Origin of the sequence: Laedolimicola intestinihominis (assembly GCF_040096155.1) — a bacterium.
Classification (GTDB): Bacteria; Bacillota; Clostridia; order Lachnospirales; family Lachnospiraceae; genus Laedolimicola; species Laedolimicola intestinihominis.
Genome location: NZ_JBBMFE010000009.1, coordinates 57672 through 115342, shown reverse-complemented (window position 1 = coordinate 115342; position 57671 = coordinate 57672). Strand labels below are relative to the sequence as shown.

Sequence of the window (57671 nt, the reverse complement as noted above, 5' to 3'; positions counted from 1 at the left end):
CATGGACTACCGAACTTGCTGATGAGCAGACAGAAGAAGCGGAGGAATATCATATTGATGTCCGCTATAACATGGATACAGACGAGCTTATTGATGTAAAGGAAAGAATGGAACAACCCATTGATACCAATTTATCTGTCATGGGGCAGGCAGAACAACTTATCAATCAGTTGGAAGCAGAAAAAAATATTTTCACGTCTGAGGAGCGAAATCTGATTGTAAATTATGCCTATAAACTTGATGATATGAATAAAACAAGGGAACTTGCAGAGAAACTGGCATATAGGGAGCAGTATGCCCAACAGGATGTGGCATTGACCATAATTGATGCAAAGGCGGAGATTGATGCCCTGCCTGATCCGATGATTGGTTTGTCGGAAATGAGGGAATATGGCTATCAATGGGATGAAATGCTGCCATTAACACAAGAGAAAGCATTGGGATTATTTGAACATGATTTGCCTGTATATTTGCTTCATACTGACGGTGCGGAATCATTGGCAGAAAGCAGGGAGCGTATAGAAGAGCATGAAGGTATCTTTGGGGTTGAAAAGGAAACATGGAATAAAGCATTGAAACAGCAGACTAAGATTACACTTATCTTAATGGACGAACAGGAGCGAGAATATACATACCCGTATCCAGTTGTGGCTGTCGATATAGAAGAAATGGGTGGGGATAGAACTGCGGTATTCAAGACCTCAGAGCCTATTTCAGATACTGATGTGGCAGAAATTCATAATGCTTTTTATGGAACTGATTTGGAATTTGAAATAGAAAAAGAATTAGGTATCACATGGGTGGAATCTATTAACTATGAGGACGGATCTGTTATTACACCTGAAATGGCAAGAAAAGAGCAGCTCCTATATGCTAGTACCGATAAATATGGAATTTATCAATTAAAGCCTAATCCGGAATTAGATTCCTTACGTTTTGAGGGGACGGAATCCTTAAAGCGTATGGGCATTACAAAAGATAATTTTGATGCAATTAAACCAGAGAATTATACACTTTTATATGTGGGCGAATTATCTGAACTGCAAAAAGAGACGCAGGGGGCAACTTTAGAGGCAATCTTTGAAAAATTCAACCTTGACCACCCAGAAGATTTCAGAGGACATTCGCTATCTGTCAGCGATATAGTGGTGCTTCATCAGAACGGACAGAATACGGCTCATTTTGTGGATTCTTTTGGATATACGGAAATACCGGATTTTTTACGGGAGCAGACACCGGAAAAGGAAGAAATGCAGGACACTTCTGGACACAATGTCCAAAAGACAGAACCGGAAATAGATGGAGATGAAATCATTGATCTTGGCGATGAAACAGAACAGGTGCTTGCGGAAATGAAAAAAACTTTGGAAAGTGAACAGGAAACAGAACTGGCATTTTCTATTGCAGACCGTTTTATCAGCATTCAGGAAGTGGATGGCGGTTATGATTATTCCATTATGGGAGCTGATTATAAGGAGATTGACGGAGGAATTTATGATAATCCTGATGTGACGATAAGGGAAGCCTTGCATGATATTTTAGAGGATTTGAAGTCACAGCCGGATTACAATGGTGCAAAAGGAAATATCCAAAGAGAAGATGAACTGATACCGATGGATTATGATGGACTGATGGAAAAAGCAGAGGAAGCAAATCGTATTATTCCGGAGAGTACACCAAGCAGTGTGGTGGCAGATTTTAAGGCAAAGACCGGGGAATTATTCCACGATATTAGTGAAATGAATCCGGAAGAAATCGAGGAAACTGTGAAATGCCATGTGCAGGCGAAGATTGAAGAGTATGATATTAATGCAACAATCGTGGATGTTGCTGTAACAGGAAGCAGATGCAGGGGATTAGAGCATGAAGGTTCTGACCTTGATGTGGTGGTGGAACTTTCCACAGCGGAACGGGAGGACGATTTATTTAATGCCTTTAATGAGGATGGACTTCATATCGGAGAAGTAAAAGTTGACATCAATCCAATTACAGCCCAACGCACAGGTACGCTGGAATCCTATCTGCCACAGGTGGAAGAATATTTGGAGGGCGTCAGACAGGTAAGAGAGCAGGAAAAGGAGAGCGCAGAAGTAACTTTAACTGTTTCGGAATGTGGAGAATTTCATAATCTTGGTGAGTGTTATGAGAATATTCCTACGGTGGATGAAGCTATAGCAATCTGGAAGCAGATACCTTCAGAGCGGATGAATGGTATTCCGGCAATCGGAATCAATATCCTAGGGAGAGGGGCGGAACCCTACGAGGATTACGAGATTGATGTTTTATCTGGAAAGAGGATTGACCTTGGGGTTTTGGACTATGTTCCTGATATTAAAAACAATCCGCAGGCAATGGAAGTCATTACGGAACTGGTGGCTAAATTGCCCGATATGGAGATAGATGGCGTGATGAGTGAAGAAATGGAAGCAAGAGTGTGGGAACTGCGTATGCCGGACTTGCCACAGGAGGAACAGCTTGCAGTAGAACTTGACCGACTTTCCTACGATTATGATACTGTACTGTATCACGATAGTACAAGAAATATGACCGAGAATGTATCAGAGCTTGCAGAATCCATAAAACAGGGCGATACCGGACATTTAACAACGTGGCTTGCAGACATTATTTCGGAGGGAGCTGTACCAGAGGAAATAAAACGAGCAACGGAGCTTCTGGAAAAACTGACAGAGTATAAGCCGCTTGCCAAGATTGAGGAGGCAGAAGAACAGAATTATAATATGATTGATAATGTGCTGAATAATGGTGTTGGGGAGAAAGCCCAAAGGGAAAAAAATAAGAGAATGGAGGAGAAGCCTCCAGCAAGGGTTTCCTTAAAAGTTCGTCTTGCAGAGAAAAAGGCACAGGTAGAAGGGAAATCGAAAGAACATGATGTTCAGGAAAATGAAAAGAAAAGTCATAGGGAGATGTAAGTGATGAATAAGAGATTTACCGTAGAAGAAAGTAATTTAATCAGTATTTTTATGGAAGAAGGTATAGATTCAGATGTGGGCGGCAGAAAAAAGGTCATAAATGGTATTGATAAAGCACTGAAATATCTGGAGGATGATGAGATGGTTGAATTGTCATTATGTGTCCTTGTAAAATTAAAGGAATTGACGGATCATGAATTTATGAAGATGGAGTTTGTAGCGGCAGAGTAACATCAAACGTAAGGCAGAGCATGGCTTTTGGAGGCTGTGTTCTGTCTTTTTGAATAAGAACTTGACTGATAAATATTACGGGTGTAATATTTATAACGAAAGGAATTAAATTTTTTTACCCTAAAATCTTACACTTGTAATATATAAGCGTAGTACATTGATACGAATAAGAAATGGAGGTAACGATGAAGGAAAAACATAGAACCAAAAGAATACAAAGATATAGAAAAATGTTGGGCATTATAGTGTTGATATTAACAATTACTTTGATTGGAGTAGTTGTGAGTGCAACAGTATTATATAAAAGAAAAAATTCGTGTAAAACACCAGATACTATCTTAGTAGAGTATATGATGCATATTCCAAAACAAGAATACGAAGAAATGTATGCAATGATTGATTTGGAGTCATCTGGATATATCAGTAAGGAAGATTTTCTGAAGAGAAATTCCACTATTTATGAGGGAATTGAAATGCAAAACATGTCGATAAAAAATGTCGAGTATGTGGAGGAAGATAAAAAAGTAACATATTTGACTTCGTTTGATACAGTGGCAGGAACTATCAGCTTTGAGAATGAGGCATTTTTTATAAATGGAGAAGAAGGATATAAATTGGTTTGGGATGATTCCATGATTTTTCCTAATCTGACTTCTGCAGATAAAGTAAGAGTTTCCACTACACAGGCAGAGCGAGGAGAAATTCTGGATAGGAACGGACGTGTCCTTGCAGGAAAAGGTACAGCATCTTCAGTTGGAATTGTTCCGGGCAAGTTGGAAAACAGAGAGGAAGCAATCGCACAGATTGCAGGACTATTGGAAATCACAACGGAAGTGATAGAAAAGAACCTGTCTGCAAAGTGGGTAAAGGATGATTCTTTTGTACCTATTAAAACGATTCCAAGAGTGGAAGAAATTGAGTTAATGTCTATCAGTCCAGAGGAAGAAGTTTTAAAGGAGAAAGAAAGGCATGATAAGTTGCTGGAGATTCCCGGAGTGATGATATCTGATGTTGAAGTGCGTGAATACCCATTAGGGGAAGCCGCTGCGCATTTGGTCGGGTATGTTCAAAGCGTTACTGCGGAAGATTTAGAGGAACATGCAGGAGAAGGTTATACAGCCAATAGTGTAATCGGCAGAAGCGGAATGGAGGGCTTGTTCGAGAAAGAACTGAAAGGCCAGAACGGTTGCAGGATTTACATTGTAAATTCGGAAGATAAAGAGAAGGAGGAACTGGCTTGTATCCTGGTACAGCATGGGCAGGACATCCGGCTTACGATAGATACTGATTTGCAGGTTTCCTTGTACGAACAGTTTAAGGAAGATAAAAGCTGCTCAGTAGCCATGAATCCTTATACCGGAGAAGTATTGGCTTTGGTCAGCACACCGGCCTATGACAATAACGATTTTATTATGGGATTATCGAGTGAGCAGTGGACTGTACTTAACGAGGATGAGAATAAGCCAATGTATAATCGGTTCCGGCAAGTGTGGTGTCCGGGATCTACCTTCAAACCAATTATAGCTGCGATTGGTTTACAATCAGGAGCAATCGATCCAATGGAAGATTACGGGAACGTAGGATTAAGTTGGCAAAAAGATGCATCGTGGGGTTCATATCATGTAACAACGCTTCATGCGTATGAACCAGTCATTTTAGAGAATGCCTTGATTTATTCTGATAATATTTATTTCGCAAAAGCAGCATTAAAGATTGGATCGGATGAGTTGGAGAATTCTTTGATACGGCTTGGTTTCAATGAGGAACTACCATTTGAGATTAAGATGGCAGAATCTCAGTATTCCAATACAGAAGGCATTGAAACTGAAATACAGTTAGCTGACAGCGGTTACGGACAAGGACAGATTTTAGTGAACCCGTTGCATATGGCATGTATTTATTCTGCTTTCTGTAATGAGGGAAATGTAATAAAGCCTTATTTGGTATATCAGAATGAAGCGGAAGCTGAGTATTGGATTCCGGGTGCCTTTTCTAACGAGACAGCAAGTCGTGTATTGGAAGGAACAAAGAAGGTTGTGAATGATTCTAATGGAACTGGATATGCAGCCCATCGAGATGACATTCTTTTAGCAGGAAAAACAGGTACGGCAGAAATAAAGGCATCGAAGGATGATACTTCGGGTACAGAATTAGGATGGTTTGCAATTTTTACAGCAGAAGATACGGAATGTCCTATATTGATTATCAGTATGGTAGAAGATGTGAAAGGAAGAGGAGGAAGCGGATATGTTGTTAAGAAAGACAGTCTGGTTCTGGAAGAGTGGTTTAGCAGTCATTAGTTTTGTACTGATGTTTAGTATTTCGGGGTGTAGCGATACACCATCGGAAGAAGATACAGTTTCGGAAACAGTAATTGATGTTCAGGACGTTTCAGAAGAAGAACAGGAGAATGAAGAAGAAATTATAAACATCTGCATAGATCTTTATGACAAGGCAGCAGAGGAAAATAAGTTAGATGATTCGGAAATAATTCGGAGTATTGTAAATCGTCTTGGAGAAAACGAGTATCCTGCTGTTGACAGCAGAAATCAAGTGAATATGACGGAAGCGGAGCAGGTACTGGAATTTTGTGAAAAGGTGGATGCACAGGAAGAAGCAGATATAACGATTCTTGAAGTCGGCTATTTGGGCGGATTTGTAAAATACGATTTGCACACAAAAGACGGAAATGTAGATGTGGTCAGAAGCTATTATGGATACGAAAATGGAGAAATACAGAAAGAAGTTACTGGGAGGTATCAAGCAGAGTATTGGAATTATACAGAAGAAGGTTACCTGATGTTTTCTGGTGTCTGGTTTTCAGAAGAATTATACGTTCTTACATTGAGTGGAGCAGAGGAGCATACCGCATTACGAGTACAGCCATTGGATGAAACATATAGGGAACTGAGTCGGAAATATCTTCTTCCAATCAGCTTTGAACAGAATAATATGTTTATTGTGGATTGGAGTGAAGAAGATTTTGGGGATTTGAATTTCTATGATATGTATGACATTCTTTATCCAAAAGTGAATGGTCAGTATGTTCCTTATGTTGCAGATGACAATTTGTCAGTCAGTGCAGTTTATCGGATTCCAAAAGAGGAATTTGAAAGCGTTATTATGAAATATTTCAATATTGATAGTGAAACGCTGCAATCCAAAACTGTCTATGATTCGGAGGATTCGACCTATGAATACAAACCGAGAGGCTTCGAAGAAGTAGAGTATCCGGAATACCCATATTCAGAAGTAATCGGGTATACGGAGAACAGTGATGGAACAATTACACTTACTGCTAATGTGGTATTTCCATATTCGGGAAATTCCAAAGTATATGCCCACGAGGTTGTGGTTCGTCCTTTGGAGGATGGCGGGGTACAATATGTATCCAATCGAATTATACCCTCCGAGGATAATTCTGAGGAAACATGGCATACGCCACGGTTGACGTTAGAAGAATGGGAAGAATTATACGGAGGCGAATAATGGAAGATGTGAAATGGCTGCTTAGAAGATGTGGTCTTCCGATTTTGCTGCTGTTGATTTTCGTAATAGCCGGAGTGGTCTGTTGGGGAGAACTGCATACAGAAAAGCAAAAGGTGGCAGAAGAAGTATGGGAGCCACCTGTAGAAATCGAAAATAGCGAAGCAGAAACAGAAGAAGCCGAGAATGCGGAAACTTCCACAGAGTCAGCATATTGGTTTATTCCGCAAGCCAGTGATGATCTCCTTACAGAAGAGGAGAAGGAGCAACTGCAGAGTACGGTTTTGTCAGCAGCAGAATCGGTCAGAGAAATCTATAAGGATATTGTAATTGCAGATGCACTAAGCTACTCTTCCGGTATTAGCGAATTTACCAAAGAGCAGAGGAAAGCTGTGGTGGAGCAATTGGGCAGAAACGGTCTGGTAAGTGTTGAAGAAGATACTGCTATGCAAAATCATGAAGCAATCGAAGCATTTTATGCAGATTACCTGGATGGACAAGACTCGATGGTTACGGTATTTGAAGTACAGAGAGATGGGCTGATTGGAGCAGTTACCTTTATCTATCGGAAAGGTGAGTTGCAGACCTATTACATAGGAATTCGGTGGAGAGAAGGTGGTATGCCAGAAATACAGGGAACTTCGGTAAGTAATGTGGCTGAGATTAAACTGACCGAAAAAGGATATTTTATCTACGCATATGAATATGTGATTGCACATGCAAGTTTGAGACAGTATTGGAGAATAGAACCGCTACCAGAAGACTGCCAGGAATTAACGGAGAAATACATATCAGGACTAAGTTATGTGAATTACAATCTGCTCGTTACAGATTGGGATAGCAGCAATGTGGAGGACATTCTGATGCCTTGTATGTATGAAGATGTTTATAGGATTTCTACGGGGGAAAATCTGAAAACTGAGGGTTGGAAGATTCCGGCAGAGGAATATGAAAGGATAATGACTACTTATTTTCCGGTATCGGTAGAACAGTTGAGAGAGCATTGTGGATATGATGAGGGCAGCAATAGCTATGAATATGAGATGATTTATGCCAGTCCATACCCACCTTTCGGAGAAGTAGTTGACTATACAAAAAATGCGGATGGAACGATTACACTTATCGTGGATGGAGTATGGCCGGATTATAATTCTGATCTCGCTTTTCGGAATACGGTTGTGGTCCAGCCATTTGAAGACGGAACTTTCAGGTATCTTTCCAATTCTATAGAACAAATAGAGTTGGAACTGCCGCCAATAGCAAAAGCACATTAAATTTGCTTTGAAAGAAAGGATGATATTATGGCATTAAAGAAAAAAAGCATTTTGCTGATTATGGCATTTCTGATTGGATGCTTCGTATGTGCCTGTGGAAAAGAAGATAGTATTGTGGATGAATTTCTTGTGGAAGATACGGAAGATGTATCTTCCACGGAGGAGATAAAAAGTGCCGAGGAAGAGGCTGCAGAACAATGGGAAAAGGGCTACGACCTTCCAGTAGATGAACAGGAAAGGGAAGAAGCTGAGACTGACTGTAAAAAGCAGATGGAACTTTATCTTGACATTTATGAAACTGCAGATAAAGGGATAGCATCTAATGTTGCTTTGGATGATCAAACGGTTTTGGAAATGCAGAGGAAGCTAAAGGATGCAGGATGTCCGGTTACAACAATGGTAACATATTCTAACATGGAGAATTATGAAAGTGTTGACAGTTTTCTGAAAGAATGTATGGAAGGGAAAAGTGGTTCTGCAGTAATTTATGAAGTTCACAACGATGGTGGATTGGGCAGAATGAAATTCATTTTTGATGGAACAGATATGTATGTTGTAAGTGCAAAAGGAATCTGGAATGCTGATAATAAGCCGGGGATTTCATACATTTCCTATACAAGACTAAAAGAGTGGAAATATACAGATAAGGGATGGTTCTGCTACGAGTTGTGTGTACCGGAGCCACCAGAGGTCAGTGAGATTATGGATGGAAGTTGTCTAATAAGGATAAAGCCAATGACAGAGGAACAGCGTGAAATGTCTGAAAAATGCGTGCGTGGTTTGGGATATCAGGGAAATAACCTCTTATGTTCCAATTGGGATACAGAGCATATGGAAGAACTGGATTATAATGGGATGTATGAATATCTGTATGCAATGAAATACCAGGAAAAGTTTAATTCTGAGAATTACCCAAATGGAATACCAAAAGAGGAATTTGAAAATTTAATTATGGAGTATCTTCCGGTGACGGCAGAGCAGATACGGGAATATGCGGTGTTTGATGAGAAAAACCAAACGTATTATTGGGCGCGACTTGGATGCTTTAATTATGCACCGACTTTCTTTGGAACTTCTCTGCCGGAGGTTATCGACATCAAAGAAAATGAGGATGGGACAATCACATTAACAGTTGAGGCGGTTTGCGACATGGTCATTTGTGATGATGCAGTCATAACCCATGAACTTACGGTAAGGTTTGCAGAGGATGGCAGTTTTCAGTATTTGGGGAATGAAATCCTAAATGACGGAATTATGCACATACCAGACTACCAATATCGAATTAAAGAATGATTTGATAATAGTTGTGTTTTGTGGTAATCTTACATGCGTAAGAAAAGAAAGGAGGACACATGAAAAAATTAAAAGTAGTTGGAATATTGGCAGCAGTTGTATTAATAGGAGGAGTTGTTTCAATTCCGCTTATAAATAACCATACAGCCTATAAGGTGGAAAAGACATTATGTGAAATTCCGCTGCCAGAGGAAACGGAATTGATAGAGTCACTGTCACAAGCAGGGAAGCTGACAGGAAACGGAAATGGAATGCAGTATTTCGGAGCAATTCTAATTCGAAGTGACTTGTCTTTGGAAGAATTGGATGCTTACTATTCAAGGTACAGAAGTAATGAGTGGGAATGTTTGGTGAAAATTCAGGAAGGGCAGTCCATTGAGGGGATTGATCACGGGACACTACAATTTGCGGAAGAAATAAAGGACAGGGGTTATTACATTGTATATTCTTGGGGAAGTGGAAATTCTCTATTGGATGAATTGGATATACGTGGACACTAAAAAGGAGCAAGATGAATTATGAAATATATTTCCAAAATCAGTAAAATCAGTAGCTTCATATTTTACATATTTCTATTGTGCCAATTATGGCATTTATGCCAATATGGAATCATTAGAAGTCATTTTTTCGGAGTAGTTATTTGTACAGTAGGTTTTACAGCGGCAGTTATTGTTTGGTTGGTTTCAAGAAGGAAGAAGTTAGAAGAGGATACGGAGAGGATAATTAACGATTGGGGGATTCCTTTTTGAATAGGAATCTCTTAACGCATTTAAGGGAAGGATGGAGTAAAAATGATTATAAAGTCTATTATGACCGATGAAGATAGAAAAGCATTAGAGTATATGCTTTCGTTAGAATATGCTATGCCATATCAATTACTTAAGACAAAAAATAATAGAAGGAAAATTATTTATATAATGACACCAGTATTATTTTTGTTATCAATCGGTTGCTATTTTGTAAAGAGTTATCCGATGTTTTATGTGGGAATGGGGATTTCTATTATTGCATTGATTTGGATTATTTGGTTTCAATCTAAGGGAAAAAAATTTGAAAATAATGTCCATGAATTTGTATGGAATAAATCAAGATATAACAAAGTGGAAATTGATGTTCAGGGAATAAAATTAGAAGATAAAAAGATCTGCGAACTTAAAGAAATAGATAGAGTCTTTTTGTACAAAGGTTTTTTCTTTCTCATAACGAATGAAAAGAAGTTACTTGTACTAAAAACAGTAGGTGTAGAGACAGAAGAACTTATTAAGATTATTAAAGAAGCTGATATCTTATTTGAAAAAAGAGAAGAACCATTTAATATTTATGAATATTGCAAAAAGTAGTAATTAAAAAAAGAAAAAACATTTAATATTTATAAGCCTCGAAAAAACGAGTAAAAGTTAATTCTACAGTTAACCTTTACTCGTTTTTGTTATTTCTGTGATACCCAGATATTCATGTCTGATAAGATAGACATGGTTATTTCAGTTGCGTTGCCGCCAGTAGCATCGCTGTCTGCACTAATGTTGGTGGCAAAAAAGTATGTATTATCTGCAGTTTCGATATAACCGATGAACCATCCATTAATATCCTGACCATTTACACGTCCGGTTCCGGTCTTTCCGTAGAATGTTCCGGCATCGGAAGCTGAAAGGCAGATGGCATCTTTTACTGCATTGATATTTTCAGGGGCGAAGCCGAAACTGTTATTCTGCAGCTTGGTTAAAAGTTCGACCTGTTCTATTGGAGAGATTTCCAAGGAGGATTCCATCCAATAAGAGGAGAAATCGCCACTCATGTTTTCGTTACCATATCCGATTTCTTGAACATAGCTGTAAACGTCAGAGGCTCCAAGCTGTTCATCTACTGCTTGAAAATACCAATTCACAGAGGAGTTCATTGCAGACTGTAAGGTCTGATCTGCGTTCCATGCTTCAAATGGATAGGTTTCTCCATTCCATGCAATGAACGAATTTTCCGGTGTAATGACGCCTTCTTCCAATCCGAACAAAGCATCGTATATCTTGTAGGTGGAGTTTGGAGCAACCCGTAAGGTGGCATGCTCCATGTCATGTATACTCCATGCATCGTTTTCCAAATCGTATAAAACAAAGCTGCCTTCGTATTCTCCGAAGTATGTGGAGAGGTCTACATAGGAAATATTCTCAGAAGAGGAATCCCATTGGTAGTGGCTTCCATCTGCTGCGTATGTAGAAATAAAAGGTGCGAATCCAAGGAGAAGGACAGCAGTCAACATGAATGCAGTCATACCTTTTACTCTTTTTATAAATGTCGGCTTCTCATAAGATACAATGTTGATAATTCTCCGTTTCATCTGCTTCATGTTTCCACCAAGACCGGCGGCAAACGGAAATGGAGTAAGTGAAATCTTTTCCGCAAAATTGATCAGTGTATTACCATAATCTGCATAATCATCCTCCTCAAGCATCTTTAAAACAGAGGTGTCACAGGCAACCTCTCTGTCATTGCGCATTTCTTTTAGAGCATACCAGACAAGAGGATTGAACCAATATATTACTCCGGCAAAGTTCATTAGATAGTTGGCAATAGCATCTTTGTGCTTATAGTGCTGTAGCTCGTGTAACAGCATGTATCGCATGTCCGATTCGTTATAATCTGAGATGAGATGAATCGGCAGATAAATACAAGGTTTCAAAAGCCCCACAATAATCGGAGATTTCAAAAATGCAGTACTGTAAACATGGATATTTCTGTTAATTCCCATTTCTTTCATACATCGATGATATAGTTTTCGGACTTCCGGGTTCTGAAGGGGAAGTGCAGATTTTTTCAAGTTCTGTAAGCGGATAGAGGATTTGATTATCAATATAATCATTGCAAGGATGCCTACAAGCCATATTCCAAATAGTATGTATCCGATGCTAGATGGAGTCTCACTATTTACCGAAAGGGCAAAGTCATTCATCCAGTCTGCATTTCCGGCTGGATTGATCCCAACAGCTTCTCCTATGGCGGTTCTGGTGCCAGAAGTAGGAGAACTTTTCAGGCTACTGAGCCACGAGAGGATTTGCGGAAACCCAATTAAACGGAACGGTATAAAAGGAACTACCAACAATCCAAGTAGCAGGAACCACAGATTATACTGCATCCGGCTGGATAGGTTGCCTTTGAATATCCGCTTGGCTATCAAAAGAATTCCGATGATACCGCTGATAAATACATTGCATATTAAAAAGCGTATCATAAAATCAGCCATGTTAATTACCTCCTTTTTTTGACCTCTTGGAAAGAAGAGAGCGGAGAGTGTCTATTTCCGTTTCGGACAGTCTGTCATTTTCTATATATGCAGACAGCATGGCAGTGATGTCCCCATCGTAGTATCGTTCTAGAAAAGAGTTACTTTCCTGACCGATGTATTCACTTTCTTTCACAACTGGAGTGTAAACAAACACCCGACTTTGTTTTTCATAAGTCAGAACGCCCTTGTTCACTAGACGTTTAATTAGAGTTTGTATTGTTTTTGGACTCCAGCTCGTAGTCTGTAATAATTTATCAGTTATTTCATTGGTGCTGATCGGCGCATGTTTCCATACGATTTTCATAACTTCAAATTCAGCTTCAGAAATCTGTGGTAAATCGCTCATTTCAAATCCCTCCTTAAATCTTACGGCTGTAATAAAAATATTATAGATGTTATTTGTGTAGTTGTCAATTTAAGAGAAAATAGATTGACTTGAAATCTTACTTATGTAATAATTAAAATATTACATAAGTAAGAATTAAAAAAGGAGTGGAATCAGGATGATTGAAATTGTAAATAAAGTGCTTTGAAAATAAGAAAACCAATAGATTCACAAGGAGTCTATTGGTTTTCTTACAGAGTTGGATGGTCTTGCTTACGCAGCAAATCAAGCAGGTAACGAACCATAGGTAATAAATCAGCAGCTTCCTGTTCCGTGCAGTCATTCAGTAGGGTTAGGAGCTTCTGGAGATTTGGTTGTTGGTTTGTGCTGGCTGGATAGAAAATCTTATTGGCTGGTATCTTCAAATATGTAATTAAAGGATGCAACTTTTCAAATTTTGGATTACCACGTCCGGCTTCAATATTAAGTATAGTGCGTGTATCCAGATTGAGAGTTTCAGCCAATTTTTCCTGTGAAAGTCCGAGTTCTGTGCGGGCTTCACGCACTGCGATGGCAAGAGCCTGTTTCATATTATCCTGCATTATAATTCACCTCGATAGTAGTTTACATTACATATTATCCTGCGTGAATTACAACAAAATACACTATAAATATGGAGCACAATACATGAATGGGAAATGTAGAAAAATACACAAGAAAAGAATATTGAGTAGAATTGTGGCAGAGGCTTACTACACATATCAAGGTGTATCGCAAAGAAGTAAAAAACTTCAATGCGGTACACCTTTTTTAATGGGGAAATCAGAGCATGGTGGAGTCCTTTTCCAGCTTGCGGTTTAAGGTCTGTTCCTGTCCCGGAGTCCGGTCAAGATACTGGTTCAGATTATCCAGTTTTCGGTTGAGAGCCTGTATGTCTTTTTCAGCAGATTTATAGGTTTTCTGCAAGGCTTCTTTCTTGGCATACAGAGCATTGTAATCATTACGAAACTTATCAATATCAAAATGTTTTAAGCTGATTCCAAAGCGTTTCAGCATATTTTCTGCACCGTCATGGAGCAGGAGTTCTGTTTCATGGTGGCGGAGATAAGCGTCAGGGTCTTTCGATTTCTGGTAACGGATGTGATAGATATGATTGCTCTGATATTGTTCAGCGTATTTCAATATCTGTCCTAAATCCTTTAGCTGACGTTCTGTTTCCACAAGACTGTTCCGTGCGGTTTTTGCAAGAACAGACTTACTTTCAATCTGTTTTTCAAGCTCGATGATAGAACCTGCTTTACTGTAACTGCTGGCAGCGATTTTGAGATTTTCAATCGCTGCCCAATGCTGCAGACCGGGGCTTTGCGTGAACTTTTCTTCCGAGGTGTCAATGAGCGTTCGGGAAGAATAATCCTTGATAAGAGGTTTCTTTCGGGCAGGGAATGGGACACGTTTTTGTGTCTGTGCTAAAGCCTTTGTTTCTACCCGTTCCTTAATCCGTTCTTTGGTGTATTCTGCCCCCAAAGACTTTAAGCTGCCACGGACAAAATGCTCCCGGTCAAGGGGGCGGAAGGAAATGTACTTTAAGGCGTTTTCTCCAATGGTTTCGCCTTTGATTTCATAACCTTTTGCCCGTATCAGCTCCATGCACTGTTCATATGTATCAGCGTTTTGAATTGCTTCATCAATGTCTAGCTTGAGCTTGATTTTCCACGAGGTGCCATTTCTGCCGGATGTCCATTCTTTATAACTTTTACCACGCTGGTTTGTGGGAGAAATGACGGATAACTGATGCTTGGAACACAGCTCATCATTCAGGCGGCGAATGTGGTAGTAGGTCTGTTTACAGTCATGATATTTTTCGTGATTCACATTATCTGCGGCACAGAAAATGATGTGGTTGTGAACGTGACCTTTATCAATATGAGTGGAAACGATATAAGAAAATTTCCCCTCTAACAGCTTGTCGGCAAGCTCCACACCGATCTGATGTGCTTCCTTATAAGATACCTCTCCCGGAGCGAAAGCCTGTATCAGATGAAAGGCTTTGTTGGGGTCTGCCTGATTTGTTTTTGACAGAGCAAATTTGAAGTCAAAGGCAGCGGTTTCAGGACTGCATCCGAAGGAAGAAATGAGAATACTTTCATCTGTTTTTTGGGAATTACAGATATAGTTTACTGCCTTATGGACGGTTGCCTGGATAGCATGGATTTTTGTGATTGCCATACCTGTTTCATCAGCTCCTTTACTTCGTTTACATCGGCTTTATAGACATTGCCAGTAGCATTCATCCGCTTGGCAATCTGGTTCAGATTATTGCCGATACGGGCGAGCGTGGTGTTGTATTCCCGCAGGTGTTCGTAGTTTACATCGTAGACATAGCCATACAAAATCAGATGCCGAATAAATGCGGATTTGCTCTTCATGCCGGAGGCTTTCCATTTCTGATCTAAGATGTATTGCTCGTCATCGCTGAGATAGATTTTAAGTTCATTTTGTCTTTCTCGGTTTGCCATTGCAGTATCAGTCCTTTCCTTATTTATATAAAAGATTTTCAAATATGCCGTAGCCGGCGGTTGTTTTTTGCTTTTAGGGGGACAGGGGGATATGCCCCATGCAAGCCAATTTCTGCAAGTTTTCGCTTGGTAGAAACTTGCGGAAATGGTGCCTGTGAGGGAACACAGGCAGTGCTTGCTATTCTTCTGCAAATTACCCGTAGGGAATTTGCGTGTTGCGTGAGTATAGGCGAGCGGTTTGCAACACAGTAGGGTGTTACCGCCCTTGTTATGGATAGCGTTGATAATTCGACTTTGCAGTTGGGCAGAAGCAATAAAAAAACTGCCACGGTTCATAAGGGCATTGATTGCCCGTAAAAACTCCATAGCAGTTTGTGTGACTTTTTATGATTTTTGATTCTATCCATAATGATTTTATCAATGGGAAAAGGGAAAGTCAATGGCTGGAGAGAGATAAAAGATTTACAGAGAAATTTAGGGGAATAAGCAAAGATACTGCATATTCTGCATTTAAAATTAGAATTGGAAAACCAGAAGAGAGGGGGTGAAGCATGAATACCGTACATCGTAGAACGGAAATAATCAATATTCTTATTATCAGACGACATACAACAGCGAATGAATTGGCACAGGAATTTGGCGTTTCCATTCGCACGATACAGTATGATATTCAGGTTTTAACTCCGGTTTATCCGATTTATACAAAACAGGGAGAGAACGGAGGAATTTTTATAAGAGAGGATTACAAGCCTTATGCCAATTCGCTGACACCTATGGAAGTAGTTGCCTTGCATGAATTATATGATTGGACGGAGGGCATACATAAAAAAGTTTTATTTCAAGTCCTAAGAAAATATGGACCGGATAAATTACAACTTTGATCTTGTCATTCTGATAAAGCACATAATTTTTACAGAACCGTTCATAGCAGACGGAAGTGTGCTTATGTGCTTTTTAGGCTGACAATTTCAGCTTTGATTTTATCCAAAATGCAGACGATGTCTGCGATTGTACCTTGACAATTTCATAAACCAATGCGTACAGGACGTGTGGAATATGTGGAGCCGCTTTGAGGATACGCCATAAGACACCTGCTTTTGCCTTTGGCAGAGGTGGATACGAAGGAATATTGAAAGCAGATATTGAAGTTAAGGTGTGGAGCGAGAAATATCCGGCATAAATGTGTAGCAGTTACACGGAGGCGTTGATACATATTTTTGATAATGATACTTCCGGCTTAGTCCGGTCAGATAAGATGACGGTGCGATACCGATGTGGGTAGTGTAATGAGCTGCCACCTGTACGGATTTTTTAATATCTTCCAATAAAAGCATATTTGTTTGTTAAGTATGTTTTTATTGGCAGATATGCCATAACCATAGCAAGAGAAAAAGAACACACTTTGAAAAGGTAGGTGGAAGAATGCAGGCAAAAGTGAACACAAAAAATTTTATAAGGTATGACGAGGGTGCGGAGAGGTATTCTATGAGTAAACACAGCTTTATGAAATTGGCACAGGATGCTCGTGCTGTTTATAAAATTAACCGTATCACATTGGTAAACGTGAAGATTTTTGAGGAGTATTTGGAATCTTTTCGGGCGTAGACATGATAAGAAAGAGGAAAACGAATTATTGTATATCAAAAAGTATTTGACTTTTTGATATACAAGTAGTAAAATGAAGTCAGGTTATGAAAGGCAGGTGTTGACGGATGGCAAGAATGGGTAGACCTAAGTTAGAAAATCCGAGAAGTGAAGGTGTATTCATCCGTCTTACAAAAGATGAGCATACAGATATAACAGAGTATGCCAGCTCTCATGATCTGACCATAACACAGACGCTTGTTCAAGGATTTAGAAAGCTGCAAGAGCAGGATAATACCGAGAATGAGTAATGGCATTTGTGACCTCTTTCTTATATTGAGAGGAAGGTGGTACATAATGTCAATGTCGAGAAAAGATTCAAAAGGCAGAGTATTAAGGAAAGGCGAAAGTCAGAGGAAAAACGACGGAAGGTATATCTACCAGTACACCGATTCGACAGGTAAAAGGCGGGTCGTTTATTCAAATGACCTGTTGGAGTTAAGGGAAAAGGAAAAAGAACTTGTTCGCAATCAGTTGGACGGTCTTGAAAGCTATTGCAGTGGAAAGACAACTTTGAACTATGCATTTGACAGGTATATTTCAACGAAGTATGATTTGAAAGAACACACACGGGTAAATTATAAGTATATGTATAACCGTTTTGTCAGAGATACTTTTGGAAAAAGAATCATCAATGATATAAAGTATTCTGATGTGAAATTCTTTTATTGTTCGTTGATGAACATATTGGGGTTACAGGCGAATACATTGGATAATATTCATACGATTCTGCACCCAACCTTTCAGATGGCAGTTAGGGACAATGTGATACGCAATAATCCGGCAAGCGGTGTAATGGCAGAAATCAAAAAGGCGAATGGAAAGAATAAGGGCATAAGACACGCACTTACATTGGAACAGCAGAGAGCATTTTTGAATTATGTATCGAACAGTCCTGTGTATTGCCATTGGTTGCCACTGTTTACAGCACTTTTTGGAACGGGATGTCGCATAGGAGAAATGATAGGGCTGCGTTGGGAAGATTTGGATTATGAGAATAAAACCATTAGTATAAACCATGCGGCTATCTATCGAGTAATGGAGAATGGAAAGAGTGAATTTCATATTTCTTCGCCAAAGACAGAAGCCGGGATTCGTACTATTCCGATGATGCAGGCTGTAGAACAGGCATTTAAGGATGAATACGAAGCACAGAAAGAAACCGGTTTTAATGTGCAAGTGGTTGATGGTATGAGTGGGTTTATCTTTTGCAATAAAGACGGAATTATCCATAAACCCAGCGTAATCAACAGTGCAATCAAAAGAATTTACGAAGCCTACAATGCCGAAGAAATTATTAAGGCAAAACGGGAGAGCAGACGCCCGGTATTGATTCCTCATTTTTCGTGTCATCATATCCGACACACATTTTGCACCAGATTTTGTGAAAATGAAAGAAATCTGAAAGTGATTCAAAGTATTATGGGTCATGCAAATATTGAAACAACGATGGATATTTATGCGGAAGCAACAGATGTGAAGAAAAAGGAAGCAATTAAAGCTCTGGAAAATAATAGTGATATATTTTAGGAAGAAGTCCTTGCAAGGGGACGATTTCCAAGACAAACCTGACATCAAAAAAGTCAGAATACATCAAAATGACATTAGTTTGTTGGATTTTGGTGGACAAATATGGACTGGCGATATATAATGAAAATCGTGTAAAAAAGCGTTTATCAACTTATTTGGACTGTGGTGGATTAGCTTCGGTTATATTCCCGACAATGAAGTCACTGGACGCTGACAAGAAATCTGCGAAGTCAGAAAACAGCACTTCCACAGCAACACCGGAGAAAGAAGAAGTTATCGACTTCTCCAAGGTAAAGGTAGAGCCTTTATTTGAGGAATTTGTTGATTTTGATACTTTCAGCAAGTCCGATTTCCGAGCTGTAAAGGTTAAAGCATGTGAAGCTGTTAAGAAATCCAAGAAGCTGTTACAGTTCACGCTGGATGACGGAACAGGCACAGATCGTACGATTTTAAGCGGTATTCACGCTTATTACGAGCCGGAAGAGCTGGTTGGAAAGACCTTAATTGCGATCACTAATCTGCCACCGAGAGCCATGATGGGAATTGAATCCTGTGGAATGCTCCTCAGTGCAATCCATGAGGAAGAGGGAGAAGAAAAGCTCCATCTTCTGATGGTTGATAACCACATCCCGGCTGGTGCAAAGCTCTATTAGGATGTAAATATATGAAAGTCAGTTACTCCGTGCCTATGGCACTCCCGTAACTGCCAACTGCATTCGTAATCCGGGCGATTGCCCTGCTTACTCATACAGTTTAGCCTGCCCGATATCCATGAATTCGTTCATGCAAGCATGACTCATTCATGGCTGCCGTTCAGGACTTTCATAGTAAATAGACGGGACGTACTTCATTTGATAAAAAACTGAAAAAACAGCGATTTACATCAAACTTACATCATTTGATGCAGAAATCGGTGCAAGCAAGAAAAAATCGCATAATTAGTGCAATGAGTGGGCAATTCCAATCGGAGTTGCCCATTTTCTAAAATGAGTGGAAATACTAATCGGGATTTATTGTATTAGGGTTATTAGAAAAAGGAGAAGATTATGGGGACATATGTATGTTTTGACAGACATATTCATATAGGGTACGAAACCAGAACAAATGGCATTTTAAGTCAGCTTGGTTATGTAGATATTAATGAGCTGTCATTAAGAAGAATAAAAAATACAACACGAAATGATGCGTCAAGGTAATGCCAGAATTATCGTGATACATCCTTTTGTATTTGGAATGATTATTTTTCTTTCCCTACTTGTCGAAAGTAATGGATGGAATGTATAATATTGTTAATGATCCAGAGATATTTATTTTGGAAACAGCTTAATCAATTTGGAGGTATAAAATGAAAGCACATAAATATTGGTCAATCGGAGCAATAGTTACAATGGTTGGAACTTTTTATACAGGATATAAAGGGTTAAAAGCAGCACACAAATACTTTGCGTTTGGCTCTCTGATATGCATGATTATGGCAGTCTATTCTGGTCATAAAATGATTTCAGGTAATAAAAGAACAAGAAAACAGGTGGAAAATACAAAAGCGGAGGAATAGTAAATGTTAGAGTTAGGAATAAAAGCACCGGACTTTGAATTGCCGGATCAGAATGGAGAAATGCATAAATTAAGCGATTATGCAGGAAAAAAAGTAATCTTATATTTTTATCCAAAGGATAATACACCAGGATGTACGAAGCAGGCATGTGGCTTTTCTGAGCGTTATCCACAGTTTACTGAGAAGGGAGCTGTTATTCTCGGAGTAAGCAAGGACTCTGTAGCGTCTCACAAGAGATTTGAAGAAAAATACGGACTGGCATTTACGCTATTATCAGATCCGGAGCGTAAAGTTATTGAAGCATATGATGTCTGGAAAGAAAAGAAAAATTATGGAAAAGTATCTATGGGTGTAGTAAGAACTACATATCTTATTGATGAGCAGGGAATCATTATAAAGGCAAATGATAAAGTCAAGGCGGCAGATGATCCTGAAAATATGCTTAAGGAATTGGCATAATGAAGATTATTTTATCACCTGCAAAAAAGATGATTGTAGATACCGATAACTTAGCACCGGTTGAACTGCCTGTCTATATTGATAAGACAGTAGAAGTATTAAACTGGATGAAAAGCAAATCAAAAGAAGAACTGAAAGCTATCTGGAAATGTAATGACAAGATTGCAGAGCAGAACTTTAACAGATTGGAAAATATGGATCTTTATAACAGGCTTACTCCGGCTGTTTTAGCATATGATGGGATTGCATTTCAATATATGGCACCATCTGTGTTTGAAATCCAGCAGTTTGAGTATTTGCAAAATCATTTAAGAATCTTGTCTGCGTTTTATGGCATTTTAAAACCAATGGATGGTGTGACTCCTTATCGTCTTGAAATGCAGGCAAAGGTTGAAATTGGAGATGCAAAAAGTCTGTATGAGTACTGGGGAGAATTGTTATACCGCTCAGTAATCGATGACAGTAGGATTATCATTAATCTTGCATCAAAAGAATACTCAAAATGTATAGAAAAGTATCTGACATCACAGGACAGATATATTACGATTGTATTTTGTGAGTTATCCGGAGATAAATTGGTAACAAAAGGTACCTATGCCAAGATGGCTCGTGGTGAAATGGTCAGATTCATAGCGGAAAATAATATTGAAAATCCGGTGGAGATTCAGAAATTTGACAGAATCGGATATTCGTTTAGGTCTGATTTATCTTCAGATTCAGAATATGTATTTGAACGCAAAATAAAATAGTTATTCAGGTAAAATATGCTCAGTTTGGCAGTTTTTATAATAATGAGAATTATTACTATTTTTATTGACAACAGGATAGTGGTGGTATATAATCCTTATTAAGAACTAATCCTAATAAGGAGGACGAATGACAAGTAGGAGAAATACCATTCAAAAAGATCTCGTAAAAAATACCGTATACGAAATGAGAAGACACGTTACGGCAAATGAAGTGTATGAATTTATAAAAGAAGCATATCCATCAATTGGAAAAGGAACTGTATATAGAAATCTTGATATATTGGTCGAGGAAGGTGCATTAAGAAAGGTTGAAGTTCCGAATGGACCGAACCGATTTGATTTTACATTGAAAAATCATTACCATGTAAGATGTATAAAGTGCGGTGAAATTTTTGATGTGGATATGGATCAAATACCGGATTTGCTGGAAAGAATTCATAACACTCATGGAATTGAATTTGTGGATTACGATATTTCATTTAAAGGCATTTGCCCGAAATGCAGGGAGAAGGTAAAGTAGGAATTACCGGATGACTTTATATGTCCTTTGTGCAAGCACCCGGCATCAGATTTTGAAAAAGTAGTAAAGAAAACGGAGGTAAAAGAGATGGCAGAAAACAAATATGCAGGAACACAGACAGAGAAGAATTTACAGGACGCATTTGCAGGGGAATCACAGGCAAGAAATAAGTATACCTATTTTGCTTCTGTAGCGAAAAAGGAAGGCTACGAGCAGATGTCAGCATTGTTTTTAAAGACTGCAGATAATGAGAAAGAACATGCAAAGATGTGGTTCAAGGAATTAGCAGGAATTGGTGATACAAAGGAAAACCTGGCGGCAGCGGCAGAAGGCGAAAATTATGAGTGGACAGATATGTATGATGGCTTTGCTAAAACAGCTGAGGAAGAAGGATTCCCTGAGCTTGCAGCAAAATTCAGGGCAGTAGGTGAGATTGAGAAGCACCATGAGGAAAGATATCGTGCACTTCTTAAGAATATTGAAACTGCACAGGTATTTGAAAAGAGCGAAGTTAAGGTATGGGAATGCCGTAACTGCGGACATATTGTGGTAGGAACTAAGGCGCCTGAAGTATGTCCGGTATGTAATCATCCACAGAGCTATTTTGAAGTACATGAAGAGAATTATTAAGGAGATGAGATTATTACGAAGAAGAAAGTGATTAATTCAAAAAAGCAGTAATGATAGGCTGTGGCTTTGTTGGTTCTGCATCGGTATTTGCTCTGATGCAGAGTGGCTTGTTTACAGAGATTGTCCTTATCGATGCAGATAAGAACAAGGCAGAAGGAGAAGCAATGGATATCAGTCATGGTATTCCATTTGCGAGTCCGATGAAAATATATGCCGGAGATTATGATGATGTGGCTGATGCTGCAATTGTTGTCATATCTGCCGGAGCGGGACAGAAACCGGGAGAGACAAGGCTTGATCTCGTAAATAAAAATGTAGCAATATTTAAGTCAATCATTCCTGAAATAGCAAAGAGAAATTTTGCAGGTATCATGCTTGTAGTTGCGAATCCGGTAGATATCCTAACTCAGGTAGCCATAAAGTTATCAGGACTTTACAGAAAACAGTTAAATCTAGGGCAGGAGCCTGTTCTTATGCTTTGGACTGTATAGAAGCAGAGTTGGTAAATATCAAAAACAAACATGGAAAAAGAGTGGCTTATATAAGTATACGCATGGCTGAATATTGGAAAATTCAAGGTGATGAATTACAAGATCTAGCCATGTGTGCTTTACTGCATGATAATGCTTTGAAACAATATATTTCGGAAGAACTGAAAAAGGATTCCGTCATTAATTGTAACACTTGACAATATGCATATGTAGAGGAAACGCATCAAGTGCTTGCTAAGCGAAACTTTGTGCTGGCAGTAAGAGGAGGTATCTTTGGTGATAAACCAACTGCTTACCGTAAGCTCAACCGTCAGAGAAGCGTATTCCCAAGTGATACAGCGCTCCTGAAAGCCCTGTATCTGGCAACTTTCGAAGCCATGAAAAAATGGACTATGAGCATTCGGAACTGGAGACAGGTCTACGGCGAACTCAGCATTATGTATGAGGGACGACTCCCAGAATAACAGAATCTCGTATTAAATAAGCAGATTGTGAACGCATGTGTTCACAATCTGCTTATTTCTACTTCTCCACCAGCTCCAAGCAAATTATTAATAATATCCTTCATTGCAAAACCAAACTTTGCGCGACTCTTTACTTGATCACCCTCACGATATGCCATGCAGAACAAGAGGATGGCAGGATTTTAAGAAGTCTCAAGTTCCGTTTTCCTGTATTTATCAATGAACAGGAATTATATGAACTTGATTGGGACAATGAAAGTACCGTTGAATCTGTGCTCCTTATGAGACGGGCAAAGCGGTAATTGAACAGAGTTTGAAGAGAAAAAACGTATGAATCAAATTGTTTCGTTGTTTATGTTTAGTTGTGGTGATTATGAGAAAGTAAAACAGGATGTATGGGGAAAAAACTGGTTGTATACAGCTTTTTTGCCGCGCTGCTGCTGTTCGGCATTATTACGGGAACGCTGATTGCACCGGAGGAGCTCACTGTCAACTACATTGTGTTCATACTGGCAGCGCCGCTGCTGTTTACCGCCAGAACGGCGGTCATGAACGGGCTGATTCTGAGCAGTATGCTGCTCTATATCGGACTTGCTTTCTTTGCGCAGCACACCCCAATTCTATCCAAAAACCTAGTGAATGTTATTCTGTACGGGGTGCTGAGTATGCTTCTGACTGCCATGATGATGCGAAGCAAGCTTCAGAGAATCCTGTACCATAAGGAAAAGGAAATGTTGGAAGTCAGCAAGCGCGAATCGCAGGAACGAATCCTGAATTACGAGAGATTCCTCACGGACATGGTTCGGTATGCCGCTTCAGAAGAAAATCCGGACAAAGTACTGAATCAACTGGTGGAGTATATCGGACAGCGTATGACCGCCGATCGAGCGTACATCTTTGAACAGAATGACCGCGGAACGTTTGACAACACCTACGAGTGGTGCAAAGCGGGCGTATCCAAAGAAAAAGATAACTTGCAGGATGTGCCGTATGAAGGCATCATTGAAGCATGGTTTGCACAATATCAAGAATCCAACAATGTCATCATCCATGACATTGAAGAATGCAAAAAAACAAGCGAAGCCATCTATGAACGGCTGAAACCTCAGGGTGTCAATACCCTTGTGACAGGGCCAATCAAAATCAACGGCAAGATGGTCGGATTCTACGGTGTGGACAATTCTCCCGAAGAGAAATTGCATGAGATCTCGAATCTGATAGATATGATCGAGTTTATGATCTCTTTTATGATAAGACTGCGCGATAATGCAGATGCACTGGAGCACAGTGCATTATATGACCAGCTCACAGATTGTAAAAACAGAAAAGCACTGGATTGGGCGTACACAGAAAAGCTGGAGAAGTATTTTCCCCTGGCGATTGTCATGTGCGACATAAATGGCCTAAAGGAAATAAATGACCAAAAGGGACATGACGCCGGTGATAAATTCATTGTGCAGACCGCACAGACGCTGAAATCTGTGTTCGGAAAGCGTCATGTGTATCGGTTTGGCGGAGATGAGTTCATTGCGGTTCTGCCAAACATCACACATCCGGCGTTTCAGAAACTACTGGAAACGGCAAAAAGCCAACTGGGTGCTACCGCGTCCCTCGGTACGACGATAAGCGGTACAAAGGACACGGATTTTGAGTCGCTTCTGAAAGCCGCAGATGTGGAAATGTATGAAAACAAGAAGCAATACTACATCGTGACAGGAAAAGATCGGAGAAAGCAGACATCACATGCTTGATAAAGGAAAGAAGTCTGCCCGTCCTCGCATGCATATCTTATTTCCAGTACAGGAGTATGCAGACGCAGATATGTATGTTGCGGTGAAGAAAGCCATCCAGCAGAAATATCCATTCTTCGATGCTTCCTTTTACGACTTACTATTTAAATGAAAACTGTGTAGTAAGCCGGGGATATTTATATATTGTACAGTACAATGGGGAATGTATTTATAAGATCAACCTTTCCAATACGGTGGATATCTTAAGTATGGTGAAATTCATCGCAACACGTTGACAATCGTGAATGAGTTGATAAGATAGTAGGAAGCCTATTGTTGTCTGTGGAGAAATCTGCGGATAAAATAACATCTTTGTGTGAAAAGCGTGATATCAGTAAATATAGATTATCACAGTTTTTTCAAGAAGATAATTCAGAGAATCTGACAGAAAAACAGAAAGAAGTTCTAGGGATATGGAACGATCTGAGTACAAATGAGCAGGAAACAGTAATGTCAATGCTGCGTGGACTTCGGAAGTAGGAGAACAGTTCGAGTATATGTATCGGCTGTTCTTTTTTTGTTTTTGAACGTTAAAACGGTAATTTTTTTCTTGTGCATAGTAGAACGTTAAAGTATAATAAAATTAGTTTTTTTGCATAAGTTTAAAAGCTATATCTATAATAAGGAAATCGGCAAACCAGATGAAAGTCTGGGACGCAAAGCTACAGGGCCTGTAAAATGGCAGCCAGTTGCATAAAATGAGGTGCACTGTCTGTCTGACGGTGCTTTTTTACGGTGTTATTTCGTAGGCGTAACAATAATGATTTTATCAGGAAAGAATGAGGAAAATAAAAGTATGAAAAAGGCAAAACGTTGTCTGATTGCAGTGGTGGCAGGTGTACTTGTAGCATCTGCTGTCTTGTCTGGATGTGGACAGTCAAAGAAAGAAGTATCTAAAAATGATGATCATCTTACCGTTTATCTGTGGGAAAATCGTTTGATGAAAAATATTGCACCCTATATCCATGAACAGTTTCCTGATCAGGATATTGAATTTATTATTGGTAACAATGATACCGATTTATACAGTTATTTTAAAGAACATGATGAATTACCGGATATCATAACAGTACGTCGATTCTCTGGAACAGATGCACAGGACTTACAGCCTTATCTTATGGATTTTGCTTCTTATGATGTTGTTTCCAAGTATTATTCTTATGCGGTGCAATATTATAAGAATGAGGAGGATGAAATCCAGTGGCTGCCAATCTGTGGTATTCCGCAGACGATCATTGCCAACAAAACACTGTTTGATCAGTATGGCGTAAAGATTCCAGAAAATTATGAGGAATATGTACAGGCCTGTCAGCAGTTTTATGATAATGGCATAAAACCGTATTCCATGGATCTTGGTGAAGACTGGTCTAATAATGAAATCATCCAGGCAGCGGCAATCGGTGAGTTTACAAGCCTGGATGGTATTGAATGGCGAAACGGTGCAGAAACTGCAGTGGATGAAGTAAAGTTTGATGATGCATTATGGAAACGTATTTTTTCAGAAACCAGCCAGTTTCTGAAAGACTCGCACTTTGGTAAAGAAGATATCAATATTGACGTCGATACAGGAACCCAGATGTTTGTCGAGGGAAAATCAGCAATGTTTCATGGACATCCGACGATTATGCAGCAGCTGCAGAAACAGATGGATGCGGAGCTGATCCGTATCCCTTACTTTTCACAGACATCGGATGAATCCTATGTGTACATGACTCCGTCCTTAAACATTGCATTTAACAAAAACCTGGAAAAAGACCGGGAGAAACTGGATACTGCACTGGATGTGCTGGACTGTATGATTTCAGAAGAGGGGCAAAAGCTGATTGCGGGTGGAAGTGGTGTTATTTCATTGAATACAGATGTTCCAACCATGATGCAGGATGTGCCTGGACTGGAAGATGAAATTAATAATAATGCTGTTTATATCCGATATTCCGCCCAAAAATCATTTCATGCAGGTCTTGAGGCTGTTCACGGATTACTGTCAGGGGAAATGGATGAAACACAGGCTTTTGATACTTTGCGCAGTGTAATGAACCGTAAAGATTCAGAAGAAAAAGCAACGGTGAATTTTGAAAATGAATATTCCATTTCACTGAACGATAGAAGTGGCCGTGATGCAGCATCTTCCATTTTAACTACGATCAGAGAAGAAAATGATGCACAGCTGGCTCTGACACCATATTATTATTTCACTTCTTCTATGTACAAAGGAGAATGCACCAATAGCCGGGTTGGCATGATGACAGCGAAGAGTTCAGATACAGCATTATATTTTGCAAAAATGAATGGTAAACAGGTTTGTGAACTCGTGGAAAATTATCTCGCCGATGCGGATGAGAATTTTTATGTAACCAATAAATACGAATTACCAATTGCATCCGGTATGAAAATGATCGTCAATCAAGAGGAAAGTGGATTTTCGTTAAAGGACTTAACAGTTAATGATAAGAAAATAGACAAAGAAAAGGAATACTCGATTCTTCTTACAGACACCACAATGTCTGTTTTGAAAAAAATAAATCCGAAATGTGAGATTGAGCAGCTTAAAGAGACAACATTATCAAGTGCATGGATCGAAGCAATGTCAAAAGGACAGCAGCCGTCAGCACCGGAAGACTATATAGAGGTTGAACAGTAAAAGTGGAGATAGAACAAACGGTAAATAAAAGAAAAAAAATAACAAGGCTGTTGCTTATACTACTTATTATTCTTTTAAGCTTAGGTTGTATCAAGTATCTGATAAGTAAGTCTAAGAAGTATATCAGCGAAAACGGAAAAAGCAGTATGGGAGCTGTTGTTGAACAGATACAGCAGACCTATGATCTTCAGGTGAGTGGATACTACAGCCAGCTGCAGTTGGTTGAGGAATTTTTACTTCATGAGAGGGAGCTGTCTCTTGAAACGGATGTGAACAAAAGTTTCTTTGAGGCATGGGAAAAAGAATCGGAAAGTACACTTATATTCCTTCAGGAGAATGGTCAGGCAATATCAGCAGGTGGAACAAAAATGCGGATTGATATGCCAAGTAAACTTCTGCTGGACTTAAAGAATGGATACAATATTGGAAAACTGGTGCGTCTTGATTATGATCAGAAGAAAAAAGACGGTTATCTGGTTGCAATCCCATGTCAGGAATATACGATCAATGGGGAAACTTATACGGCAATTGGAACTGTGTATGATCATTCGAAACTGGATTCCATGTTAAAACTGAAAGGTTATGATGGGAATGCATATTTGTTCATGTTGGATCATGACGGAAATATTACGTATACGAACCAGAGTGGTGATAAATACCTGCGTAATTATTCTTTGTTAAAACATTTAAAAGGGGAACAGGCTGTTACAGAAGAGGAAGCTGATTTGTTCAAAAAGAAGTTTGATAACAGGGAATCCGGAGTTGCACTTTTGGGAAAACAGAACCCCTATTATCTGGGGTATTGCCCGATAGAAAGCAACAACACCATTTTGGTATGCATTGTGGCAAATGGAGTTGTTGACAATGTGCTGATGGATTACCAGAAAATGGTGCTGTTTACAACAATACTCATGGCAGGTTCTATACTTTTACTTTTTGCCGGATTATTCTACAGTATTTCCAGACTTAGTCTTGCAGATCAAAAAGCAGAATATGAAAAAAGAAATAATGAACTTCATTTACAAACAATGAAGGAAATGGAAGTAGTCAATCAAAAACTGAAAAAGGCAAAGAACGTTGCAACAGAGGCTTTACAGACAGCTGAAAATGCAAATAAGGCGAAAACGGATTTCCTGTCTAATATGTCACATGATATTCGCACACCTATGAATGCAATCATTGGTATCACATCTTTGATCAGACATGATGCAGGTAATAAAGCAAAAGTTATAGAGTATGCAGATAAAATAGATATTTCATCACAGCATCTGTTAGGAATTATCAATGATGTTTTGGATATGAGCAAGATTGAGGCAGGAAAAACGGTTTTTAAGTACTCTGATTTTTCAATTTTGGAATTTATGCAGGAACTTGACACTATATTTCATTCTCAAATATATGAAAAGCAGCAGACTTTTACAGTCATAAAAGAAAATATTCACCATGAGTGGGTGAATGGTGATCAGGTTCATTTGATGCAGATTTTCAGTAATCTGCTGTCTAATGCCATAAAATATACGCAGGAGGGTGGAAAAATTCAGCTTCTGGTAGAAGAATGTGAGACAAAGTCATCTGTCTATGCAAAGTACCGCTTTTTAGTCTGTGACAATGGTATGGGAATGTCGGCAGATTTCAAGGATACAATTTTTGATGCGTTTACCCGTGCGGAAAGTTCCCTTACAAACAAAATACAGGGAACCGGACTTGGAATGGCGATTACTAAGAACCTGGTTGAGGCAATGGGAGGTACCATTGATGTGGAAAGTGAACTGGGACAGGGAAGCTGTTTTGAGGTTCTCTTGGATCTGAAAATTGCAGAGGATAGAACGGCCGCTCTGGCAGCACAAGAAGAAACAGATGAGCAGGATGGTAATATCCTGCAGGGAATGAGATTCCTGTGTGCAGAGGATAATGAGCTGAACGCAGAAATCCTGACGGAGCTGTTAAAGATTGAAGGTGCGGAATGTACCATCTGTGAAAATGGCGAAAAGATTTTGAAAACATTTGAGCAGTCTGCTCCAGGTGATTATGACGTGATCCTGATGGATGTGCAGATGCCTGTTATGAATGGTTATGAGGCAACGAAGGCAATCCGCAGAAGCTCCCATGAACTGGCAAAGACGATTCCGATCATTGCCATGACTGCCAATGCATTCTCAGAGGACATTCAGCATTCTCTGGCAGCCGGTATGAATGCACATATTTCAAAACCGGTTGAGATGAAGGTGCTGGAAAAAACAATCAGAAGTATAAAATCTGGTGGGGGGGGTACAGAAATGCAGGCTACTGAACAGTGACAAATGGATTTGATACGGCAGTGCAATTTTATTAAACCAGGAGGTTGACAAGGAGATGTATGGAGAAATATATTTGACAGACAGACAGACAGACAGACAGACAGACAGACAGACAGACAGACAGACAGACAGGAGATTTAATATGATTTCGAGAGCAAAGAAATATGTGGCAGTATTATTGGCTTTTGTATGCATGTGTATGATATTTTCTCCCCTGACTGCATATGCAGCCGAGGACAGTTCGCAGCATGAAACTGTCAAAGTCGGTTTCTTTGCCATGGATGGATACCATATGATAGATGAAGAGGGGAACCGTAGCGGTTATGGCTATGATTTCCTTCGGTTGATGGCCCGTTATTGGGATGTAGATTACGAATATGTCGGATATGATAAGAGCTGGGATGATATGCAGCAGATGCTTGAAGATGGCGAGATTGACATGGTAACATCTGCCCGCAAAACACCGGAAAGAGAAGAAAAGTTTGATTTTTCACGTCCAATCGGAACCAATTATGGGATGCTGACCGTCCGCAGTGACAACAGCACGATTGTGGACGGCAATTACAGCACTTACAACGGTATGCGTGTGGCGCTTTTGAACGGAAACACCCGGAATGAAGAGTTTGCGGATTTTGCAGACAACAAAGGATTTACATATGTTCCATCTTATTTTGATACGACCACAGAAATGGATGAAGCCCTTCAGAGCGAAAAAGTTGATGCGATTGTTACCAGTTCTCTGAGAAAAACAAACAATGAGCGAATCGTGGAGAAATTTGGCAGCAGCGATTTCTATGTCATTGTTAAAAAGGGCAATACAGAATTGCTGAATGAGATCAATTATGCGATCGATCAGATGAATGCGGTTGAGGGTGACTGGAAAACGACACTTTATAATAAAAATTATGAAAGCATCGAAACTAAGAATCTGGAATATACGGAGAAAGAAAAAAGTATTATTTCACAGTATTCCAAGGACAACCCGCTTCATGTTCTGTGTGATCCGACCCGTTATCCATATTCTTATAATGAAAATGGTGAGATGAAGGGTATTATCCCGGATTACTTCCGGAAAATTGCAGACTATGCCGGGATTTCCTATGAGTTTCTTACACCTGCCACCAGAGATGAGTATATTGCTTATCAGAAAAATAAGGAAACAACAGATATGAGCATCGATGCACGCCTGGAAACAGATAACTATGCTGAGACGAATAAATGGGGGATTACGGCACCTTTCATTACGATGCAGCTGGCAAAGGTGACACGGCGTGACTTTGATGGAAAAATTAATGTTGTTGCTACTGTTGACCAGACAGCAGCAAATTCAATTGCAGATGCAATGGCACCCGGTGCAGAAAAACTGATGTGCAGTACCCGACAGGAAATGATGGAAGCTGTCCGTGAGGGTAAAGCAGATGCTGCCTTCGTCTACTATTACATGGCACAGGCGTTTGTGAACAGTGACACTACGGGCACCATGACATATACTATGCTGGAACAGCCTACATTCACCTACCGTATGGTAATTTCATCAACTGAGAACCATGCGCTGGCTGGTATTCTGACGAAAGCAATGTATGCCATGCCCCAAAATCTTGTTGAAGATCTTGCAGCACAGTATACCACATACAAAGCAACAGAGCTGACATTTGTTGACTGGATCCGTCTGCATCCTGTTGTTACTGTTTGGGTTCTTCTTATTTTTGGATGGCTGCTGACTACTATGGCTGTGATCATGGGGCGTCTCAGTGCAAGAAAAAAAGCTCAGAAGGTGGCCCAGGAGAAAGCTGAGAAAATGACGGAACTGGCAGAGTATGCACAGGCTGCAGACAAGGCAAAAACAACATTTCTGTCACATATGTCCCATGATATGAGGACACCGATGAATGCAATCATAGGATTTACCGGTATTGCAATGAAAAACAATCCGTCAGACGAAGTGAAAAATTGTCTGGAAAAGATAGACGAAAGCTCAGAGCATTTACTGTCGCTGATCAATGATGTCTTAGATCTGACCCGTATCGAAAGTGGAAAAGTGAAATACAATCCGGTACCGGCGGATGTGAAAAACATTACAGATTCTGCATTGAATATTACAAAAGGCTTTCTTACGAACAGGGATATCAGCTTTAAGATCCAACGTGAAGAAGTAAAGATCCCAAATGTACTTGTGGATCCTGTACGTCTGCGAGATGTGCTGGTTAATATTCTGAGCAATGCCGTGAAATTCACTCCGGATGGGGGGACGATTACCTTTGAAGCCCGGTGTCAGGAAAAGGGCGGGGATGGATATATAAATATGCGTTACCGCATTTCGGATACTGGTATTGGCATGAGTGAGGAATTTACAAAAGAAGTTTTTGAGGAATTTGCACAGGAAGATTCCGGTGTGAGAACGCAGTACCATGGAGTTGGACTGGGGATGGCTATCGTAAAGAAGTATGTAGATATGATGGGTGGAACCATTTCCGTGCAGAGTAAAAAGCATGAGGGAACCACATTTACTGTGGATATTCCTTTGGAAATTACAGATAAGGAATGTAATAAGTCAGAAACAGGTATTTCTGAAAAGTTAAATCTTACAGGTGTGAATGTCCTTCTTGCAGAGGATAATGAGCTGAATGCAGAAATTGCGACCGTGCAGCTGGAAGAGTTTGGAATGAATGTAGAAAGAGCTGTAGATGGAAAGAATGCTGTTGAGATTTTCAGAAATCATCCGGAAGGCACATTTGATGTAATCCTGATGGATATCATGATGCCTGAAATGAAGGGTTATGAAGCGGCAAAAGCAATCAGGGCGATGAATGACAGACCGGATGGAAAAAACATTCCTATTATAGCAATGACAGCCAATTCATTTGCTGAAGATGTTCAGGCATCACTGGATGCAGGAATGAATGCACATTTATCAAAGCCGATTGTGATTGAGGAAGTTATAAAAACGATTTTAAGGTATGTTCATTAAAACTACATCGATGGAGGTATAAGAGGAAGGGATCATAATGGATAAAAGACAAAAACAGATAAAATTGGATTATATAATAAAGAGTAAAAGTACAGCAGAAGCTGTCGCAAAGATATTTATAAAAATGTTGTGTGGGTATTGAACATTAATGAATGTAAAATTAAAATCTGGAAGCAAGCAAGCAAGCAAGCAAGCAAGCAAGCAAGCAAGCAAGCAAGCAAGCAAGCAACTGTAGCTTAGAGGAGGGGAGAAAGATGAAGAAGTGCAAATTAGTACAGAATATAATGAATTTCAAATTTTGTTATATTATATTTTGCACAATGATATGTTTTATTGTTTTATCCGTTCCTACATTTGCCAAAGAAAACTCTGACAATGTTATCCGGGTAGGATCTTTTGAAGAAACTTATAATACCGTCAATGAAAAGGGGGAAAGAAGAGGATATGGTTATGAGTATCTTCAGGATATAGCAGGTTATGCAGGATGGACATATAAATACATAACAAGTGATTGGAAAAACTGCTTTACACAGTTGGAAAATGGAGAGATTGATATTCTTGGTGGCGTTTCCTATACAGACGAACGTGCTGAAAATATGCTTTTTTCCGATATGCCTATGGGGGAAGAGAAATATTACATCTATACGGATGCATCCAATATGGATCTTACAGCAGGAAATTTGGATTCTTTTGAGGGAAAAAATATTGGTGTATTTAAAGGTCTTATATTGGAGGATATGCTTAATGAATGGGAATCAAAATATGGTCTGCATACGAAGCATATCAATGTTTCTACAACCACAGAAATTATGGACAAACTGTCGAAACATGAAATTGACTGCTTCGTTTCGGTAGAAGAATCCCGTTGGGAAGAATCTGATATTTCGCCTGTTGCAAGTATTGGAGAGACAGAAATCTATTTCGCTATAAATCCAGAACGTCCGGATATCAAAGAAGCACTGGATAGTGCTATGCGCAGAATCAAGGATGACAACCCATTTTACACAGATGATCTCTACAGGCGTTATCTTTTTGCACAGAGCAGCTCGTTTCTTTCAAAAGAAGAAAGTGAGTGGATCAGGCAGCATGGTGCAATCCGGATAGGGTATCTGAATCAGGATGGAGGTATCAGCAGTGTAGATCCATCAACAGGTAAACTGACAGGTGTTATTACAGATTATGTGGATCTTGCAGAAAATTGTCTGCAAGGTCAGATTCTGGAATTTGAATTAAATGGATATGAGACAAGAAGTGAACTGCTTCAGGCATTGCAGGATGGAAAAATAGACCTGATTTTTCATGCAAACCAGAATCCATACTTTGCAGAAACAAATGGATTTGCTTTGTCGGATACGCTATTGACTCTCAATATGGCAGCAATTACGGCAAAGGATTCTTTTGATGAAAATAAAGAGAATACAGTTGCCGTTGAAAAAGATAATTTTGCATTGAAAGCATATCTTTCATACAATTATCCGCAATGGGAGGTCGTGGAATATGAGACATCAGATGCAGCAGTAAAAGCAATGCAGAAAGGGGAGACGGATTGTATTGTAAGCAATTCAGATACTGTTTCAGACTATTTGAAAAATAATAAGCTTCATAGTGTTTTCCTGACAAAAGAAGCTGATGTTCCATTTGCTATTCAGCAGGGAGAACCGGTTCTTTTGTCCATTCTGAATAAAACACTGACATCTATGCCTACAACTCAATTTTCAGGTGCAGTAGTTTCGTATAATGCTTCTTCACGAAAAGTTACATTGAAGGATTTTATTCAGGACAATTTACTGATAGTTTCACTTGTCGCTGGAATTTCTTTTTTCGTTGTTCTGTGTATAATTCTTGATTCTTTGAAAAAATCAAAACGTGCGGAAGAAAAATTCAAGAAGTCTGCCGAGCAGGCATTGAAGCTGAATCAGGAGCTTGAAGAAAAACAGCAGGAATTACAAAATGCACTTGTAGAAGCACAGAGTGCCAATAAGGCTAAGACTTCCTTTTTAAATAACATGTCTCATGATATCAGAACACCGATCAATGGTATTATTGGCATGCTTACGATTCTTGAGAAAAGCGGAAATGATGCTGAGCGGGCAAAGGATTGCATGAATAAAATACATGAGTCATCGAAACTGCTACTATCATTGATAAATGATGTTTTAGATATGGCAAAGTTAGAATCAGATACAGTGGTTTTTGGTGATGAATCCATCAATCTGGCTCAGGTATGTCAGGAAATCACGGAGTCACTATCTTTTCAGGCAGAAGAAAAAGGACTTCATGTTATAGGAGAACATGATGATTACAGTGGTATATATGTTTGGAGCAATGCAGTTCATCTGAAAAAAGTATTGATGAATCTGTTTACAAACAGTATGAAGTACAATAAGGTGAATGGTTCTATTTACATGAGTATGAGAACGATTGAAAGATCAGAAGATCACATGACATGTGAATTTAAAATAAGAGATAATGGAATTGGAATGTCAGAAGAATTTATAAAAAATGAATTGTTTACTCCATTTGTACAGGCAGATAATTCTCCACGTTCTGATTATAATGGGACAGGTCTGGGAATGCCTATTGTGAAACAACTTGTAGAAAAGATGGGCGGAACCATAACAGTTGAAAGCAAGCTTGGTGAAGGAAGCTGTTTTACTGTAATACTTCCATTTAAAATTGATACGAATGCACGGCCAGAAGAAAAAGAAGATTTTGATGCAGATATATCAGGTGTCCGGGTATTGCTGGTTGAAGATAATGAGCTGAATGTGGAAATAGCAGAATTTATGCTGACGGAAAATGGAGCTAAAGTAGAAACAGTGAACAATGGGTTAGAAGCTGTTCAGCATTTTGAAGCTTCCGAACCGGGAACATACGATGTTATTTTAATGGATGTTATGATGCCGGTGATGGATGGTCTTACTGCTGCAAGAACAATAAGAGACCTGGAACGGCAAGATGCAAAAACAATCCCTATCATTGCTATGACTGCAAATGCATTCAGGGAAGATGCCGAAAGGTGTATGGAAGCAGGAATGAACGCACATCTTGCAAAGCCGTTGGATGATGAAAAAATTAAGCAGACCATAAGCGAAGAGTTGAGAAAGCAAAATGCCTGTCATAAATGATTATGAGGCAACCGCAGCAATCAGGAGCCTTCCAGATGCATGGGAAAAGCAGACAGGAAACATAGAGAGAGGATTTTGTTATGACAGAAATGAAATATATATTTCCGAAGCAACTGCAGTCTGTGGCTGCTTTAGCTTTTATAGCCGTGCTACTCGTTCTGCTTCTTATCCTGACTGTAATGGTACATATGAGGAACAGAAAACTGAAAAGTACGTTGGAAGAACAGATGGCGGAAAGACGGCTTTTGGATAAGATATGTGCAGATTTTACGGCTGTCTATTATGTTGAATTAAATACCGGTTCCTTTGAAATTCTCCATATAAACGATGGAACCAACGTAAAAAAAATGAATCTGAAACAGGGTGATAATTTCAATTCTTCTGCTGACCAATATGCGGTTCAATATCTGTATGATAAAGAAAGACAGGAATTTAAGGACTGGATTTCGACAGGGCATCTAAAGGAACAGCTTTCCCGGAAGAAGCGCATTACATACCATTATAGAAGTAAACCGAATCCGAACCAGCATGAATTTTTTGAGGCACAGGCAGTCAAAATATACGAGGATGAGAAACATTTTTTCGCACTGGTGGGTTTTCGGCATATTGATGATATCGTACTCTGATATATTGCGGATAATAGTGTATAATATGCGAAATTTCGCATTTAAAATTGTATTTCCAGGCAAGATATGAGTGTTATAATAAAAGATATATATTAGAAAAAGGAAATAAAAAATTGGCAATCGAAGTAGAAATCAAACTGAAAATCCGGGACAGGCAGGCCCTGGCAGCGAAGCTGACCGAGTTGGGCTTCCGCCCCGGCAGGTTGCTGCGGGAGACGGACGTGTACTTCCGCGCAAAGCACCACGATTTTGCAGAGCGGGACGAGGCCCTGCGAGTGCGGGAGACGGAAGATCTGGAGACCGGGGAGAAGACGGCGCAGTTGAATTTCAAGGGGCCGAAGCTGGATGACGCCTCCATGACCAGGAGGGAAATGGAGACAAATGTTGGCGATGGCGGGACCGTCCGGGCGATTCTGGAGCAGATTGGCTTTACGCCAGTGATTCCGGTGGAAAAGGTACGGAACTATTTTCACCGGGGACGGCTGACGGCCTGTGTGGATCAGGTGACCGGGCTCGGGGAGTTTCTGGAGCTGGAGATTCTGACGGAATCCGAAGAAGGACGGAGCGCGGCACTCACCGAGATAGAAGAAGTATTGCGGCAGATCGGGCATTCTATGGAGGATACGACCCGGATTTCCTATCTGTCGCAGTTATGTTCTAAATTGGAAAATGAAATATAGTCAAATTGTCATTTTTATAAGAGCATAATGGGACAGAGAATTTATCCATATAATAAATTAGCATAAGTACCAAAAGTTTGTAGTCTCTTATTATATAGAATAAAATATATTTTATATGCACAGAAAAGGTGTAAATATAGCAATATAAATTACAAGTCAGGAGAACAAAACCATGGAAGAACACCAGATCCCCCACAAGCGCCGCGTGCGCTACAAGGGCAAATATCCGAAAAAATTTGAAGAAAAATACAAGGAGCATCAGCCTGAAAAATATCAGGATATGGTGGAGCACGTGATCCGGAAGGGCAACACGCCTGCCGGCATGCACATTTCCATTATGGTAGAGGAAATCCTGGATTTCCTGAAAATCCAGCCGGGTGAGACTGGCTTTGACGCTACTCTGGGTTATGGCGGCCATACCAGGGCTATGATGCAGTGCCTGAAGGGACAGGGTCACATGTACGCCACAGACGTGGATCCGGAGGAGTCGGCCAAGACGAAGAAGCGGCTGGAGGATCAGGGCTTCGGCGAGGATATTCTGACCATTAAGCTGCAGAATTTCTGTACCATTGATGAGATTGCGAAAGAAGTGGGCGGTTTCGATTTTGTATTGGCAGATCTGGGAGTTTCTTCCATGCAGATCGATAATCCGAAGCGCGGCTTCTCCTTCAAGGTGGACGGCCCGCTGGATCTGCGCCTGAATCAGCAGAAGGGCATCAGCGCTGCGGAGCGTCTGGACATCATTGACCGGGACGAGCTGGCAGGCATGCTCTATGAAAATTCCGACGAGCCCTACTGCGAGGAGCTGGCGAAGGCCATTACTGATGAGATCCGCCGGGGAAATCGGGTGGATACTACCACAAAGCTGAGGGAGATTATCGAGAAAACGTTGGATTTCCTGCCGGAAAAGGAGAAAAAAGAAACGGTCAAAAAGACTTGCCAGCGGGTATTCCAGGCCCTTCGTATCGACGTAAATCAGGAATTCGAGGTGCTTTATGAGTTCATGGAGAAGCTGCCGGGCGCTCTGAAGCCGGGCGGACGCGCGGCCATTCTGACCTTCCATTCCGGCGAGGACAAGCTGGTGAAGGCAGCCATGAAAGAGGGTTATCGCTCCGGCATTTACAGCAGCTATTCCAAAGACGTAGTGCGTCCGTCAGCCGAGGAATGTGTGCGGAATCCCCGGGCCCGCTCCACGAAAATGCGTTGGGCCGTCCGGGCAGCGGAATAAGCAGAAAACAGTCCATTTATGAGAAAACATATCTGTTATGTCAGGTATGAGTCTTGAATAACTGCACGCCACATTCTCGTTACTTTAGTGATGAGTTAGGCGTGCAAATTTGAAAATAAAAAACAGAACTGATGTTTACTTTCTGCGTTACATATGGTACTATATAAACATGGAAAAAGATATATTTACTATCAGAGAAAACACTCTTTTATATGGTCGAGGTTATGTGTACTCTTTGCAATATCATCTCGTCTGGTGTACAAAATACCGGAAAAAGGTGTTGACAGATGGCCTTGATACCGAATGCAGGGAAATGCTGCAAAAGCTGGCAGAGGAATACCGCTTTCAGATTCTGACCATGGAGGTTATGCCGGATCATATCCATTTGCTGGTGGATTGTAAACCACAGTTTTTTATTTCTGATATGATAAAAATCATGAAAGGAAATTTGGCAAGGCAAATGTTTCTTGTACATCCGGAATTAAAGCAGAAGTTGTGGGGCGGGCATTTGTGGAATCCATCTTATTGCGCGGTGACAGTCAGTGCTCGGAGCAGGGAACAGGTACTGGCATATATTGAGGGGCAGAAAGAAAAAGAAAAGCGAAGAAATTAGGAAATGAGGTTTTATCATGCGGATTACATCCAGTTATGGCGTGGAAATAAAAAAACAGAATATTCCCATCCGCCATACGCTGCGGATTTACCGCTCTGCAGTCAGTTATCTGATTCAAGTGTACGCGGAAAGCTGGGAAAAACTTTCCCAGATTGATAACGCAAAGAAGCAGTTTAATGCAGCGGAACATCTGGTGCATGAGACGAAAAAGAACCATGCAAGGTATGATTTCGACCTGCATTTTCCGAAGATGCCATCTTATCTGAGAAGAGCAGCGATACAGCATGCGCTTGGAAGCGTCGCTTCCTATGAAACAAGACTTGATTTATGGAAAAATGGACTCCTTACGGGAAAACCGAAGCTGATTTCGGAAAATCATGCCATGCCGGTATTTTACCGTGACGTCATGTACCGGGAGGCAGAACCGCAGGAGGATGCGGCATATCTGAAGCTGTATGACGGCCACGACTGGAAATGGTTCCGGGTAAAGCTGCTTTATACGGATATGGAATATCTGCGAAAAAACTGGGTTGGGGAAAAGGCCTCTGCTCCTACTCTGGAAAAACGACATCATAAGTATTTTCTGCGCTTTTCTTATACGGAAGAAGTAAGCCTTACTAAAACAGATATCAAAGAACAGACCATTTGCAGTGTGGATCTGGGAATCAATACGGACGCGGTCTGCACCATCATGCAGGCAGACGGAACTGTCCTGGGACGGAAGTTTATCGACTTCCCCAGTGATAAAGACCGGCTGTATCATGTATTGGGCAGAATCCGCAGATTTCAGAGACAGCATGGATCCAGACAGACACAGAGCCGTTGGGCTTACGCAAAGCGGTTGAATATGGAGCTGGCCCGGAAGACAGCGGCGGCCATTACAACCTACGCTGCGGAAAATCATACAGATGTTATCATTTTTGAGTATCTGGAAATGCAGGGCAAGATCAGCGGAACTAAAAAGCAGAGGCTTCATTTATGGAGAAAACGGGATATCCAGAAGCTGTGCGAGCATCAGGCGCACCGGAAAGGAATCCGCGTATCCAGGATCAGCGCCCGAAACACCAGCAGGCTGGCATATGATGGAAGCGGTCCGGTAGTTCGAAATCTGGAGAATCACAGCCTTTGTACCTTTCAGACAGGAAAACAGTATAACTGTGATCTGTCTGCAGCTTATAATATCGGAGCAAGATATTTTATACGGGAATTACTCAAACCCTTTTCGGAAACGGAAAGGTCTTTGCTGGAGGCAAAAGTTCCTTCGGTAAAGCGTAGAACCTCATGTGTCTATGCAGACTTACGGCTGCTCAGTGCAGAACTGGCGAGCCAGAAGGCAGCATAGATACAGGCAGATATACAGTGGACTACCTGAGATGTGGAAACTGGCCGTATCCGGCCAGAAAAGTGCGTAACCGCGCCGATTCTAAGTCGCAGGCGTATCCGCCGATATGAAGTCTTGCCGCTTAAGGCGGCTGAGAAGCACATGACTTTAGTCATGTGAGGTTCACGGAAAGACAAAAGGGCGTTATACTATATAGAAACGCAGCGTGTGAAAAGCCGATAAACGGGAGCGGCAGAGAAGGAACACAGCTTGCGTATATAACAAAAACGGGAGGATTTTATCATGAAAATCGCAGTAACTTATGACAATGGCAATGTATTTCAGCATTTCGGAAAGACAGAGTCTTTCAAGGTATATGAAGTAGAGAATAATCAGGTCGTAAAAAGTGAAGTGATTGGCTCCAACGGAACCGGACACGGCGCTCTGGCAGGACTTCTGGCAGATCAGGGCATCGACGTACTGATTTGCGGCGGCATCGGCGGAGGAGCCCAGGCAGCTCTTGCAGAAGCGGGTGTGGAGCTTTGTTCCGGAGCGGAAGGTGACACGGACGCAGCTGTAGAGGCTTATCTGAAGGGAGAACTGACAAGCGCAGGCGCAACCTGTGACCACCATGATCACGAAGAGGGGCATTCCTGCGGCGATCATGAGGAAGGCGGCTGCGGCGGAGATTGCGGCAGCTCCTGCGGAGGCGGCTGTGGCCAGCCGAAGCTTACCGGACGCAATGTGGGCAAGACCTGCAGAACCCATTACAAGGGAACCTTCAACGACGGCACTCAGTTCGATTCTTCCTACGATCGGGGCGAGCCCCTGGAGTTCGTCTGCGGCGCAGGCCAGATGATCCGCGGCTTCGACGCGGCGGTGGCAGACATGGAGGTAGGCCAGGTGGTGGATATTCACCTGATGCCCGAGGAAGCCTACGGCATGCCGAATCCGGACGCCATTTTCACACTGGAAATCGCTCAGCTTCCGGGCTCTGAGGAGCTGGAGGTGGGCCAGGGCGTATACCTGACCAACCAGTTTGGCCAGCCGTTCCCGGTAAAAGTGGCCGCCAAGGACGAGAAGACGATCACCTTCGACGCCAACCATGAGATGGCGGGTAAGGAGCTGAATTTCAAGATTGAGCTGGTAGAAGTAAAATAAGACAGAAGAAAGATACAGGACATTTTTCGGAAAAACCGGAGATGTCCTGTATTTTTTGTTATGGAATAGGAAATTCCGATAGAATTCCCTATTCCACAAAAGCAAGCAGAGCTTGCAAAGATGCGCACTCGGCGCAGTGGTAGATGGTCGCTGAAGCAACCGCGCCTCGGCGCGAGAATGTGCCAATGGCACATTCTTTCTTATATTAGGAAACACTGTGTTACATTAAAGTACGAAAGCTATGATTCCTATAGAGCAAAAAAACCATCCGGGGGATCGTACTGCGGCGGAGCAGAAGAGAAACTAATTTTTGAAAAAAGACTGAAAATCAGTAAAGTGGGAAAAACTATAGATTGTGAAAAAAATATCTGATAATTTTACTCGCTAAAGCATTGACGCATCACAAAAAAGTGTATATAATTGTGCATTAAGGCTTTAAAAATCCATATGCCAGGACGGTAGGAGGTACAATATGAGCTATTATGACAGAGCTTTGGAGATGAAGGACGAGCTGGTAGCCAACCGTCGTTATCTCCATGAAAATGCAGAGGTCGGACTGACGCTTCCGAAGACAAGAGCGTTCATTGAAGAAAAATTGAGAGAGTACGGAATCGAACCGCAGCGCTGCGGCGAGGGCGTGACCGGACTTATCGGAAAGGGCGGCAAGGTGTTGCTTCTGAGAGCAGATATGGACGCATTGGCTATGCCGGAGGAGAGCGGACTTCCCTTTGCTTCCAAGGATCCGAAGGCAGCGCACTGCTGCGGTCATGACATGCACGCTACTATGCTTCTGGGTGCGGCGAAGATGCTCAAAGAACATGAAAGCGAGCTGAAGGGAACCGTCAAGCTGATGTTCCAGCCCGGAGAAGAGTGCCTGAACGGAAGTCTGAATATGCTGGAACATGGAATTCTGGAGAATCCGAAGGTAGACGCAGCTCTTGCATATCATGTGGGACCGGGTCAGTTGCCCATTGGTATGTTTATGTATAATGACAATTCCACCATGATGTTTTCTAATAATTCACTGAAAATCAAGGTTAAGGGAAAAGGCGGTCATGGAGCGCTTCCTCAGAATTGTATTGACCCTATCAACATCGGGGCACACATTATCATCGCGCTTCAGGAAATTATCGCAAGAGAATTTGATCCCCATGATGCCTGTGTTATTACCGTGGGAACCTTCCATGCAGGAACAGCCATGAATATCATCCCGGAAGAGGCGGAGCTGACAGGAACTTTGCGTGCGGACACAAAAGAGGCGCAGCAGAAGCTGATGAAACGCGTAAAAGAAGTTGCAGAGGCTACCGCAAAGGTATACGGGGCAGATACAGAAGTGGAAATCAGCGCAGGCGGACCGCCGCTTATCTGTGATCCGTCCACTACGAAAGAGTTTGTAGGCTATATGCGTGAGCTGAAGCTGCCGGAAACCATGGAATATCCGAATATCTCCGCAAGCGCGTCGGAGGACTTCGCATTTGTGGCAGAACAGGTACCGTCCACTTTTATGTATCTGTCCAGCGGCTATATGGATGAACGCGGTGCATATTCCGCTCATAATCCCAAGGTACAGTTCAATGAGGAAGTTCTGCCCAGAGGCGCGGCATATCTTGCACACTGCGCGCAGCGCTGGTTGGAAGAGCACGCATAAAAGAGGAAGAGGAGAGGGAGTATGTTTCAGAAGAAAACAAAAGAGGATGATCCGGAAAAACTGACCCACGGCCATGTATTTGCCTACGGCATGGGCGCATTGCCCGCCAATATGAACAATCAGCTGCGAAGCAGCTATCAGCTGTCCTTTATGACAGATATCGCCAAGATTAACCCGGCTATCGCGGGCGCGCTGATGACCATCATGGTTATCTGGGACGCTATCAACGACCCAATTATCGCGGTTCTGGCGGATCGTACCAACACGAAGCGTATGGGTAAATACCGTCCCTGGATGTTCTGGGGCAGTATTTTATTAGGAATTATTACTATTTTGTGCTTTGTAAATCCGGGATTTACGGGAGCCATGAACGCAGGTTATTTCTTCCTGGTGATGTTTATCTACTGCTGGGTGCAGACCATGTTTACGGTATCCTGGCAGGCGCTGAACAGCGTTATGAGTGCAGACCCGCATCAGCGTAACCGTTTGCTGACCTACCGTCAGCTGTTCGGAACCGGAAGCGCCATCGTGGTTTCCATTCTGGTTATGCCCATCGTCAATGGCGCGGCTACGGAGGCAAAGGGCTGGCTGACCATCGCTGCCATTGTTGCTGTCTGTGATATTATCGGTGGTCTGGCCTGCTGTGTGGGCGTCCGGAAGAAGGATTACTACAACAGCCTGCCTGAACCGGAGCGGTTTACCTGGAAGGATCAGCTGCATATCGTTGTACATAACAAGCCGCTGCTTCTGGCAGCAGGCGCCTATGGAACTCTGTTCCTGATGATGAATACCATCAATGCGGCGAACATTTATTTCTACCGTATTGCCCTGGGAAGCACTGACATCATCGCGCTTTCCGGCGTTATCAGCCTGGTATTTTCCATTGGTGTTATCCCGTTTGTGCCGGGTATCCTGAAGAAGATGGAGAAGCGTACCATGGCGATGCTCGGCCTTGGTATCTACCTGATTCAGCCCATCGGTTATCTGGTTATGAGAGGTACCCTGCTGGCAGAGACCTATCAGTACAACTCCAAGATCCTGATGATCTTCCTGGTACTGACCGCATTTGGTGCGTTCGGCAATATCGTGGCCAATATCGCTATCGTAGCGTTTATCATGGATGTGGCAGACTACACCGAGTGGAAGTTCCACACCGCACAGGCTGCGTTTGTGAACAGCGCCGTAACCCTTCTGAAGAAGCTGAGCGGTTCTGTCTCCACCCTGGTCGTAGGTATCGCGCTGGCGGCGGTAGGTTATGTAAACTACAGCATTGTAACCCCGCAGCTGAAGTCCATGGTAGTGGATATCTGCATCTGGCCCCTATTCGCCATGGGCATCCTCTGCTTCATCATGCTGAAGGCCTATCCGCTGCATGGTGAGTTCAACACGAAGATGCGTGCGGAGCTGAAGGAGCGCCGGGCAAATAAGAACGTATAGCGGTATAGAAATACTGAAAATAAGACCGTCATTCCTGAAAAAATTTCCCAGGAATGGACGGTCTTATTTTTTGGAAAAATAGTAGTTGACGGACTCTTTAGAATATGCTACATGCATATAACAGTAATAGTTACTATTTTGAAATAAAAAGAAAGGAGATTACATCATGGGAACCAATAAGTACGTCGGAACAAAAACCGAAAAGAATCTGTGGGAGGCCTTTGCGGGCGAGTCCCAGGTGCGCAATAAGTACACTTATTTCGCGTCTGTGGCGAAGAAAGCGGGCTATGAGCAGATCGCGGAGCTGTTTCTGAAGACAGCAGAGAACGAGAAGGAGCATGCGAAGCTCTGGTTCAAGGAGCTGGGTGAGCTGGGCGATACCTCTGAGAACCTGCTTCACGCGGCAGAGGGCGAGAATGCCGAGTGGACGGATATGTACGAGCGCATGGCGAAAGAGGCCGAGGAAGAGGGATTTCAGCAGCTGGCGGAGAAGTTCCGCGGCGTAGGAGCTATTGAGAAGACCCACGAGGAAAGATACCGCGCGCTGCTGAAGAACGTGGAGACCCGTCAGGTATTTGAGAAGAGCGGCGTCCAGATCTGGGAGTGCCGGAACTGTGGCCATATCGTAGCAGGCACCGAGGCCCCGAAGGTATGTCCGGTCTGCAACTATCCGCAGAACTATTTCGAGGTTCGGAAAGAAAATTACTAATTTGGAAAAGAATGGACGTAATGGAAAAAACCTGTTACACTGAAGAAAACAACGGAAACATGGAATCTTTATGAAAAATGTCCCCAAAACACGTATTTTCCGCAACTATAAGTAAAAGGAAATATCGTGCGAGAGGAGGAACCCCTATGACCGACAAAAAACTTCTGCACCTGCTGGATCAAAATCCGGAAGAAGGCATGGGTCTTCTGATGGAAGAGTATATGGGCCTTTTGTGGAGCGCCTGCCGCCTGTATCTGACGAATCCGGAGGATATCCGGGAGTGCGTACAGGAGACCTTTGCGGATTTTTACGGAAACCGGGAGCGGTTCCGGACGGAAAAGGGGACGATCAAAGCATATCTCTATGTGATTGCCAAGCGAAAGGCCATCCGGATGGTGACCCAGAACGGGAAGCAGAGTGCAGTCCCCCTGGAAATGCTGGAGGAAGCTGCGGCGGACAGCGGCGAGGACGCCATCCTGAACCGGGAGGCGCTGGAGCAGGCCCTTGGCAAGCTGAAGGAGCAGGACAGCCGGATGATCCGGATGCAGTATTACGATGGCCTGACCTGCCGGGAGATCGCCGAGGCCATGCAGCTCCCCGTGGAGACCGTGAAAAAACGGCAGCAGCGAAGTCTCAGAAAGCTTCGGCTGGCATTGATGGTTCTGGCAGCACTGGGAATTTTGGGAGCCTGCGCGGCGGCAGTATTCCGATACCGGTTTAATCCGGTGACCGGGATCCGGGATGCGGAGGAGGAGATTTATAGAGGGACGGCGCTTCCCCTGGAAGTGGAGACCGAATACGGCAAGGTGACGGTAGAATATGCCATCTGGCAGGAGCAATATCTCTATGTGAAAATGACAGTCGTTCACCCGGAGGAGGACGACTGGTTTGATACCGTCCGAGAGAATATCTGGGTGGAAAGTGAGGATGGCACCCATTTGTGTGGCTCAGGTTCCAGCGGTCAGGATCTCCTGAACGGGCTTCTGATTCTGGATTGGGATTTCACTTTCTATAAACCTCAGGAGCAGTTTCTTCTTCATTTGTTTGATCAGATCGTAACGTTACAGATGACAGCGCTTACGGAATACGACAGTCTGGACGCCATCGGCCAGCCGGTGACCCATAAGGGCCGTACCCTGGTGGTAAGCGGGGACTGGAAGGATGAAAATATCTTGCAGTTGAACGCCTGGAGCTATGGGAAGGAACTCTGGAAGATCTGCGGTCTGGGGCATTATCCCATATTGCCGGAGGAACGGGAAAAAGAGGATTATGTACTCTGGCTGCACGACGGCCTGGATGGCAGCGGCAGCTTCACAGCGGAGGTAAGCGCGCAGCAGGGCAAGCCCTATCAGCTGAGGATTCCGGCTGTCTCTCTGAAGGCAGAACTGGGAACGGAGGGTCCGCTTTTTGAGGTGCCCATTCCGGCGGAAAATGGCTCGGAAGCAGTGGATATTCCCTTTGAAGTGGGGGAAGACTGCTATCATATCGTGAAAATAGAGCGAAAGGTGACAGAAACAGAGATGGAAGATGGTTCCATCAGGTATGGCACTCAGATACTTTTGTATGTAGAGCCGGTTACCCTGGAGAAGAACACAAAATTATTTTCCATTTCCGCCAGCTGGGGACGGATGAAGACGGGAACATCCTATTCCCTGAACCGGGAAAGCGGTGAGCTGGAAGCAGACGGAGAAACTGCGCCGTTTTTTACGGCTGAGGGAAGCACCTGGCCTCCGGCCATGTATTACGAGGGCGAGTACGCGGAATATCGGCAGGAGCTGATGCTATACTACAGACCGGATGAAACGATCCCGGAAAAGACCTGGGTTCGCATAGATAAAGTTGTAAAAAACTGGGAGCAAAAATATAGCTATACGATCAGATAAAGGAGTCACCATGAAAAGAATCAAACAAATCTTCGACGGCGAATACGGCTGCGAGGAACGCACAGCCGACGAAAAGGCTAAAGTACTGGTCATCCTGGAGGATGAAACCGGCCAGGAGAGCAGCCTGTCCGTAGAGGACGACTGGCTGAGGGCGCAGGGGCTGGAGGAAGGCTCCGCGTGGCCGGAGAACTAGCCGAAGTCAAAAGAATATGGAGGAAAGCAGGACAATACGAAAAATCCGCAGGCCATCCGGTGAAAAACACCGAATCTCCTGCGGATTTTCATTGATGAGTTATATATCCAGTGAATGTAATTGCCAATATTAGATACGAGCTACGCCGCTCTTTCTTGCAGCCTCAGCTACAGCCTCAGCCACCCGATCCTTCAGTCTGGAATCGAAAGCAGCCGGCAGAATATAGTTTGCGTTCAGCTCTTCATCAGATACCAGAGAAGCGATGGCGCGTGCAGCGGCAATCTTCATCTCGTCGTTGATATCGGATGCGCGTACATCCAGAGCGCCGCGGAAGATGCCCGGGAATGCCAGTACGTTGTTGACCTGGTTCGGGAAATCGCTGCGGCCTGTGGATACCACAGCAGCGCCTGCAGCCTTTGCCTCGTCCGGGAAAATCTCCGGAGTCGGGTTTGCGCATGCGAAGATGATAGCATCCTTCGCCATAGTAGCGACCATTTCCTTGGTCAGAACGCCCGGTGCGGATACGCCGACGAATACGTCAGCACCCTTGATGACCTCAGCCAGGGTACCCTTCTCCATGTTGCGGTTGGTGACAGCTGCGATTTCTTCCTTGATGGGGTTCAGCCCCTCACGGCCCTCGTAGATAGCGCCCTTACGGTCTGTCATAATAACATTTTTCAGGCCCATGCTCATCATCAGCTTGATGATAGCGATACCGGCTGCGCCTGCGCCGGAGGTAACGATCTTTACGTCCTCGATCTTCTTGCCTACCAGCTTCAGAGCGTTCATCAGACCTGCCAGTGTGATAACGGCAGTACCGTGCTGGTCGTCATGGAAAATCGGGATATCGCAGCGCTCCTTCAGCTTCTGCTCGATCTCGAAACAGCGGGGAGCGGAGATGTCCTCCAGGTTTACGCCGCCGAAGGAGCCTGCCAGCAGAGCGACGGTATTCACGATATCGTCCACATCCTTGCTCCGCACGCAGAGCGGAATCGCGTCCACATCACCGAAGGCCTTGAACAGCACGCATTTACCCTCCATAACCGGCATACCGGCTTCCGGTCCGATATCGCCCAGACCTAGGACTGCGGTACCGTCGGTCACTACGGCTACGGTGTTCCAGCGGCGGGTCAGCTCGTAGCTCTTATTGACGTCCTTCTGAATCTCCAGACAGGGCTGTGCGACACCCGGTGTATAAGCAAGAGAAAGAGCCTCCTTGCTGTCTACGGCAGCGCGGGGAGTAACCTCTAGTTTGCCTTTCCATTCATAGTGTAATTTCAGTGATTCTGCAGCGTAATCCATGATAAATTCTCCTTTTCTCTGATAAACGGCATCATTGGTATATCCATAATTGCGACCACTTTGTATTTTTAGCGGTACAATAATTTCTATCCGTATCATAGCGCGACTTTACAGAAAAGTAAAATATATATATAATAAGTTATTATAGGAAAAACCTATAGATCCGAAAATGTGTCAGGAAAAGGAGGCAAAGTCCATGACCATCGCCAAATTACAGCAGTTCCTTGCAGTCTGTCAGTTCCAGAGCGTCAGCCGCGCCGCGGAATTTTTGCATATTTCCCAGCCTTCCGTGTCAGGAACCATCCGGGATCTGGAAAGCGAGTTTCAGATCAACCTGTTCCGCCATGAGGGGAGGCGCCTGGTCCTGACGGCGGAGGGAAGCTTCTTACGGGAACGGGCCCAGAAGCTGATCCGCCAGTTCGACGAACTTTCCTGGCAGATGGAGGATCTGGGAAATCAGAAAAACCGGTTCCGTATCGGGATTCCGCCCATGGCCGGGACGGTCTTTTTCCCGCAGCTCTATAAGGCGTTCCAGGCAGCGTATCCGGAAATCACTCTTTCTATTACGGAATGCGGTTCCCTCCATGCGGAAAAGCTTCTGGAGCAGGGAGAACTGGATCTGGCCATGGCCACGCTCCCGGCGGCTCCTTCTCCGGAATTTTCCTGTCAGAAGCTTGCGCGGACACAGCTGGTGCTCTGCGTCAGTCCTTCCCATCGCCTGGCCCGGGCGAAAGCAATCGATGTGACCATGCTGGAGGGGGAGCCTTTGGTACTTTTCGGAACGGATACGGCGCCCTCCAACGCAGTGCTGTCCCTTTTCGCGGAGCAGCAGCTGCGGCCCAATGTGCTGCTTTATTCCAGTCAGCTCAGCATGATTAAGCAGTTTATTTCCGATGGCACGGCAGCAGCCTTCCTGATGGACGCCCTGGCCCGTCAGGAGCCGGATCTGGTAGCGGTTCCGTTTTCCGAACCCATTTATTTTGACACGGTACTGCTGTGGAAACGGGATCAATATCTCTACAATGATGTGGAGCACTTCTTACGGTTTGCCAAAAAATTCAAATTTCAGGGAATTATTGAAAAAACATGAGGTTTCATTAAGATTCCTGAAGTTTATATTGAAGGAGAACAAGGCGATGAAGAAAAGTATAGGAAAAGAACAAATGTTCCGAATTCCCTATACTTTTTTTCATATCCGTGTTATAATTTTCAGTGACTTTAAGTATGCTAAATCCATCAGGAAAAGGAAATCACACGATATGAAAGAACAAGGACATTCGCAATCCGCTTCGCTGCTTGCTTATGAAAGCAGCCCCAAAGGCGGTGCTGCTTTCAAATTACACAGCGAATACCAGCCCACCGGCGACCAGCCCCAGGCCATTGCGAAGTTGGTGGAGGGCTTTCAGGAAGGCAATCAGGCCCAGACTTTACTGGGTGTTACGGGATCGGGCAAGACCTTTACCATGGCCAATGTGATACAGGCCCTGAACAAGCCGACCCTGATTATTGCCCACAATAAAACCCTGGCGGCGCAGCTCTACGGCGAGTTTAAAGAGTTTTTCCCGGAAAACGCGGTGGAATATTTTGTTTCCTACTACGATTATTACCAGCCGGAGGCCTATGTGCCTTCGACGGATACTTATATTGCAAAGGATTCGTCGATCAACGACGAGATTGATAAGCTGCGGCTGTCGGCTACGGCCGCCCTGATTGAACGGCGGGACGTGATTATCGTGTCCAGTGTCTCCTGTATCTATGGTCTGGGTGAGCCGGAGAATTTTGAGAAAATGATGGTTTCCCTGCGGCCCGGCATGCAGAAGGATCGTGATGAGGTGCTGCGGCAGCTGGTGGATATCCAGTATGACCGCAACGATATGGATTTCAAGCGCGGTACCTTCCGGGTGCGGGGTGATGTGGTGGAGATTATTCCGGCCAATGAGTCCGAGCTGGCGGTGCGGGTGGAGTTTTTCGGGGACGAGATCGACCGGATTACCCAGATTGATGTGCTGACCGGCGAGATCAAAGGGGAGCTTGAGCACGTGGCCATTTTCCCGGCGTCTCATTACGTCGTACCCATGGATCAGATTAAGCGTGCGGCAGCCGATATCGAGAAGGAGCTGGAGGAGCGGGTGCGTTACTTCAAGAGTGAGGACAAGCTTTTGGAGGCCCAGCGCATCGCAGAGCGGACGAATTTTGATATTGAGATGCTGAAGGAGACCGGCTTCTGCTCCGGTATCGAGAACTATTCGAGACATCTGACCGGCGTAGCGCCGGGCACGCCGCCCAATACACTGATGGATTATTTCCCGGATGATTTTCTGATTATCATAGATGAGTCCCATAAGACCGTGCCCCAGATCCGCGGCATGTACGCGGGCGATCGATCCCGGAAGACCACGCTGGTGGATTACGGCTTCCGTCTGCCGTCGGCGCTCGACAACCGTCCGCTGAACTTCGAGGAATTCGAGAGCAAGATTGATCAGATTATGTTCGTCTCCGCCACGCCGGGCGAGTACGAGGCTGATCATGAGATGCTGCGGGCGGAGCAGATTATCCGGCCTACGGGACTTCTGGATCCCAAGGTGGAAATCCGGCCTGTGGAGGGCCAGATCGACGACCTGGTGGGCGAGGTGAATAAGGAGGTGGCAGCAGGCCACAAGATCCTGATCACTACCCTGACGAAACGCATGGCTGAGGATCTGACCGACTACATGCGGGAGCTGGGTATCCGGGTCAAATACCTGCATTCGGATATCGACACCCTGGAGCGGACCCAGATTATCCGGGATATGCGTCTGGATGTCTTTGATGTGTTAGTTGGTATTAACCTGTTGCGTGAGGGTCTGGATATTCCGGAAATTACCCTGGTGGCGATTCTGGACGCGGACAAAGAAGGGTTCCTGCGTTCCGAGGTCTCCCTGATTCAGACCATCGGTCGTGCGGCACGAAATTCTGAAGGCCATGTCATCATGTACGCGGATACCGTTACCGATTCCATGCGGCTGGCCATCGATGAGACCGAGCGCCGACGCGCGCTGCAGGAGGCATATAATAAGGAACATGGCATCACGCCGAAGACCATTCAGAAGTCCGTACGGGATCTCATCAGCATTTCCAAGGAGATTGCCAAGGAAGAGCTGCAGTTCGAGAAGGATCCGGAATCCATGAGCAAGAAGGAACTGGAGAAGCTCATCAAGGACATTGATAAGAAGATGAAGAAGGCGGCTGCGGATCTGAACTTCGAGCTGGCGGCAGAACTGCGTGATAAGATGATAGAATTAAAGAAGCAGGCAAATGAGCTTTAAAACCTGCGTCGCAATGCATTTATGAGGAGAAAAACAATGGATAAATTTATCAGAATCCGGGGCGCCAACGAGCACAATTTAAAGAACCTGGATATCGACATTCCCAGAGATAAATTTGTGGTGTTGACGGGACTAAGCGGTTCGGGAAAATCGTCCCTGGCCTTCGACACTATTTATGCGGAAGGACAACGGCGCTACATGGAGTCCCTGTCATCCTATGCCCGTCAGTTCCTGGGTCAGATGGAGAAGCCCAATGTGGAGAGCATTGACGGCCTGTCTCCGGCCATTTCCATCGACCAGAAGTCTACGAACCGGAACCCCCGCTCCACTGTGGGAACCGTGACGGAGATTTACGATTATTTCCGACTGCTCTATGCCCGGATCGGTATCCCCCATTGCCCGAAATGCGGCAAGGAGATCAAGAAGCAGAGTGTAGACCAGATGGTAGATCAGATCATGGCCATGCCTGAGCGGACGAAAATCCAGCTGCTGGCCCCGGTGGTCAAGGGCCGCAAGGGCGAGCATGTGAAGGTGCTGGAGCAGGCGAAGAAAAGCGGCTTCGTCCGGGTTCGCATCGACGGCAATCTCTATGAGCTGTCCGAAGAAATCAAGCTGGAAAAGAACATCAAGCATACCATCGAGATCGTGGTGGACCGACTGGTGGTGAAAGAGGGCATAGAGCGCCGCCTGGCGGATTCCATCGAGACGGTGCTGAACCTGTCCGACGGTCTGCTGGTGGTGGATGTCATCGGCGGCGAGACGCTGACCTTGAGCTCCAGCTATGCCTGTCCGGATTGCGGCATCAGCATGGAAGAGATTGAACCCAGAAGCTTTTCCTTTAATAACCCCTTCGGAGCCTGCCCGGAGTGCTTCGGCCTGGGCTACAAGATGGAATTTGACGAGGATTTAATGATTCCCGATAAGTCCTTAAGTATCGCGGAGGGTGCGATTACGGTCATGGGCTGGCAGTCCTGTACGGACCCGTCCAGCTTTACCTATGCGCTTTTGAAAGCCCTTTCCAAAGAATACGGCTTCGATCTGACCATACCTTATGAGCAGCTGTCCCCGGAGATCCGGGACATACTGATTCATGGAACCAATGGCCGTGAGGTGAAGGTCTATTATAAGGGGCAGCGGGGCGAGGGCGTCTATGATGTGGCCTTCGAGGGCCTGATTAAAAATGTGGAGCGCCGCTACCGGGAGACCGGTTCCGAGATCATGCGTCAGGAATATGAGACCTTCATGCGGATTACGCCCTGTAAGGCCTGCGGCGGCCAGCGTCTGAAGAAGACGTCTCTGGCAGTGACCGTGGGGGAGAAGAATATCGCGGAAGTGACGTCTATGTCCGTGCTGAAGCTGTATGATTTTCTGAAGGAATTGCAGCTTACAGAACAGCAGAAGCTGATTGGTGAACAGATCCTGAAAGAGATTAAGGCCCGCATCGGCTTCCTGATTGATGTGGGACTGGATTATCTGACCCTGGCCCGGGCCACCGGCAGCCTGTCCGGCGGCGAGGCTCAGCGTATCCGTCTGGCTACTCAGATCGGCTCCGGCCTGGTGGGCGTGGCCTATATCCTGGACGAGCCCAGCATCGGCCTGCATCAGCGGGACAACGATAAGCTGCTGGCGACCCTGAAGCGTCTGCGGGATCTGGGTAATACCCTGATTGTGGTGGAGCATGACGAGGATACCATGTTCGCGGCGGATTATATCGTGGATATCGGCCCGGGCGCGGGCGAGCACGGCGGCAAGGTCGTGGCGGCAGGTACGGCACAGGAGATTATGGCCTGTCCGGATTCCATTACCGGAGCTTACTTAAGCGGAAAATTAAAGATTCCGGTGCCGGAGACCAGAAGAACTCCCACGGGCTGGCTGACGGTCAGGGGCGCTGCGGAAAATAACCTGAAAAATATCCAGGTGGATTTCCCCCTGGGCGTCATGACCTGCGTCACCGGCGTGTCCGGTTCCGGAAAGAGCTCTTTGGTCAATGAGATTCTCTATAAGACCCTGGCGCGGAAGCTGAACCGGGCCCGCACCATTCCGGGTAAATACAAGGAAATCACAGGGGTAGAGCAGCTTGACAAGGTCATTGCCATCGACCAGTCCCCTATTGGGCGGACGCCCCGTTCCAACCCGGCCACTTACACCGGCGTATTCGACCAGATCCGCGACTTGTTCGCGTCCACAGCCGACGCCAAGAGCAAGGGCTATAAGAAGGGTCGTTTCAGCTTCAATGTGAAAGGCGGCCGCTGTGAAGCCTGCTCCGGCGACGGAATCATCAAAATCGAGATGCATTTCCTGCCGGACGTGTACGTGCCCTGCGAGGTCTGCCAGGGAAAACGGTACAACCGGGAGACTCTGGATGTGAAGTATAAGGGCAAGAGCATCTTTGATGTGTTGGATATGACTGTGGAAGAGGCCATGACCTTCTTCGAAAATGTGCCATCTATCCGCAGGAAAATTGAGACTCTGAACGACGTGGGACTTTCCTATATCAAGCTGGGACAGCCTTCCACGACCCTGTCCGGAGGGGAAGCCCAGCGGATTAAGCTGGCCACCGAGCTATCCAGACGGAGCACCGGCAAGACCATCTACATTCTGGATGAACCGACTACGGGCCTGCATTTTGCCGATGTCCATAAGCTGACGGAGATTCTGAAACGGCTGGCCGAGGGCGGCAATACAGTCGTGGTCATCGAGCATAATCTGGACGTGATAAAGACGGCCGATTACATCATTGACATGGGACCGGAAGGCGGCGACCGTGGCGGTACCGTTATCGCCAAAGGGACGCCGGAGAAGGTATCGGAGCAGGAGATCTCCTACACCGGCCGGTACCTTAGAAAATATTTATAGAAAGTATTTTAAGATTGTTTTTATTTATTTTTTCGCATATACTAAAACAGAGTATAGAAACAACCAAATCCCAATGGAGTACACACAATGATTCAGAAATTATATGAAATCCTTTGCAATATAAATGAAGCTGCCAATGTCCTGCGGGACGAGCCCATGAGCCGTCATACCACCTTTCGCATCGGTGGCCCGGCGGCCATTTTCTGCATGCCTCAGACGGTACCGCAGCTGGCGGACACGGTAAAGGCCTGCGTGGAAGCTGGCGTCCCCTATTATATCCTGGGGAATGGCAGCAATGTGCTGGTGAGCGACGAAGGATATAAGGGCGTCATCATCCAACTGTTCCGCAATATGGACGGCATCCGCGTAAATGGCACCGAGCTGGAAGTAGAAGCCGGAGCTCTGCTGGTACGCATGGCCCGTCTGGCGGCCAAAGAGGGACTGACCGGACTGGAATTCGCTTCCGGTATCCCGGGAACCTTAGGGGGAGCACTGGTCATGAACGCCGGAGCCTACGGCGGAGAGATGAAGGACGTGGTCAAAGAGGCTGTGGTCATGAAGCCGGACGGAGAAATCCTGCGGCTTAAAAAAGACAAGCTGGAGCTGGGTTACCGTACCAGCGTCATTGCAAAAAAGGGCTATCTGGTTCTGAGCGCTCTGCTGGAGCTGGAGAAAGGCGATAAAGGGGTGATTGAAGCCCGGATGCAGGAGCTGAAGGAGGCGAGAACATCCAAGCAGCCGCTGGAATACGCCAGCGCAGGCAGCACCTTCAAGCGGCCTGAGGGTTATTTTGCAGGAAAGCTCATCATGGACGCGGGACTGCGTGGTTACAGCGTAGGCGGCGCGCAGGTGTCTGAGAAGCACTGTGGCTTCGTTATCAACCGGGGTGGCGCGACGGCCCGGAATGTGATGGATCTGGTATGCCATGTGCAGGAAGAAGTAAAGAAACAGTTCGGTGTGGAGCTGAAAATGGAAGTAAAGCTACTTGGTTTTTAAGAGCGTCGAAACAGACAGGAGAAGATACAGATGAGATTTGTAATTGTAACAGGAATGTCAGGCGCGGGACGAAGCACCGCTCTTCGGGCGTTGGAGGACGCAGGTTATTTCTGCGTGGATAATCTGCCGATTTCTCTGATTGAAAAATTTTCTGAGCTGATTTATCCGGGTAATACGGAGGTCACGAAGGTGGCGTTGGGCATTGATATCCGAAGCGGAAAAGCTTTTAACGAGCTGGCGGCCACTCTGGAGGAACTGACCGTGGCAGGCGTGAACTATGAAATCCTGTTCCTGGATTCCTCTGACGAGGTGCTGGTGAAGCGCTACAAGGAGACCCGGCGTACGCATCCGCTGGCGCAGAATGGCCGCGTGGCCGACGGTATCCAGGAGGAGCGCAAAAGGCTGGAATTTCTGAAGAAGCAGGCGGATTATATCATTGATACCAGCAATCTGCTGACCAGGGAGCTGAAGCAGGAACTGGACAAGATCTTTGTGCAGAATAAGAACTTTAAGAACCTGGTCATTACCGTCCTTTCCTTTGGCTTTAAATACGGCATTCCGACGGATTCCGATCTGGTATTTGACGTGCGGTTCCTGCCGAATCCCTATTATTATGAAGAACTTCGGAAGCTCAGCGGCAATGATAAGCCGGTGCAGGATTTCGTTATGGGCTTCGAGGTGTCCCACCGGTTTCTGGACAAGCTGATTGACATGATTCAGTTTCTGATTCCGAATTATGTGCTGGAGGGCAAGAACCAGCTGGTGATCTCCATCGGCTGCACCGGCGGCAAGCACCGCTCTGTCACCCTGGCCAATAAGCTTTATGAACGGCTGAGAAACAATGCGGACTACGCGGTGCGTATCGAGCATCGCGATATTGAGAAGGATGCCGTTGTAAAAGCGCATTAGGGAAATGAAGAGGTGATCTATGTCTTTTTCCAGTGAGATCAAGCAGGAGCTCTCCGCCCATGTGCCGCCGGCCAGACATTGCAGACTGGCTGAGATGGCCGCCATTTTAAACTTCTGCAGCCGCGTGGAGAGTGTTGAAGGAGAGTCCCCCTGCGTGAAAATGCACACGGAGAATCTGGCCGTTGCAAGAAAGTACTTTACATTATTGAGAAAAACATTTAATATAGAAATGAACGTATCGACGCGGCAGAGCAGAAATCCCAGGGGAAGTCTCAGCTATGAGGTGACTTCTTTCGGAGGACTGGAGCCCGTGAAGCATATGCTGGTGCAGAATCAGTGCTGCAGGCGGGCTTACATACGGGGAGCCTTTCTGGCGTCCGGCTCCTTGAGCGACCCGGAGAAGGGCTATCATTTTGAAATCGTGTGCAGCGGGGAAGAGAAGGCGGATGAGCTTCGGGAGATGCTGGCCAGCTTCGGGATAGACGCGCGGATCACGCTGCGAAAGCGCAGTTACGTGTTATACGTAAAGGAAGGATCGCAGATTGCGGACCTTTTGAATGTGATGGAAGCCCATGTGGCCCTGATGAAGTTCGAAAATGTCCGGAT

General features: G+C 43.8%; 48 protein-coding genes, 4 pseudogenes and 1 riboswitch (2 of these 53 cut by a window edge). Of the genes and pseudogenes, 46 read left to right on the top strand and 6 right to left on the bottom strand.

Annotated features, from left to right (window positions below):
* From WMO29_RS10765 to WMO29_RS10730, 8 genes are all read left to right on the top strand, one after another.
* Positions 1-2930: the 3' portion of a YodL domain-containing protein gene (locus tag WMO29_RS10765; protein ID WP_349164771.1), read on the top strand. The gene continues 1099 nt to the left of window position 1, outside the view; the window shows 2930 of its 4029 coding nt (coding positions 1100-4029); its start codon lies off the left edge, out of view; its stop codon occupies positions 2928-2930.
* A 3-nt stretch (positions 2931-2933) separates the two neighbouring features.
* Positions 2934-3161, top strand: a complete 228-nt coding sequence (locus WMO29_RS10760) for a transposon-transfer assisting family protein (RefSeq protein WP_118672910.1) — start codon at positions 2934-2936, stop codon at positions 3159-3161.
* Between the two features lie 185 nt (positions 3162-3346).
* The gene (locus WMO29_RS10755) at positions 3347-5461 is read left to right on the top strand and encodes a penicillin-binding transpeptidase domain-containing protein (protein ID WP_349164770.1); all 2115 of its coding nucleotides are present in this window, start codon (positions 3347-3349) and stop codon (positions 5459-5461) included.
* Entirely contained in the window at positions 5409-6650 is a 1242-nt protein-coding gene (locus WMO29_RS10750) for a DUF6070 family protein (protein WP_349164769.1), read from the top strand. Before WMO29_RS10755 ends, WMO29_RS10750 begins: the two co-directional genes overlap by 53 nt.
* On the top strand, positions 6650-7921 hold the full coding sequence (locus WMO29_RS10745; RefSeq protein ID WP_007885368.1) for a DUF6070 family protein: 1272 nt from the start codon (positions 6650-6652) through the stop codon (positions 7919-7921). The genes WMO29_RS10750 and WMO29_RS10745 overlap by 1 nt, the downstream gene beginning before the upstream one ends.
* Positions 7922-7948: 27 nt before the next feature.
* Entirely contained in the window at positions 7949-9214 is a 1266-nt protein-coding gene (locus WMO29_RS10740; protein ID WP_349164768.1) for a DUF6070 family protein, read from the top strand.
* 59 nt (positions 9215-9273) lie between these two features.
* Positions 9274-9714, top strand: coding sequence for a hypothetical protein (locus WMO29_RS10735; protein ID WP_118770488.1), 441 nt, complete (start codon positions 9274-9276; stop codon positions 9712-9714).
* A 291-nt stretch (positions 9715-10005) separates the two neighbouring features.
* Positions 10006-10554, top strand: a complete 549-nt coding sequence (locus WMO29_RS10730; RefSeq protein WP_118770490.1) for a hypothetical protein — start codon at positions 10006-10008, stop codon at positions 10552-10554.
* 89 nt (positions 10555-10643) lie between these two features.
* Here WMO29_RS10730 and WMO29_RS10725 read toward each other — a convergent pair whose 3' ends face one another.
* From WMO29_RS10725 to WMO29_RS10705, 5 genes are all read right to left on the bottom strand, one after another.
* Positions 10644-12449: a BlaR1 family beta-lactam sensor/signal transducer gene (locus tag WMO29_RS10725; RefSeq protein WP_349164767.1), complete on the bottom strand. Its 1806-nt coding sequence runs from the start codon at positions 12447-12449 to the stop codon at positions 10644-10646.
* A 1-nt stretch (position 12450) separates the two neighbouring features.
* Positions 12451-12837, bottom strand: coding sequence for a BlaI/MecI/CopY family transcriptional regulator (locus WMO29_RS10720; RefSeq protein WP_002596372.1), 387 nt, complete (start codon positions 12835-12837; stop codon positions 12451-12453).
* A 230-nt stretch (positions 12838-13067) separates the two neighbouring features.
* Positions 13068-13418, bottom strand: coding sequence for a helix-turn-helix transcriptional regulator (locus tag WMO29_RS10715; protein ID WP_117795835.1), 351 nt, complete (start codon positions 13416-13418; stop codon positions 13068-13070).
* Between the two features lie 220 nt (positions 13419-13638).
* Positions 13639-15042, bottom strand: a complete 1404-nt coding sequence (locus WMO29_RS10710; RefSeq protein ID WP_117795833.1) for a relaxase/mobilization nuclease domain-containing protein — start codon at positions 15040-15042, stop codon at positions 13639-13641.
* On the bottom strand, positions 14991-15332 hold the full coding sequence (locus tag WMO29_RS10705) for a MobC family plasmid mobilization relaxosome protein (protein WP_002596375.1): 342 nt from the start codon (positions 15330-15332) through the stop codon (positions 14991-14993). Before WMO29_RS10705 ends, WMO29_RS10710 begins: the two co-directional genes overlap by 52 nt.
* A gap of 386 nt (positions 15333-15718) precedes the next feature.
* Here WMO29_RS10705 and WMO29_RS10700 point away from each other — a divergent pair, with 386 nt between their 5' ends.
* From WMO29_RS10700 to WMO29_RS10545, 32 genes and pseudogenes are all read left to right on the top strand, one after another.
* The gene (locus tag WMO29_RS10700; RefSeq protein ID WP_195588089.1) at positions 15719-15880 is read left to right on the top strand and encodes a hypothetical protein; all 162 of its coding nucleotides are present in this window, start codon (positions 15719-15721) and stop codon (positions 15878-15880) included.
* 3 nt (positions 15881-15883) lie between these two features.
* The gene (locus WMO29_RS10695; protein ID WP_349164766.1) at positions 15884-16213 is read left to right on the top strand and encodes a helix-turn-helix transcriptional regulator; all 330 of its coding nucleotides are present in this window, start codon (positions 15884-15886) and stop codon (positions 16211-16213) included.
* Positions 16214-16754: 541 nt separating this feature from the next.
* Positions 16755-16937, top strand: coding sequence for a DUF6462 family protein (locus WMO29_RS10690; RefSeq protein WP_002596377.1), 183 nt, complete (start codon positions 16755-16757; stop codon positions 16935-16937).
* A gap of 107 nt (positions 16938-17044) precedes the next feature.
* Positions 17045-17227, top strand: a complete 183-nt coding sequence (locus WMO29_RS10685; RefSeq protein ID WP_002596378.1) for a hypothetical protein — start codon at positions 17045-17047, stop codon at positions 17225-17227.
* A gap of 46 nt (positions 17228-17273) precedes the next feature.
* Complete coding sequence (locus tag WMO29_RS10680; protein ID WP_002596379.1) at positions 17274-18506, top strand: site-specific integrase; 1233 nt, start codon at positions 17274-17276, stop codon at positions 18504-18506.
* 179 nt (positions 18507-18685) lie between these two features.
* Positions 18686-19159: pseudogene (locus WMO29_RS10675) on the top strand (lysine--tRNA ligase); the annotation flags it as partial.
* 692 nt (positions 19160-19851) lie between these two features.
* On the top strand, positions 19852-20061 hold the full coding sequence (locus WMO29_RS10670) for a DUF6219 family protein (RefSeq protein WP_015516636.1): 210 nt from the start codon (positions 19852-19854) through the stop codon (positions 20059-20061).
* 3 nt (positions 20062-20064) lie between these two features.
* Positions 20065-20520: a thioredoxin-dependent thiol peroxidase gene (bcp, locus tag WMO29_RS10665; RefSeq protein WP_349164765.1), complete on the top strand. Its 456-nt coding sequence runs from the start codon at positions 20065-20067 to the stop codon at positions 20518-20520.
* Positions 20520-21269 carry a peroxide stress protein YaaA gene (yaaA, locus tag WMO29_RS10660; protein ID WP_349164764.1) on the top strand — a complete coding sequence of 250 codons (750 nt, stop codon included), beginning with the start codon at positions 20520-20522 and terminating at the stop codon, positions 21267-21269. The genes bcp and yaaA overlap by 1 nt, the downstream gene beginning before the upstream one ends.
* A gap of 127 nt (positions 21270-21396) precedes the next feature.
* Positions 21397-21789, top strand: coding sequence for a Fur family transcriptional regulator (locus tag WMO29_RS10655; RefSeq protein WP_349164763.1), 393 nt, complete (start codon positions 21397-21399; stop codon positions 21787-21789).
* A gap of 87 nt (positions 21790-21876) precedes the next feature.
* The gene (gene rbr / locus WMO29_RS10650; protein ID WP_349164762.1) at positions 21877-22419 is read left to right on the top strand and encodes a rubrerythrin; all 543 of its coding nucleotides are present in this window, start codon (positions 21877-21879) and stop codon (positions 22417-22419) included.
* A gap of 12 nt (positions 22420-22431) precedes the next feature.
* Positions 22432-22853, top strand: a pseudogene (locus WMO29_RS10645) (lactate/malate family dehydrogenase); the annotation flags it as partial.
* Positions 22844-23095, top strand: a pseudogene (locus WMO29_RS10640) (phosphohydrolase); the annotation flags it as partial. The pseudogenes WMO29_RS10645 and WMO29_RS10640, both read left to right, overlap by 10 nt.
* A 102-nt stretch (positions 23096-23197) precedes the next feature.
* Positions 23198-23374, top strand: a pseudogene (locus WMO29_RS10635) (IS256 family transposase); the annotation flags it as partial.
* A 395-nt stretch (positions 23375-23769) separates the two neighbouring features.
* On the top strand, positions 23770-25125 hold the full coding sequence (locus WMO29_RS10630) for a sensor domain-containing diguanylate cyclase (RefSeq protein WP_349164761.1): 1356 nt from the start codon (positions 23770-23772) through the stop codon (positions 25123-25125).
* A complete protein-coding gene (locus WMO29_RS10625; RefSeq protein WP_349164760.1) occupies positions 25118-25276 on the top strand; it encodes a hypothetical protein in 159 nt (52 codons plus the stop codon). The genes WMO29_RS10630 and WMO29_RS10625 overlap by 8 nt, the downstream gene beginning before the upstream one ends.
* Positions 25277-25785: 509 nt before the next feature.
* A riboswitch (cyclic di-GMP riboswitch) is annotated at positions 25786-25861 on the top strand.
* Positions 25862-25960: 99 nt separating this feature from the next.
* On the top strand, positions 25961-27805 hold the full coding sequence (locus tag WMO29_RS10620; RefSeq protein WP_349164759.1) for an ABC transporter substrate-binding protein: 1845 nt from the start codon (positions 25961-25963) through the stop codon (positions 27803-27805).
* 2 nt (positions 27806-27807) lie between these two features.
* Positions 27808-30102, top strand: a complete 2295-nt coding sequence (locus WMO29_RS10615) for an ATP-binding protein (RefSeq protein ID WP_349164758.1) — start codon at positions 27808-27810, stop codon at positions 30100-30102.
* Positions 30103-30244: 142 nt separating this feature from the next.
* A complete protein-coding gene (locus WMO29_RS10610) occupies positions 30245-33070 on the top strand; it encodes a hybrid sensor histidine kinase/response regulator (RefSeq protein ID WP_349164757.1) in 2826 nt (941 codons plus the stop codon).
* A gap of 254 nt (positions 33071-33324) precedes the next feature.
* Complete coding sequence (locus WMO29_RS10605; RefSeq protein WP_349164756.1) at positions 33325-36198, top strand: response regulator; 2874 nt, start codon at positions 33325-33327, stop codon at positions 36196-36198.
* Positions 36182-36451 carry a hypothetical protein gene (locus WMO29_RS10600; protein WP_349164755.1) on the top strand — a complete coding sequence of 90 codons (270 nt, stop codon included), beginning with the start codon at positions 36182-36184 and terminating at the stop codon, positions 36449-36451. The genes WMO29_RS10605 and WMO29_RS10600 overlap by 17 nt, the downstream gene beginning before the upstream one ends.
* Positions 36444-36824: a hypothetical protein gene (locus tag WMO29_RS10595; protein WP_349164754.1), complete on the top strand. Its 381-nt coding sequence runs from the start codon at positions 36444-36446 to the stop codon at positions 36822-36824. Before WMO29_RS10600 ends, WMO29_RS10595 begins: the two co-directional genes overlap by 8 nt.
* Before the next feature lie 113 nt (positions 36825-36937).
* Positions 36938-37504, top strand: a complete 567-nt coding sequence (gene cyaB, locus WMO29_RS10590; protein ID WP_349164753.1) for a class IV adenylate cyclase — start codon at positions 36938-36940, stop codon at positions 37502-37504.
* A 172-nt stretch (positions 37505-37676) separates the two neighbouring features.
* Positions 37677-38732: a 16S rRNA (cytosine(1402)-N(4))-methyltransferase RsmH gene (rsmH, locus tag WMO29_RS10585; protein WP_349164752.1), complete on the top strand. Its 1056-nt coding sequence runs from the start codon at positions 37677-37679 to the stop codon at positions 38730-38732.
* Positions 38733-38901: 169 nt separating this feature from the next.
* Positions 38902-39345 (top strand): IS200/IS605 family transposase, encoded by a 444-nt coding sequence (gene tnpA / locus WMO29_RS10580; RefSeq protein ID WP_349164778.1) that lies wholly within the window; start codon positions 38902-38904, stop codon positions 39343-39345.
* A gap of 16 nt (positions 39346-39361) precedes the next feature.
* Positions 39362-40687, top strand: coding sequence for an IS200/IS605 family accessory protein TnpB-related protein (locus WMO29_RS10575; RefSeq protein WP_349164751.1), 1326 nt, complete (start codon positions 39362-39364; stop codon positions 40685-40687).
* A gap of 282 nt (positions 40688-40969) precedes the next feature.
* Positions 40970-41827, top strand: a complete 858-nt coding sequence (locus WMO29_RS10570) for a NifB/NifX family molybdenum-iron cluster-binding protein (RefSeq protein WP_349164750.1) — start codon at positions 40970-40972, stop codon at positions 41825-41827.
* Positions 41828-42299: 472 nt separating this feature from the next.
* Complete coding sequence (locus tag WMO29_RS10565) at positions 42300-43475, top strand: M20 metallopeptidase family protein (protein WP_349164749.1); 1176 nt, start codon at positions 42300-42302, stop codon at positions 43473-43475.
* 21 nt (positions 43476-43496) lie between these two features.
* Positions 43497-44912: an MFS transporter gene (locus WMO29_RS10560; RefSeq protein ID WP_349164748.1), complete on the top strand. Its 1416-nt coding sequence runs from the start codon at positions 43497-43499 to the stop codon at positions 44910-44912.
* Between the two features lie 166 nt (positions 44913-45078).
* The gene (gene rbr, locus WMO29_RS10555; RefSeq protein ID WP_158363643.1) at positions 45079-45621 is read left to right on the top strand and encodes a rubrerythrin; all 543 of its coding nucleotides are present in this window, start codon (positions 45079-45081) and stop codon (positions 45619-45621) included.
* Between the two features lie 146 nt (positions 45622-45767).
* A complete protein-coding gene (locus WMO29_RS10550; protein ID WP_349164747.1) occupies positions 45768-47504 on the top strand; it encodes an RNA polymerase sigma factor in 1737 nt (578 codons plus the stop codon).
* A gap of 10 nt (positions 47505-47514) precedes the next feature.
* Complete coding sequence (locus WMO29_RS10545; RefSeq protein WP_158363641.1) at positions 47515-47697, top strand: hypothetical protein; 183 nt, start codon at positions 47515-47517, stop codon at positions 47695-47697.
* A gap of 129 nt (positions 47698-47826) precedes the next feature.
* Here WMO29_RS10545 and WMO29_RS10540 read toward each other — a convergent pair whose 3' ends face one another.
* Positions 47827-48999, bottom strand: a complete 1173-nt coding sequence (locus tag WMO29_RS10540; protein WP_349164746.1) for an NAD(P)-dependent malic enzyme — start codon at positions 48997-48999, stop codon at positions 47827-47829.
* 196 nt (positions 49000-49195) lie between these two features.
* Between WMO29_RS10540 and WMO29_RS10535 the strand changes: the two genes are divergently transcribed.
* The 6 genes from WMO29_RS10535 to whiA all read left to right on the top strand — a co-directional run.
* The gene (locus WMO29_RS10535; protein WP_349164745.1) at positions 49196-50089 is read left to right on the top strand and encodes a LysR family transcriptional regulator; all 894 of its coding nucleotides are present in this window, start codon (positions 49196-49198) and stop codon (positions 50087-50089) included.
* 169 nt (positions 50090-50258) lie between these two features.
* Positions 50259-52304 carry an excinuclease ABC subunit UvrB gene (gene uvrB / locus WMO29_RS10530; RefSeq protein ID WP_349164744.1) on the top strand — a complete coding sequence of 682 codons (2046 nt, stop codon included), beginning with the start codon at positions 50259-50261 and terminating at the stop codon, positions 52302-52304.
* Between the two features lie 36 nt (positions 52305-52340).
* Entirely contained in the window at positions 52341-55160 is a 2820-nt protein-coding gene (gene uvrA / locus WMO29_RS10525; RefSeq protein WP_349164743.1) for an excinuclease ABC subunit UvrA, read from the top strand.
* Positions 55161-55247: 87 nt separating this feature from the next.
* A complete protein-coding gene (murB, locus tag WMO29_RS10520) occupies positions 55248-56156 on the top strand; it encodes a UDP-N-acetylmuramate dehydrogenase (protein WP_349164742.1) in 909 nt (302 codons plus the stop codon).
* A 30-nt stretch (positions 56157-56186) separates the two neighbouring features.
* Positions 56187-57065, top strand: coding sequence for an RNase adapter RapZ (gene rapZ / locus WMO29_RS10515; RefSeq protein ID WP_178039447.1), 879 nt, complete (start codon positions 56187-56189; stop codon positions 57063-57065).
* Between the two features lie 19 nt (positions 57066-57084).
* On the top strand, positions 57085-57671 hold the 5' portion of the coding sequence (whiA, locus tag WMO29_RS10510) for a DNA-binding protein WhiA (protein ID WP_349164741.1). Its footprint extends 352 nt past the window's final position; 587 of the gene's 939 nt are visible here — the first part of the coding sequence; it begins with the start codon at positions 57085-57087; its stop codon lies beyond the right edge, outside the window.

Coding starts and splice junctions, on each gene's coding strand:
- uvrA (WP_349164743.1), top strand. CDS start 52,341: ATGGATAAATTTATCAGAATCCGGGGCGCCAACGAGCACAATTTAAAG.
- WMO29_RS10630 (WP_349164761.1), top strand. CDS start 23,770: ATGGGGAAAAAACTGGTTGTATACAGCTTTTTTGCCGCGCTGCTGCTG.
- WMO29_RS10600 (WP_349164755.1), top strand. CDS start 36,182: ATGCCTGTCATAAATGATTATGAGGCAACCGCAGCAATCAGGAGCCTT.
- WMO29_RS10655 (WP_349164763.1), top strand. CDS start 21,397: ATGACAAGTAGGAGAAATACCATTCAAAAAGATCTCGTAAAAAATACC.
- rsmH (WP_349164752.1), top strand. CDS start 37,677: ATGGAAGAACACCAGATCCCCCACAAGCGCCGCGTGCGCTACAAGGGC.
- WMO29_RS10735 (WP_118770488.1), top strand. CDS start 9,274: ATGAAAAAATTAAAAGTAGTTGGAATATTGGCAGCAGTTGTATTAATA.
- WMO29_RS10540 (WP_349164746.1), bottom strand. CDS start 48,999: ATGGATTACGCTGCAGAATCACTGAAATTACACTATGAATGGAAAGGC.
- WMO29_RS10550 (WP_349164747.1), top strand. CDS start 45,768: ATGACCGACAAAAAACTTCTGCACCTGCTGGATCAAAATCCGGAAGAA.
- WMO29_RS10565 (WP_349164749.1), top strand. CDS start 42,300: ATGAGCTATTATGACAGAGCTTTGGAGATGAAGGACGAGCTGGTAGCC.
- WMO29_RS10695 (WP_349164766.1), top strand. CDS start 15,884: ATGAATACCGTACATCGTAGAACGGAAATAATCAATATTCTTATTATC.
- WMO29_RS10715 (WP_117795835.1), bottom strand. CDS start 13,418: ATGCAGGATAATATGAAACAGGCTCTTGCCATCGCAGTGCGTGAAGCC.
- rbr (WP_158363643.1), top strand. CDS start 45,079: ATGGGAACCAATAAGTACGTCGGAACAAAAACCGAAAAGAATCTGTGG.
- WMO29_RS10750 (WP_349164769.1), top strand. CDS start 5,409: ATGTTGTTAAGAAAGACAGTCTGGTTCTGGAAGAGTGGTTTAGCAGTC.
- WMO29_RS10535 (WP_349164745.1), top strand. CDS start 49,196: ATGACCATCGCCAAATTACAGCAGTTCCTTGCAGTCTGTCAGTTCCAG.
- bcp (WP_349164765.1), top strand. CDS start 20,065: ATGTTAGAGTTAGGAATAAAAGCACCGGACTTTGAATTGCCGGATCAG.
- WMO29_RS10575 (WP_349164751.1), top strand. CDS start 39,362: ATGCGGATTACATCCAGTTATGGCGTGGAAATAAAAAAACAGAATATT.
- WMO29_RS10705 (WP_002596375.1), bottom strand. CDS start 15,332: ATGGCAAACCGAGAAAGACAAAATGAACTTAAAATCTATCTCAGCGAT.
- WMO29_RS10560 (WP_349164748.1), top strand. CDS start 43,497: ATGTTTCAGAAGAAAACAAAAGAGGATGATCCGGAAAAACTGACCCAC.
- WMO29_RS10620 (WP_349164759.1), top strand. CDS start 25,961: ATGAAAAAGGCAAAACGTTGTCTGATTGCAGTGGTGGCAGGTGTACTT.
- WMO29_RS10685 (WP_002596378.1), top strand. CDS start 17,045: ATGGCAAGAATGGGTAGACCTAAGTTAGAAAATCCGAGAAGTGAAGGT.
- WMO29_RS10710 (WP_117795833.1), bottom strand. CDS start 15,042: ATGGCAATCACAAAAATCCATGCTATCCAGGCAACCGTCCATAAGGCA.
- tnpA (WP_349164778.1), top strand. CDS start 38,902: ATGGAAAAAGATATATTTACTATCAGAGAAAACACTCTTTTATATGGT.
- WMO29_RS10570 (WP_349164750.1), top strand. CDS start 40,970: ATGAAAATCGCAGTAACTTATGACAATGGCAATGTATTTCAGCATTTC.
- WMO29_RS10720 (WP_002596372.1), bottom strand. CDS start 12,837: ATGAGCGATTTACCACAGATTTCTGAAGCTGAATTTGAAGTTATGAAA.
- WMO29_RS10610 (WP_349164757.1), top strand. CDS start 30,245: ATGATTTCGAGAGCAAAGAAATATGTGGCAGTATTATTGGCTTTTGTA.
- yaaA (WP_349164764.1), top strand. CDS start 20,520: ATGAAGATTATTTTATCACCTGCAAAAAAGATGATTGTAGATACCGAT.
- rbr (WP_349164762.1), top strand. CDS start 21,877: ATGGCAGAAAACAAATATGCAGGAACACAGACAGAGAAGAATTTACAG.
- WMO29_RS10755 (WP_349164770.1), top strand. CDS start 3,347: ATGAAGGAAAAACATAGAACCAAAAGAATACAAAGATATAGAAAAATG.
- murB (WP_349164742.1), top strand. CDS start 55,248: ATGATTCAGAAATTATATGAAATCCTTTGCAATATAAATGAAGCTGCC.
- WMO29_RS10690 (WP_002596377.1), top strand. CDS start 16,755: ATGCAGGCAAAAGTGAACACAAAAAATTTTATAAGGTATGACGAGGGT.
- WMO29_RS10700 (WP_195588089.1), top strand. CDS start 15,719: ATGATTTTTGATTCTATCCATAATGATTTTATCAATGGGAAAAGGGAA.
- uvrB (WP_349164744.1), top strand. CDS start 50,259: ATGAAAGAACAAGGACATTCGCAATCCGCTTCGCTGCTTGCTTATGAA.
- WMO29_RS10605 (WP_349164756.1), top strand. CDS start 33,325: ATGAAGAAGTGCAAATTAGTACAGAATATAATGAATTTCAAATTTTGT.
- WMO29_RS10670 (WP_015516636.1), top strand. CDS start 19,852: ATGAAAGCACATAAATATTGGTCAATCGGAGCAATAGTTACAATGGTT.
- WMO29_RS10745 (WP_007885368.1), top strand. CDS start 6,650: ATGGAAGATGTGAAATGGCTGCTTAGAAGATGTGGTCTTCCGATTTTG.
- WMO29_RS10760 (WP_118672910.1), top strand. CDS start 2,934: ATGAATAAGAGATTTACCGTAGAAGAAAGTAATTTAATCAGTATTTTT.
- WMO29_RS10725 (WP_349164767.1), bottom strand. CDS start 12,449: ATGGCTGATTTTATGATACGCTTTTTAATATGCAATGTATTTATCAGC.
- WMO29_RS10740 (WP_349164768.1), top strand. CDS start 7,949: ATGGCATTAAAGAAAAAAAGCATTTTGCTGATTATGGCATTTCTGATT.
- WMO29_RS10680 (WP_002596379.1), top strand. CDS start 17,274: ATGTCAATGTCGAGAAAAGATTCAAAAGGCAGAGTATTAAGGAAAGGC.
- WMO29_RS10730 (WP_118770490.1), top strand. CDS start 10,006: ATGATTATAAAGTCTATTATGACCGATGAAGATAGAAAAGCATTAGAG.
- WMO29_RS10625 (WP_349164760.1), top strand. CDS start 25,118: ATGCTTGATAAAGGAAAGAAGTCTGCCCGTCCTCGCATGCATATCTTA.
- rapZ (WP_178039447.1), top strand. CDS start 56,187: ATGAGATTTGTAATTGTAACAGGAATGTCAGGCGCGGGACGAAGCACC.
- WMO29_RS10545 (WP_158363641.1), top strand. CDS start 47,515: ATGAAAAGAATCAAACAAATCTTCGACGGCGAATACGGCTGCGAGGAA.